At 37.3% G+C, this 57,671-nt stretch carries 34 protein-coding genes, 5 pseudogenes and 1 riboswitch; of the genes and pseudogenes, 18 read left to right on the top strand and 21 right to left on the bottom strand.

What is annotated here, in order from left to right; genetic code table 11:
- Positions 1-108: 108 nt before the first annotated feature.
- The 3 genes from PVV60_RS05060 to PVV60_RS05050 are packed head-to-tail and all read right to left on the bottom strand — an operon-like array spanning position 109 to position 2,884.
- Entirely contained in the window at positions 109-1,080 is a 972-nt protein-coding gene (locus PVV60_RS05060) for a WD40 repeat domain-containing protein (protein WP_273723594.1), read from the bottom strand.
- Positions 1,081-1,090: 10 nt separating this feature from the next.
- On the bottom strand, positions 1,091-2,119 hold the full coding sequence (locus PVV60_RS05055; RefSeq protein ID WP_273723592.1) for a GTP-binding protein: 1,029 nt from the start codon (positions 2,117-2,119) through the stop codon (positions 1,091-1,093).
- Positions 2,120-2,140: 21 nt separating this feature from the next.
- A complete protein-coding gene (locus tag PVV60_RS05050) occupies positions 2,141-2,884 on the bottom strand; it encodes a creatininase family protein (RefSeq protein WP_273723591.1) in 744 nt (247 codons plus the stop codon).
- A 2,344-nt stretch (positions 2,885-5,228) separates the two neighbouring features.
- Here PVV60_RS05050 and PVV60_RS05045 point away from each other — a divergent pair.
- Positions 5,229-5,468 (top strand): hypothetical protein, encoded by a 240-nt coding sequence (locus tag PVV60_RS05045; protein WP_273723589.1) that lies wholly within the window; start codon positions 5,229-5,231, stop codon positions 5,466-5,468.
- Positions 5,469-6,264: 796 nt separating this feature from the next.
- Here PVV60_RS05045 and PVV60_RS05040 read toward each other — a convergent pair.
- Positions 6,265-7,599 (bottom strand): NAD(P)H-dependent oxidoreductase, encoded by a 1,335-nt coding sequence (locus tag PVV60_RS05040; RefSeq protein WP_273723588.1) that lies wholly within the window; start codon positions 7,597-7,599, stop codon positions 6,265-6,267.
- Between the two features lie 163 nt (positions 7,600-7,762).
- Between PVV60_RS05040 and PVV60_RS05035 the strand changes: the two genes are divergently transcribed.
- A complete protein-coding gene (locus PVV60_RS05035; RefSeq protein WP_273723586.1) occupies positions 7,763-8,242 on the top strand; it encodes a MaoC family dehydratase in 480 nt (159 codons plus the stop codon).
- Between the two features lie 172 nt (positions 8,243-8,414).
- On the opposite strand, the pseudogene PVV60_RS10835 reads toward PVV60_RS05035, so the two are convergent.
- From PVV60_RS10835 to PVV60_RS05020, 4 genes and pseudogenes are all read right to left on the bottom strand, one after another.
- Positions 8,415-8,657 (bottom strand): annotated as a pseudogene (locus tag PVV60_RS10835) (Arm DNA-binding domain-containing protein); the annotation flags it as partial.
- Between the two features lie 543 nt (positions 8,658-9,200).
- Entirely contained in the window at positions 9,201-9,860 is a 660-nt protein-coding gene (locus tag PVV60_RS05030; protein ID WP_273723584.1) for a methionine ABC transporter permease, read from the bottom strand.
- A complete protein-coding gene (locus PVV60_RS05025; protein ID WP_273723582.1) occupies positions 9,853-10,887 on the bottom strand; it encodes a methionine ABC transporter ATP-binding protein in 1,035 nt (344 codons plus the stop codon). Before PVV60_RS05025 ends, PVV60_RS05030 begins: the two co-directional genes overlap by 8 nt.
- A 27-nt stretch (positions 10,888-10,914) precedes the next feature.
- A complete protein-coding gene (locus PVV60_RS05020) occupies positions 10,915-11,733 on the bottom strand; it encodes a MetQ/NlpA family ABC transporter substrate-binding protein (protein WP_273723580.1) in 819 nt (272 codons plus the stop codon).
- Positions 11,734-12,236: 503 nt separating this feature from the next.
- Between PVV60_RS05020 and PVV60_RS05015 the strand changes: the two genes are divergently transcribed.
- The gene (locus PVV60_RS05015; protein ID WP_273723579.1) at positions 12,237-12,884 is read left to right on the top strand and encodes an SH3 domain-containing protein; all 648 of its coding nucleotides are present in this window, start codon (positions 12,237-12,239) and stop codon (positions 12,882-12,884) included.
- A gap of 282 nt (positions 12,885-13,166) precedes the next feature.
- Here the strand turns inward: PVV60_RS05015 and PVV60_RS05010 are convergent, their stop codons facing one another.
- From PVV60_RS05010 to PVV60_RS04995, 4 genes are all read right to left on the bottom strand, one after another.
- The gene (locus PVV60_RS05010; RefSeq protein WP_273723577.1) at positions 13,167-14,198 is read right to left on the bottom strand and encodes an aspartate-semialdehyde dehydrogenase; all 1,032 of its coding nucleotides are present in this window, start codon (positions 14,196-14,198) and stop codon (positions 13,167-13,169) included.
- A gap of 1,254 nt (positions 14,199-15,452) precedes the next feature.
- Positions 15,453-15,833, bottom strand: a complete 381-nt coding sequence (locus tag PVV60_RS05005; protein ID WP_273723576.1) for a helix-turn-helix transcriptional regulator — start codon at positions 15,831-15,833, stop codon at positions 15,453-15,455.
- A 611-nt stretch (positions 15,834-16,444) separates the two neighbouring features.
- Positions 16,445-16,651, bottom strand: a complete 207-nt coding sequence (locus tag PVV60_RS05000) for a Trm112 family protein (RefSeq protein WP_273723574.1) — start codon at positions 16,649-16,651, stop codon at positions 16,445-16,447.
- 14 nt (positions 16,652-16,665) lie between these two features.
- Positions 16,666-17,328: an LON peptidase substrate-binding domain-containing protein gene (locus PVV60_RS04995; RefSeq protein ID WP_273723572.1), complete on the bottom strand. Its 663-nt coding sequence runs from the start codon at positions 17,326-17,328 to the stop codon at positions 16,666-16,668.
- Between the two features lie 446 nt (positions 17,329-17,774).
- A riboswitch (glycine riboswitch) is annotated at positions 17,775-17,872 on the top strand.
- A gap of 137 nt (positions 17,873-18,009) precedes the next feature.
- Between PVV60_RS04995 and gcvT the strand changes: the two genes are divergently transcribed.
- From gcvT to gcvP, 3 genes are read left to right on the top strand one after another with little or no spacing between them, the layout of a single operon-like run.
- Positions 18,010-19,122, top strand: coding sequence for a glycine cleavage system aminomethyltransferase GcvT (gene gcvT / locus PVV60_RS04990; RefSeq protein ID WP_273723570.1), 1,113 nt, complete (start codon positions 18,010-18,012; stop codon positions 19,120-19,122).
- A gap of 6 nt (positions 19,123-19,128) precedes the next feature.
- Positions 19,129-19,497, top strand: coding sequence for a glycine cleavage system protein GcvH (gene gcvH, locus PVV60_RS04985; protein WP_273723568.1), 369 nt, complete (start codon positions 19,129-19,131; stop codon positions 19,495-19,497).
- 5 nt (positions 19,498-19,502) lie between these two features.
- Positions 19,503-22,298, top strand: a complete 2,796-nt coding sequence (gcvP, locus tag PVV60_RS04980) for an aminomethyl-transferring glycine dehydrogenase (protein ID WP_273723595.1) — start codon at positions 19,503-19,505, stop codon at positions 22,296-22,298.
- An 87-nt stretch (positions 22,299-22,385) separates the two neighbouring features.
- Here the strand turns inward: gcvP and PVV60_RS04975 are convergent.
- Together PVV60_RS04975 and PVV60_RS04970 are read right to left on the bottom strand one after the other, a co-directional pair.
- Positions 22,386-23,504, bottom strand: a pseudogene (locus tag PVV60_RS04975) (tyrosine-type recombinase/integrase); the annotation flags it as partial.
- Positions 23,505-24,187: 683 nt separating this feature from the next.
- The gene (locus tag PVV60_RS04970; RefSeq protein WP_273723566.1) at positions 24,188-24,541 is read right to left on the bottom strand and encodes a helix-turn-helix domain-containing protein; all 354 of its coding nucleotides are present in this window, start codon (positions 24,539-24,541) and stop codon (positions 24,188-24,190) included.
- Positions 24,542-25,776: 1,235 nt separating this feature from the next.
- Between PVV60_RS04970 and PVV60_RS04965 the strand changes: the two genes are divergently transcribed.
- Both PVV60_RS04965 and PVV60_RS04960 read left to right on the top strand, forming a co-directional pair.
- Positions 25,777-26,622, top strand: a complete 846-nt coding sequence (locus tag PVV60_RS04965) for a TIGR01459 family HAD-type hydrolase (protein ID WP_273723564.1) — start codon at positions 25,777-25,779, stop codon at positions 26,620-26,622.
- The gene (locus tag PVV60_RS04960) at positions 26,622-27,623 is read left to right on the top strand and encodes a bifunctional riboflavin kinase/FAD synthetase (RefSeq protein ID WP_273723562.1); all 1,002 of its coding nucleotides are present in this window, start codon (positions 26,622-26,624) and stop codon (positions 27,621-27,623) included. The genes PVV60_RS04965 and PVV60_RS04960 overlap by 1 nt, the downstream gene beginning before the upstream one ends.
- A gap of 2,109 nt (positions 27,624-29,732) precedes the next feature.
- Here PVV60_RS04960 and PVV60_RS04955 read toward each other — a convergent pair.
- Positions 29,733-30,062 (bottom strand): TIGR01244 family sulfur transferase, encoded by a 330-nt coding sequence (locus PVV60_RS04955; protein WP_273723560.1) that lies wholly within the window; start codon positions 30,060-30,062, stop codon positions 29,733-29,735.
- 1,000 nt (positions 30,063-31,062) lie between these two features.
- On the opposite strand from PVV60_RS04955, the gene parA reads away from it, so the two are divergent.
- The 8 genes and pseudogenes from parA to PVV60_RS04915 all read left to right on the top strand — a co-directional run bounded on the left by parA (position 31,063) and on the right by PVV60_RS04915 (position 38,158).
- Positions 31,063-31,689: a ParA family partition ATPase gene (parA, locus tag PVV60_RS04950; protein WP_273723558.1), complete on the top strand. Its 627-nt coding sequence runs from the start codon at positions 31,063-31,065 to the stop codon at positions 31,687-31,689.
- Positions 31,689-31,919 carry a plasmid partition protein ParG gene (locus PVV60_RS04945; protein ID WP_015856697.1) on the top strand — a complete coding sequence of 77 codons (231 nt, stop codon included), beginning with the start codon at positions 31,689-31,691 and terminating at the stop codon, positions 31,917-31,919. Before parA ends, PVV60_RS04945 begins: the two co-directional genes overlap by 1 nt.
- Positions 31,920-32,984: 1,065 nt before the next feature.
- Positions 32,985-33,273: pseudogene (locus PVV60_RS04940) on the top strand (EexN family lipoprotein).
- Positions 33,274-33,452: 179 nt separating this feature from the next.
- Positions 33,453-33,722, top strand: coding sequence for an EexN family lipoprotein (locus PVV60_RS04935; RefSeq protein WP_273723556.1), 270 nt, complete (start codon positions 33,453-33,455; stop codon positions 33,720-33,722).
- A gap of 3 nt (positions 33,723-33,725) precedes the next feature.
- Positions 33,726-33,944: an EexN family lipoprotein gene (locus PVV60_RS04930; RefSeq protein ID WP_273723553.1), complete on the top strand. Its 219-nt coding sequence runs from the start codon at positions 33,726-33,728 to the stop codon at positions 33,942-33,944.
- Between the two features lie 864 nt (positions 33,945-34,808).
- Positions 34,809-34,952, top strand: a complete 144-nt coding sequence (locus PVV60_RS04925; protein WP_273723552.1) for a hypothetical protein — start codon at positions 34,809-34,811, stop codon at positions 34,950-34,952.
- A gap of 2,358 nt (positions 34,953-37,310) precedes the next feature.
- Positions 37,311-37,469, top strand: coding sequence for a hypothetical protein (locus PVV60_RS04920; RefSeq protein WP_273723550.1), 159 nt, complete (start codon positions 37,311-37,313; stop codon positions 37,467-37,469).
- Positions 37,470-37,753: 284 nt separating this feature from the next.
- Entirely contained in the window at positions 37,754-38,158 is a 405-nt protein-coding gene (locus tag PVV60_RS04915) for a flagellar protein FlgN (RefSeq protein ID WP_273723548.1), read from the top strand.
- Positions 38,159-39,527: 1,369 nt separating this feature from the next.
- Here the strand turns inward: PVV60_RS04915 and PVV60_RS04910 are convergent.
- From PVV60_RS04910 to PVV60_RS04890, 5 genes are all read right to left on the bottom strand, one after another.
- A complete protein-coding gene (locus tag PVV60_RS04910) occupies positions 39,528-42,500 on the bottom strand; it encodes an autotransporter outer membrane beta-barrel domain-containing protein (protein WP_404977294.1) in 2,973 nt (990 codons plus the stop codon).
- Between the two features lie 926 nt (positions 42,501-43,426).
- On the bottom strand, positions 43,427-44,803 hold the full coding sequence (locus tag PVV60_RS04905) for an autotransporter outer membrane beta-barrel domain-containing protein (protein WP_273723544.1): 1,377 nt from the start codon (positions 44,801-44,803) through the stop codon (positions 43,427-43,429).
- Positions 44,804-44,848: 45 nt separating this feature from the next.
- Entirely contained in the window at positions 44,849-45,445 is a 597-nt protein-coding gene (locus tag PVV60_RS04900) for a hypothetical protein (protein WP_273723542.1), read from the bottom strand.
- A 144-nt stretch (positions 45,446-45,589) separates the two neighbouring features.
- On the bottom strand, positions 45,590-48,034 hold the full coding sequence (locus tag PVV60_RS04895) for an autotransporter outer membrane beta-barrel domain-containing protein (RefSeq protein ID WP_273723541.1): 2,445 nt from the start codon (positions 48,032-48,034) through the stop codon (positions 45,590-45,592).
- Between the two features lie 673 nt (positions 48,035-48,707).
- Positions 48,708-51,215, bottom strand: a complete 2,508-nt coding sequence (locus PVV60_RS04890; protein ID WP_273723540.1) for an autotransporter outer membrane beta-barrel domain-containing protein — start codon at positions 51,213-51,215, stop codon at positions 48,708-48,710.
- A gap of 1,289 nt (positions 51,216-52,504) precedes the next feature.
- On the opposite strand from PVV60_RS04890, the pseudogene PVV60_RS04885 reads away from it, so the two are divergent.
- Positions 52,505-53,095, top strand: a pseudogene (locus PVV60_RS04885) (integrase); the annotation flags it as partial.
- A gap of 109 nt (positions 53,096-53,204) precedes the next feature.
- On the opposite strand, the pseudogene PVV60_RS04880 reads toward PVV60_RS04885, so the two are convergent.
- Positions 53,205-56,560: pseudogene (locus PVV60_RS04880) on the bottom strand (autotransporter outer membrane beta-barrel domain-containing protein).
- 909 nt (positions 56,561-57,469) lie between these two features.
- On the opposite strand from PVV60_RS04880, the gene PVV60_RS04875 reads away from it, so the two are divergent.
- Positions 57,470-57,671, top strand: a 202-nt coding sequence (locus PVV60_RS04875) for a hypothetical protein (RefSeq protein ID WP_342752787.1), incomplete at its 3' end; no start/stop codon positions are given.

Raw genomic sequence — 57,671 nt, 5'->3', positions numbered from 1 at the left:
CTAGAGAGGTAGGATTTCTGAGAGCTCTAAAGATGCAAGGGGAATTAGGATTTCTGGAGGATTGTATAGGCATTTTATCAGCGATGGTTGTGCTTGGTGGTGCTTAGTTTAATCAGTGATATTGATTATACCACATTCACCATTTTCGCTACCAAAGGTGAGGTTTTTCCCTGCTTGATCCCAGTTGAGTGCTGAGATAGCACTTTTCCCATAACCTTTTAGAAGGACTTCTTTTCCATCGTGAAAATATGCCGCTAAAATCATTCCATCGTTGAAGCCTATTGCTACAATTTCTTTACTTGGGTGGCATGAAACGGTGCTAACAAGTGCATTTGCTCGTGTGCCCAGTTCTAATGGTGTTTTTCCCATGGGGCCATCTTTTGTATGAAAGGGCCAAACAATTGCGGCAGAGGCACCTGATGTTGCTAGCCATTTTCCTTTTGCACTCCAAGACCAGTTTTTGACTTTGCTTGGGTAGCCACTCATGCGGAGATGCTGATTATCAGTGAGACGCCAGCCGTGTAAGGCGTTTTCTTGCATCGTGGAAATGACATAGCGGTTGTCTGGTGAAAAGGTGACACCAAAGTGCGCTCCTTTCCAGACCAATGTGGTAGGAGATATTTGCGTTGATAACCAATGAAGGGTAACACCATTGTAATGGGCAACAGCAAGTCGTAAACCTTTTGGGGCAAAAGCGAGTCCTTCTACACTGCGTTCATGTGTGAGCTCTTGTCGTTCTTTTCCAACATGCACAAATGCGAAACGTGAGGAGGAAAAAGCAAAAGCTTTTTGTGGACCAAAAGCAACGTTGTTTATCCATTTGCGTTCTTTTTGGTTTAGCACTTCTGTATGTCCCGCTGCGGTTGTTTGACAGACTTTTCCATCTTCTCCACCTGTGATGATCGCGGTATTGTCATGGGAAAAATGACTTGAAATTATTCCTTTGTGAACTTCAAAGACTTGTGGGGTTGGATTAAAAAAAACAATGAAACCTTCTACGGAAACAAAAGCTGGTTTATTGCCTATAAAACCGCAGGAAAGGCAATAACTTTTGAGATCATAATGGGTAATGTTTGGCATTATCCCTCACTTATGCGCAATTTTCAAAACCTGTTTTTAATTTTTCAGCATCAAGAGAGCGTCCTATAAAAACAAGGCGACTTTCTCGTTTTTCATCTTCACGCCATGGGCGTTGATGTTGTCCCTCAAGAAGCATGTGTATCCCTTGAATGACGTAACGATCATCATCTCTTTGAAAGGCGATAATGCCTTTGAGACGCAAGATATCAGGCCCTTGTTGCTGCGTAATCTGTTGGATCCAAGGGAAAAACTTTTCTGGTTGCAGAGCACCTGTTTTTAAACTTACAGAAGTGATGGTAATATCATGAATGGGGGATGCATGATGATGGTCATGATGGCAATCGGGACCGCACACATGGGGGGCATGTTGGTGTGTATGTTTGTGATTGAGAAAATGAGGTTCATGATCGAGAGTCCGTTGGAGATCAAAGAAACCACGATTGAGGAGTGTCTCAAGAGGGATATTGGCGCGCTGTGTTGTATAGAGTATAGCGCGAGGATTAATTGCAAGAATGAGCGATTGCGTGTGTGCACGTTCTTCTTCGCTGACAAGATCAATTTTGTTTAAAAGAATGATGTCAGAGAAGGCAATTTGCTCTTCAACTTCACGGCTTTTTTTCAGTTGAGAGGGCAAATGCTTTGCATCAACGACCGCTATGACACTGTCGAGAGCTGTTTTTTCATGAACCGTATCATCCATGAAAAAGGTCTGTGCTACGGGAACGGGATCTGCAAGCCCTGTCGTTTCTATAATGATCGCATCAAATCGATGAGAACGTTGCATCAAACTTTCCAGAATGCGAATGAGATCACCACGCACGGTGCAACAAACACAGCCATTATTCATTTCATAAATTTCTTCATCTGATTCAATGATCAGGTCATTATCAATACCAATTTCACCAAATTCATTGACAATGACGGCATAACGTTTGCCATGATTTTCACTGAGAATGCGGTTGAGAAGGGTAGTTTTTCCTGCACCAAGATAGCCTGTGAGAACCGTAACGGGAAGTTTTTTTGGTTGTGTCGTTTCCATGGAGAGACCTTTTATTGTTCTTTATTGCCATGTGTTTATGTTAAATCGATTGATATCATCAAGTAAATCACGAATCTGAGACAGAACATGAGAAAAGATTGCTTCACCGGCTTGTGGTGTTGCTTTGCTTGCGTTTCCTGCCGCACCTTGCGTATTTAGATCTCGCATTGTCCAGCCAAAGGCATGAGGACCATAAGCGCGTAAATACCGATAATTGGCAATCATATCCGCCTGTTTATTATGAAAATTTGTTGCCTTTTCCATATGGACTTTTTCTGGTGCTAAATAGAGCATAAGAGAGGTTTCGATAAAACCTCCATGGATATCAAGATGTTGCTGAGACGGCTCCATGAGACCTTGTGGCAAACCAAAACGGCTCCAGCTTGTTGCTACAGCGAGCATGGAAAGGCGCCTTCGTAATTCGGTGATAACAATATTCATTAAAGGTGAATTGCCTCCGTGAGCATTGAGAAGAAGAAGACGGTTGATCCCTTTGTGATAACAGTTTTCACCAATCGTTATCCATCGCTCGATAGCGTCGGAAAAGGTAAGGGTTTGTGTGCCTGTAACATCCATATGTTCTATTGAATAGCCAATCTTTTCAACTGGTAAAAGTGCAATATGAAACTGCTCTTTTGTTTGTAAGGTAAGTGCTTTTGCAAAAGCTTCAGCAATAATCCAGTCGGTTTCGAAGGGAAGGTGCTCTCCGTGATATTCGTGTGCGCCCAAAGGTAAAAGAGCGAGAAAAGGCGTGTTAGATACCATAAATTATTGTCCAAAAGAGAAGTTAACACAGACAAAGTACTCAAAGGTGTTGTCGCTATTTAATCTATCTATAAGAGAAACGCAAATAGGCATCTTTTTACATCACATATGGATGCTATAAAAATGAGAGCTGTGTTAAAATAGTGAAGCTTTTATTGAGCAAAGCCAACTCAATTTTTTCTGTAAAATGAGGCAAGCTTTCTCAGGATAGCTATCGTTTGTAAGTCTTTCTGATGTGTATTCCAATTTTAATAAGTAAATATTCATACAGATTAAATATTTCACAGCATGCAATGAAAAATAATTTTTCATTGTTTATTGAAAACACAATTTTTTCTGTAAGTTGCATCTTCTTCTTTTTACTATGGAGCAAAGATAACAAAACTATTTCTATTATTGAAATAGTAAAGACTTTGTTTTCAATCAGGATCTCTAAAATCTTAATTCAAGTATCTGTATATTACAAAAGAATAGAAATGTTTGTTGATTGATTTTATTTTGGATAGTTTCTTAACAGACTTTAGTGTTCATGAGAAAAAATGAATATAAAGAGAAGAATTTACGTAAGATGAACTTGCGATCTCAGAGAGCTCGATGAGTTTAGAAAATGATTCAAGAAGAAATACCGTTGGATACATGATAAACAGCACGCCATTGTGTTGCACATTGACACGCTTGTTTTAAAGAAACATCTCGCAACGCACCCAATCCCATTTTACGGGGCGTTTGTGAGTGGTATAATGGTAAAGCCTCATAATATAAAATCTATTGTACTTCACTATCCTTACATTTTTAAAGTAAAAATGGGCTCCACCATTCACTTTGCCAATTTTCAATATTGGTTAACAGTGCTTGATAGTTAAAATATCTCATAAGTGATATTTTCCTTCCTTCAGGTGTGTTTACACATACATCGATTTCATTTGTGATTTGCCAGCGAAGAATTTTGATTGATTCAATATAAACAGAGTTAAAATTAAGAAAACCTTATAATAGTCAGCTCTCTCATTCAACATGCAAAAAAATAAATTATTATTGTAGATCGGTATCCTTCTATTAAAATGATTGGTTGATAAATTTATCATTCAATATCAGTTTTCATGGCATTATTTTTTTAATGCGCTTACTTAAGTTGATATTTAAAAAATGCAATTTTTTAGTAAGTTTCTCTATCACTTTTCTTTCAAGCATTTGATCAATTATTTATTTTGCACAAATTGTAGACAGTTATGTGAATACTGCCAAAAAATTATTTCAAAGATAATTATTTGTTACTAATACAGAGTAAATATAATTACTCAAAATAGAAATATGGCTGTAATATACAATATTGACGAAAAATATGAAATAACTTTTATGAAAATTAAGAAATAAAATTGTTTTTCAGTATTTTAGGCGATTATATTATTTCCATGACTCTCTTTTTATTTAACTTTAGGTAATTTGTTGGTGTTCTAGTGTTACTTATAATTTTTTTTTGTAAATATGATAGATTTACTTATTTTATGCGTTTGTTTTGTTAGATTTTAAAGTCAATATTTTGAGTTTTTTTATGCTGTATGAGATAAAGGGGCTGAATTATTTTTTTGAAGATGCTATGCGCTATTTTTTTATATACCAGTAAAAGTTGAGAATCATTTTATTAACGTATTTTCTATTTGAAAATAGAGATCTTGATTGATTTTTACATTTTATAACTGTTTTATAGAGAAATAATACACTATTTTAAGGTTTATTTATTAGAATAGATTTGTTTTAGATCGATGCTTTATTCGCTATCAATTTTATTTTTAAGTTTATTGATGAGAAATATAATAAAAAATAATTAAGTACTATTTCATTTTATATTTATTAATAGAGAATAAGTATCATTATGGTTATAGTTTTTAATGTTATAGTTCTTTAAAATTTAATTACATTTTAAATTATTTATAAAAGTTATATTATATAAATTTTTAAATGAATTTATTTTTTATTCTTTTGAAGTTTATAAATAAAAATAACAAAATATTACTGTTATAATATTATAAGAACAATATTTTTTTGTTATAACTTTTTGTTTTTCTGTCTTTACATGTAATACATAATGTGTTATATATAATATATAATTACAGATAATATTTTATTATGTGTAGTTATATAAATGATAAAATATAAGTTTTGTTTTTTATATATGTGAATATTCTTTCATTTTTTTCAGTGAAGAAAAGAGGAGCAAAGAAAGCTATGTTTAAAATATTTAAAAATCGTATATGTTCATTTACGTTTACACTATTTATTCTTTATTTTTATACAAACTATAGAGGGAAATGCAAGTTTTTTAAAAAATGAATTTCAAGGGAGAGTGGCAGTTACTATTTCTACACTAGAAAAAAATGTAGCTATTAAAGCTGTGGATAGAGCGGTCATTCAAGGTGTTGAGGAACAAGATGGCATTGCTTTGGGGAAAGTTGAAAAAACAGCTGCCTTTTCAGGTGCAGCCTTTTGGGGGGGAATAGTTATTTTATCACTTCTTGCTTCTTTATGTGTTGGGGATGTATTCGATGCTGTTGTATCTCTTTGGGGAATATTCACTACACTTTAGTAGAAAGCTCATCAACAAAGTTGATGATTTTTTGTTCATTTCATTATATTGAAAAAATAAATACTTGAAATCATTTATAGTGTATTTGATGATAAAATCGCTATTCTTAATACTAAATGTCTCTTTTATTAGCATTATTAAATTTTAAGATTATATGTTTATGTTTTTTACAAAGTAGTGTAACCTTTTTTAACATTTTATGGTTATTATCTAGTAATAAGGCTAGTATACTTACTATCTTTATCGGCTTTTTAATGTTGTCTACCTTCTCTCATATGAAGATTATTCATTAAAGGCATATTTTATCCTTTTTAAAATTTTTTTATATTTTATAAGAGGATAATATCAAAAATATTCCTGTGTTCATGGGTCTCATGCAATAAGAAAATGATAAATTATTATTTTCAAATTTGTTTATGTTAAATCCATTAAAAGTATTTTTTACGTATCACAAGTTGCGTTCGTGTATTGATAAAATTATTAAAAAAAGAGTAAAAATTCTTCTCATGAATCATCTCTAAGGCTCAAGGGCTCTCGTAATATTGGCAAATAAATGATGATGCCGGTTTGTATCTTTATAGAGTCAAGATAGTGATACATAATGAATCTTATACTATATCATGGGGTGGTTTATATTGTAGTATTTACGCACCATATTGTGAGAGGGAAGTGGTGATATGCATCGTTAAAAATGCCTTTATTAAAACATAAACACTTGTATTTGCGATACAAGTGCATTCTGGGGTGTTTTGCCGTGCCAAGAAAGGTATTGTTAAGTGAGGTAAGTAAGGAGTGTTTATAGTTTAGCGGAAGAAGGGCCATGAAGTAAAAGGTCTTGTTTAGCACGAAGACGCGCAATCCATTGATCTTCACGAATAGCAGTATTATGTAGTGTAATGAGTTCGTTTTTTTTAATTTCAGCTGTTACTGTTGCTTTTTCTAAAAGACCACAAGGAATGGCGTGGTGAGCGCGTGCTTCTGCGATGTTCATTATCCAAGCCCGATAAGTATAAAGACCGATAAAATCTAGCTGATCACCTGGATGTAAATCTTTTTTAGCAACAGCACAGACTTCTACTACGGGATGGCTAAGAGGAGCCATATCTTTTTTGCCATAAAGCATAACGCGTGCGCAGGTGAGGGGAACTTCCATTGCTGTTAAATGATAGGGGCGGTGAAAGGTAAAATAAGGACCCTGACCAATTTTTAAATCTTCCATACGTTCGCGTAAACGTGGGTGTGCTATTTCTGCAATGACAAAGACACCTGGGGAAACACCTTGACCTGTTGAATAATCTACAACACCATATTGCTGTAAAATGCCTCCATCTTGTTTTGGGATAAGCACTTTGTTTAAATCTTTCAACGTCGCTTGTGGTCCATGCATTCCTGGGCAATCGGGGAGAAGTCCAGTGGCGTTGGCAATAGCGGCCATTTCAACCATCGTTTTGGAACCATCAATAAATTCAACCAACATGCGCACATTCATATTACGCCGGAATGCTTCTTCTTCGTAAGCATCAGGTGTAGCATCAAAGAGCAGAGGATTATTTTTTCCTTTACCCGCTGCAACAATCTTATGCCCAAGGGCTGAAACAAATTCTATGAGTTCCATACAAGAAGTTGGTTCATCTCCAGCACCAAGTGTATAAATGAGTCCTCGTTTTTCTGCTTCATGTTTGAGATAAGCGCCAATTGTAACATCTGCTTCAACATTCATCATGACAAGATGTTTGTTATTCTCAAGCGCTTTGATACCAATTTCTGCTCCTGCTTCGGGATAGCCTGTTGCATCAACGATAATATCAATTTGTTCATGACGCAAAACTAGGTTAATATCATCTGTTGCTGCAATCAAATTTTTTTCAATGCTTTGCGTGAGAGCATAAGTGTTTTCAACTTCACAGGCATGTCCATCCTCGCCATAGGCTATTGTAGCGGCATCAAAAATACGTGACGGCGTCCTAGTGGCTACTGCAGCGACTGTTATACCATCCATATGCGCAATACTTGATAATAAATCTGTGCCCATTTCACCGCAACCAATCAATCCAATACGGATGGGGGGATGCTTTTCTGCACGTTGTTTTAAATCATGCGCTAAACCTGTTAGGTTCACATTGCTTGCCATTCTTTTTTCCCATTTGAAAACTATTCTGCTAAAGAACTTTTCTCATTCATAAGGTGCATTTGTTTTTAAGACAATTAATCTTTTATTCTTGATGCTCTAATCAATGGATTTTATAAAAGCAAGAGGGGTGGTTGCTTTTATCAAATAAAATAGGAATAGCGTTATGCAGCAAAAAATAGCAATACAAGATGTCACCAGTTTTATTGGGAAAGAAGTGGGATTATCGGGGTGGCGTCTTGTTACACAGGATATGATTAATCAGTTTGCATGCGCTACAGATGATCATCAATGGATACACGTTGATGAGGAAAAGGCTAAAAAGACACCTTTTGGGGGCACAATTGCTCATGGGTTTTTAACATTATCGCTTTTGTCTACGCTCGCTTATGAGGCACTTCCAGAGTTGGAGGGGAGCACAATGGGGATTAATTATGGTTTCGATAAAGTACGCTTCATGAGTCCTGTGAAAACAGGAGTACGGGTACGTGCGCGCTTTGTGTTAGATGATGCAGAAATTCGCCCTTCTGGTCGAGTGGTTTTCCATTATGGGGTTACGGTGGAAATTGAACAGTTAAAAAAACCAGCTCTTACAGCTCAATGGCTTATTGTGGCAGTGATGGGAGAAAAATCTTCCAATATCTAGATTAGTTTGAGTGCTTTATTTTATAAAGTTTTTGTACAATTCTATGAGAAGTTTCTTCAATGATAATATTGAGAATAATCTATAGGATGATAGATATGGTGGAGTTATCATAGCGTTGATAGTCATAGCGGATTGCTATCTTTCCTAGATCATTTTGAAAAGGAGTTTCTTGGTGAAGATAGTGCATTGCTTCACGCTTTTGTTTATAGCATTCTTTAATGGGATCACAGTCCTTACATAAAACAGAATACTTCAAATGGAATATACTTGCGTTGCCAATTCACGGGCTTATTTTAAAGAAACATCTCTCAACGCTCGTCACACCCACTTCGCAATGGCGCCTGTGAATAGTATAACGATAAAGCCATTGAGCACCCCCATCTTTATGCTTGTGAAGAAGAAAGCCGGCACCATCATATTATATGCTAGCCCCTAATATTATGACAGGTCTTGGCGCTTGAGATAATTCATAAGAGGGCATGCTTCCTTGCTTGCTTGTTTGTTTTGTTTATATCGTTTTTACTCATACGGCTCTTCCCGCTTGTAACATGCAAGCGAGAGATTTTGATTAATTCGATATGGAACAAATTGGGAATGAGAGGACTTTACGGGATTCAGAGTTCTCATTCAATATGAATAACGCCATATTATCATTATAAATTCAATATGTTATCTAAGGTTGGGAAAGGTCGTGAACAATGTCTTAATTTGACATGATAATTTATCATTTTTATGTTAAGTGAGAGTCTCACATACTGTGAGATCTCTTATTTCATTCCCTTTTATATTCAATCCGTTAAAACTATTTTCTTTCATGTTACAAACGGATGGGGAGAGATAAAAACTGTTTAAGAAAAAAGTTCCTAATCTCTTATGAGCGTTTTCGATAGGCAAGGGGTGTTGCACTTGGAAAGTGGCAAAGAGGATGATGGTACTGGTATGTGAAATTCTAAGTCTTTTAATGTTTTGTTTTATCAAGTTTTTGTACGATTTTATCAGAAGTCCATTGGGTTATAATATTGAGCATGATCAAAAGAATGATGACAATGGTCATGATGAAGGTATTATAGCGTTGATAGCCATAGCGGATTGCCATATCCCCTAAACCGCCTCCACCAAGATATCCAGCAAGTGAGGTGGCTCCTATGAGAGAAATGATCATGACTGTAAAACCTGTAATCAGGCTAGGGAGAGCTTCAGGAATAAGAACATGTCTGATAATTTGAAGACGGCTTGCGCCCATAGAGCGGATCGCTTCAATGAGACCGTTTTCAACGGTTTTAAAAGAGAGTTCCGCCATGCGTGCATAAAAAGGGATAGCTGAAATGGTCAGTATAAAAATTACAGCAGGCATTCCTATCCCTCTTCCTACAACGATACGCGTAACGGGAAGAAGATAAAATGCAAGAATAATAAAGGGAATGGCACGAATACTGTCAATGATGATGCTTAAAGGGCGATTGATAAGAGATGAAGCAAAAATTCCTCCACGTGCTGTTGTATGAAGAAGAAGACCAAGTGGAAGTCCTATAATAAATGCCATAAAAGAAGCACTAAGTGTCATCAATATTGTATCAATAACAGCTTGGGGAAGTTCATGAGACAAAACATTAAACATAACCTAACACCTCGCAATATCGTCCTTTTTCTGTTAACCATTGAACGGCTTTTTTTAAAGCTTCTTTATCTTGAGCAGGAAGAGCAAGGAAGAGGCGCCCGATGGTTTCGCCTTGGACTGTATCAATGCCACCATGAAGAATACGTGCTCTTAAACCGCTTTCATCTTCCAAAAGATGGAGAAAAGGTTGTTGGGCGATTTCGCCGGCAATATTCATTTCAATAACAGCTTCTCGCCCGATTGGTTTGAGATTTTTCGCAAATTTTTCAGGAAGTTGCGGGGTGACAAGCTTGAGCATGGCTATGGTTGTATCGTCTTGCGGTGATGTAAAGATGTCTTTCACACGTCCTTCTTCTACGATGTTCCCCTGATTAAGAACAACAACGCGATGCGCTATGGTGCGCACAACTTCCATTTCATGGGTGATGAGCACAATCGTGAGATTGAGGTGTTTATTAATATCAGCAAGGAGCTCTAGAATAGATTGTGTTGTTTCAGGGTCAAGAGCAGAGGTGGCTTCATCTGATAACAATATTTTAGGATTAGCAGCGAGCGCACGAGCAATGCCAACGCGTTGTTTTTGCCCCCCTGACAATTGTGCCGGATAACAATATTCTTTTCCATATAACCCAACCAATTCAATCAGTTCAAGGGCACGTTTGTGGCGTTGTTTTTTACTTACACCACTTAATTTAAGCGGCAATGCAATGTTATCAAGAATATTTTGCGATGAGAGAAGGTTGAAATGTTGAAAAATCATCCCAATTCGTTGACGGTAAGGCGCCCACTCTATCTCTGATAGATTTGAAATATCAATACCTTCAAAAAAAATTGACCCTGCATCAATCTTCTCTAACCCATTTAAACAGCGGATAAGTGTTGATTTTCCTGCTCCACTGCGCCCAATAATCCCAAGGATTTCACCAGCATGGATATTTAAAGAGAGATTATTAATTACCGGAACACCAGCCGTTTTGTTAAAACAACGGCTGATGTTTTTTAAGGAGATAAGAGTAGGTTTTTCCATTCACAATTACTCGGATATTTGGCACAATTACCAAGAAGTTTGGGCGGTTTTGCCAAAAATCTCTTTTATTTTTGCACGGATGAGATCGTTGTTGTAAGCGGCAACTAATTTTTTAACCCATGGCTCATCTTTTTCGCTCGTGCGTACAACGATGATATTATCATAAGGATTATTTTTTGCACTCTCCCATGCGACGACATCTTTTTCGAAGTTTAATCCGGAAACAATAGCCCAGTTTGTGTTTATAATTGCAAGATCAAAATCGTCAATAGCTCGCCCTAACATACCAGCATCGAGCTCACGAATTTGCAGGTTTTTAGGATTTTCGATAATATCAAGTGGAGATGCAAGAATATTATGAGGATCTTTTAACTTAATGAGACCTAAAGAATTGAGAAGAAGTAAGGCTCTTCCACCATTAGATGGGTCGTTCGGAATACCAACATGTGCACCATCACGTAGATCTTTTAAGTCTTTGATTTTGTGCGAATAAACACCGATTGGAGCAATAAATGTATAGCCGACAATTGAAAGTTTATAGCCACGTTGTTTCATTTGTTCATTAAGATAAGGAGCGTGCTGAAAAGCATTCGCATCGATCTCTCCTGCGTTAACAGCGTCATTAGGCAAAGCGTAATCAGAAAAATAAACGAGTTCAATATCTAAACCGGATTTTTTAGCCTGTTCAGCAGCAGTTTTCCAAATAATCGCATCCCGCCCTTCCATAATACCAAGTTTGATTTTTGATTTGTCTGTAGCCATGACGCAAGCAGTAGATAAAAAAAGTGCAAAGAGAGAGAGGAATAATCCTATAATCTGACTGCGAGAAAAAATTTTTAATGTCATGTGCTTTTAACTTTCTTTTCCAAGAGATTTTTTGAGGGAAGTTTCAATATACTCTGTATTTTTTTAGGAAGATTTAAAGTTATACAAGCTTTAGAGAATATTCAATCACTTTTATTTTTAAAAGAGTATTATTTTTCCTTTTATTTTTAGTATTTTGGGGGCGTATCATCATTCATTCTCTGAAATTCAGGCAATCAATTCTTTTATTGCAATCATTTGTTGAGGGAACCAATAACACTTTAAAAACTTCTTTAAAGGACGATTGGTTGAAGAACCAAACAATCAGATGATGCTTTAGGCGTAAATTCATGAAGAACATACTGCGCAACCAAAATCAAAAGTCCGTGTTCGTGTAGAGGGGGGAATAAAGAGAGATTTTGTTGCAATGTTGCGGGGGCTTTTGCGCGGGAAATAAAGGTTGCTGATCATTGGATTTAAACGCGGCAAATTTTTGCAAAGGCAAAATTTTGCCTTTCACATGTTTTGAGAGAGGAAGAAAAATAATGTTAAGAAAGAAATTTTTATCAACAACAATGATTTTATGGGCTTTGGGAGCGTCGGGGGTGGCTGTGACTGCTTCTCACGCGGAAGCTGGAACCATTGCTGGAACAGTTGCTCGTGTTGCATCAGGTCAGGTATCTTTACGCACAGGTCCTGCAACAGTTTATAAAGTGATCACAATGGTTCCAATGGGAGCAAAAGTGCAAATTTATGGCTGTCTGTCCAATAAAACTTGGTGTTCTCTTGGTTATCACGGAAAGGTTGGTTGGGCATCTGCACGTTATGTCAATGTCAACAATGTTCCTACCGTTGCTTTTACAAAGATGCCAGTAAAGCCAAATGCTATGATAAAATCGTCAAAAGTAAAAAAAGAAAAAGTAAAACAGGTTGTTTCTGATTTTAAAGTTCTTCCGGCGATTCAAAAAACACGGAACAATATGCAAAAACTATACAGAACAGATGTGATTATCGATTCTACAGGTGTCAAGAAAAGGGATGAACGAACAATTTTAAATCCGTCGCCAAAAGCACAAGAAGTCTCTGTAAAGCGCGTGAATGCTTATAACCCCTTGTTTCCTGATAATGTCAATTACAAAAATTTTGAACGTAATGAAACGCGTTACCGTGTTGTGACCTATCCTGCTCGATAAAGGTAAAGTTAATTTCACAACCGGAATAACAAAAAGGATCAGCAGCGTGAAGCAAAAAATGCTTATGCTGCTAATCCTATTCTACCATAAAATGGCATTAAGGTGGCGATGATTAACTTAAGGCGGCAAGGTATTCATGGATATTCAGAGTAAAATTGTTAATATCCCGAATCACAGTCCTTTAGAATGGCGATATGAATCCTCAGCAGGAGAGAAGATCCTGCTGAAGAGAAACCGGACTTTTGACAGACCGGCTAGGGCTCTTCCCTTTCGGACAGGGCATTAATTTACGGACTTAGGCTTTATCAAATTACGAGAAATGAGCAATTCAGCAATTTGAACGGCATTCAATGCTGCTCCTTTTCTTAAATTATCGGCGACAATCCAGAAAGCTAAACCATTTTCAACGGTGATATCTTCACGAATGCGGCTAATAAAGGTGTCATCTTCTCCTGTACATTCATAAGGTGTGGCATAGCCACCATCTTCGTGTTTATCGATAAGCTGACAACCGGGAGCATCGCGGAGAAGCGCTTGTGCTTCAGATACGCTTAGTGGTTTTTCAAATTCAACATGGACGGCTTCGGCATGACCGATAAAGACAGGGACCCGAACAGCAGTGGCCGTTAACTTAATCTTCGGATCGAGAATTTTCTTCGTCTCAGCAGTCATTTTCCATTCTTCTTTTGTATAACCATCTTCCATGAAAACATCGATATGAGGAATGACATTAAAGGCAATGCGTTTAGTGAATTTTTTTGATATAATTGGGTCAGCAACAAAAACTGCACGTGATTGTTCGAAAAGTTCGTCCATTCCTTCTTTACCAGCTCCAGAAACCGATTGATATGTAGAGACAACAACACGTTTAATGATTGCAGCATCATGGAGTGGTTTTAAAGCTAAGACCAGTTGAATTGTTGAACAATTAGGATTTGCTATAATATTACGTTTAGAAAAGGCATTTATAGCTTCGGCATTGACTTCAGGGACGATCAACGGAACATTGGAATCATAGCGCCATGTGGAGGAATTATCGATGACGACACAGCCGGCAGCAGCGATTTTAGGAGCATATTCTTTGGAAATGCTTCCTCCCGCAGACATAAGACAAAAATCTGTGTCAGAAAAATCGTAAGTATCCAGTGCTTTTACTTTTAAAGTTTTATCTCCATAAGAAACTTCTTGTCCTAATGAGCGTCGTGATGCTAGAGGGGCAATTTCATGCGCAGGAAAACCACGTTCTTCTAAAATTGTAAGCATCTCACGACCAACATTTCCGGTTGCGCCGACAATTGCAACTTTAAAACTCATTTTCTATATACTCCTCATGTCTCTCCACGTTTATTCCTCGTGCTACTCAGGAGAGAGTGAGTTGGTCAAGGAACATCATTAAATTATATTTTTGATTTTCAACAACTCAATTTTGTGTACACCAATCATCATCGTCAGCACAATAAATTGTTTTATTTCAAATGATACGTTTTTTTTAATCTTTCAGAATTGAAAAATTGAATATTGTACGCTAAACTATTAGCTCGTTAGAGAGCACTTTAATTAAGTGAATTCTTTATCTTCTGTCAATGTTTACCTTTACACTTTTGAATTTTTTAAGGATGGTATTACGTATCGCGTTGGTGGAATCTTTTAATACTCTATCTGTTAATTGTTGAATTATTTGATTTTCTCCCTATGCCTTTAAAAGCGAAGCTTCCTATTACAGTCTGTAAACAGCCAGATTCTAGCGGTTACTTTTAGCGGCTTCCCATTTTTCACTTGAAACTTAAGGCTCAACAAGAAAGCCTAAAAATATTTAAAAAGACATTTAGCATCTAAAAACATTTGAATGTTTCAAGGAGGTATGCGTGCTTCATATCCTCATACCTTAAATGATAGAATTTATGGTACAACAGGATAAACTTAAGTATCCATTATATAAATAAATTATTATGAAAGTTATACATATAGTTTTTTCGTGTCTGTTTTTTACTTTAATCCTGTTATGCTATAAAATATCTTCATTTGAAGTATGGTGGTATAAGATCTTCAAGCTTTCTTGATATATTTAAGTGTTTTTTAGTGTGTGTGAATATTCGTAGACTTGTTTGGTGAGCCTTTGGCTTCAAGTAAAATATATGAGTGGAAAGCCGTTGCCCCCCCATATTTATGTTTAATAAAAGAGCAAGTTAGCACCATCATACATTTTTCCAGTACTCAATGTCGATACAGCTTTTGGTATGAGAGACAATTCAATAAGAGTATGCCTTTTTGTACATTTTTACTCATACGCCAACTCCGCTTGTAATGTGCAAACAAGAGATTTTGATTGATTCAATATAGAACAAGTTTGAAATGAAGGAAATTTACGATATTTGAGATACTTATTCAATATACATAACGTTATATTATCATTATAAATCAACGCGCTATTGCTAAATTAAACGCGTTATAATTCACACTATTTACAGACCAGATTAGATTTAAGAATTTTCGTTCTCATGAGGTGTGGGGAGACAGTTACAATTCTTTTCAATATTATTAAGGATGTTGATTGTCCTTTCAGTGAATTTATGAAAATAAGGGGTCATTTTTTTCATCAGAAATCAACTGCAAAATAGCTCTTTGTTTTTTGCGGGTCATCATTCTGAAACTTTTCAAAAGTAAATATTCTGCTTTGCTTTCTACTCTGTCATCACAATGATAAAGGGGATCTTCTTTTTTTGTGTTATCAGCATAAAAGAAGGAAACGGGAACATCTAATATATGAGCAATTTCTTGTAAACGTCTTGCACTTACGCGATTTAAGCCTTTTTCATATTTTTGAATTTGTTGAAATGTTACACCCAAATGACTTCCTAATTGTTTTTGAGAAAAACCCAAGACGTTTCTTCTAAAGCGAATTTTTTTGCCTAAAGAAATGTCGTAAAAATGTAGATTTTTGGTTCGCACTTTGCTCCCCCTCCGGTTGCGAGCGCCCTCGCATTAGTATTCCGGGGTCTGGAAGTGCTGAAACCGAGCCAGCCTCTTGCTTTTAGTGCTGAGAGCACTTGGACATAACAAGAGCCCCCGGAAATTCCGGGATATCCGCAAAAAGCGGGTTTATTTTATACTCGGTTTTAGGGCTTCCAGGCCCTATTTGATCGTCGCGTATACGATCAAAAACACAAGTTCATTCATAGGATAATTTCTTTAAATCGTCAACCAGAGTGACAGCAGTTGTTTTGGTTGTTTTTTGCAAAGTTTACATGCAGCTGTTGCAATGCATCCCTTTATTTTGATGAAATTTAGGACAATTTCTTGGTGATCATTATGGGGTATATTTAAAATTGTAACTATATGACTTTATCCATTTATTTTGTATAAAAACGGAAGTTTCTTTTCGCATTCAGAAGCAAAAGACTTTTTAGAGTAAGTATAACATTGGGAGTTGGTAAAGAGAATGCTGGTGCTGGTGTGTGATGGATTAGCACTAATATTAAAAAGATTGCATAAGCAAAAGAGAGTTTTTTATAGAACAGTGATCGATAACAGCTTTCTATAAAAAAATGAACGAAATTTTCTTATTTTTTATGCGTTATTTCTTCATTGTTTTGCAAAGGGCGCGCTTCTGAGGCAAGCATAATGGGAACGCCATCACGAATAGGATAGGCAAGTTTGGCTTTGAGAGAAATGAGCTCTTGTGTTTCTCGGTTGTAAGAGAGTGTGCCTTTCGTTATTGGGCAGACGAGCAATTCGAGCATTTTGGGATCTGTGGTCATTTTTTTCATGTTGGGACCGTTCATTAGTTTAAGCGGTAATCTGTGCCTATTTGCTTCATGAGTGAGCGTTCTGTTAATGCAAGAAGAGTTTGGGCACGGCTTTCGATATCTGGAGCTTCAAGGAGAGCTTGTTTTTCTGCTGGTGTAAAGGGGATAAGAGCTGAAAAAGCATTAACTAATATAGGTGTAGGGGCTTCTATGATACTGCTCCAATTATATTCCATTTCATGTATGGTTAGATATTTTTCTACAACGTCGAGTAAGTTCTCTCGGTTAATGCTTTCTTCAATATCAAATTCTTGCAAGTCTTTTATGTTTGATTGGATGAGAGCTGTTCGATAGGATTTTGTGTTTGTTAATTCTTGTTCTAAGGTGAAGCGGCAAACACCTTGTAAGATAATGAACAGTTGTCCATTTCCTGTTTCACTGTAGTTTGTAATGCGCCCTATACAGCCTGTTTTATAAAGTTGTGTAGAGAAGCGGTCTGTATTCGATGAAAGTGGTTGAATAATGCCCAATAGACGATCAGTTACCATAACGTTTTCAATCATTTCAAGTGATTCTGGTTCAAAAATGTTGAGTGATAAAAAACCACCGGGTAGTAAGAGTGCACCTTCTAAAGGAAAAAGGGCAATTTGCTTTGGAAGATCATTTTCGCAATTGTAAGAAATATTACCAGCTTTCATGAGTATTTTGTCACCTTTGTTCGGTAGTTTTAGTCTGTAAATAGTCGCAATTTATGACACTATTGAGAAAGCAGAAAACCCACTTCTTGTGCATTAAAATCATACTTATAAAATACTTGAAGTCCTTATTCTAAAAAAGAATATGAAACCCTATCTTTAAGGTTGAACTGCGCGAGAAAGAATATTGCTTTGCGGTTTTTTTAGTGTGTGACGTTTTGCATGATTTTCAAGAGGTATTTTTGTTTATAGCTTTTGATTTTTGTCTTAAATTTTCTAAAATGTGTTCCTTGCAATTTTTGTAAGGTTCAAAAGGAAGCTATTATAAATCTTTTGAAGCAGCTTATGCAAGTTTTAAAATGAGAACATTTTCATCACTTTACTAATGACAGTGTGATAAAGATAGGTTATAGGTTCAAATATGCTGGAAAGAGCGTTATCGTTTCTTTCATTCTTTTGCGGGAGAGTGCAGATTGCGAATTTTCGCATTGCCGCCGAAGGGGAAATAGCCCATAATCTCTCAGGCTTTAGGGACCGTAAAAGGAAGAAGGCAGATCTGGAAAGTCGGGAGAGCCCGCGCCGAAGGTGTAAGCGAAAAATCTTTTCGCGAGTCTCTCAGGTTGATGACAGAGGGGTGCAGAGACGGCCATATTCTGTGGGCGTTAGCGCAGCTTTGGAGTTATTATGGGCACAGCACAAGAAACATCTTTTTTAAAAACACTTCCTTTATACGATTTGCATGAAAAAGCAGGAGCAAAATTTGGTGCTTTTGCGGGGTGGAACATGCCTTTAACTTATCCTCTTGGCGTTTTGAAAGAGCATCTTCATACGCGTGCACAAGCGGGACTTTTTGATATTTCTCATATGAAATTGATTGCTGTTGAAGGGGCACAAGCCGTGGAATTTTTATCCTATGCTTTTCCCATTGATGCAGCAGCTTTAAAAATTGGGCACTCACGGTATAATTACTTGCTTAATGAGCAGGCTGGTATTCTTGATGATCTTATCATTACCCGTTTGGAAGAGGGCCGTTTTATGTTGGTCGCCAATGCCGGTAATGCACAGGCTGATTTTGTAGAATTGGAAAAGCGTGCGGTTGATTTTGAATGTCAAGTGATTGCTCTTGAAAGGGTATTGCTTGCTCTTCAAGGTCCTGAAGCGGCTGCTGTTCTTGCTGATGCTGATTTACCAGGGAATGAATTGTTCTTTATGCAAGGATTCGAACCACAACAGGATTGGTTTATAACGCGTTCTGGTTATACGGGAGAGGATGGTTTTGAAATTGCTTTGCCTATAGGGCATGCGCATATGTTGGCTGAAAAATTGCTGAGTGATTCTCGTGTTGAGTGGATTGGACTTGCAGCACGCGATAGCTTGCGGTTAGAAGCAGGGTTGTGTTTGCATGGAAATGATATTACCCCCGATACGACACCTATTGATGCGGCTCTAACATGGGCTGTTTCTAAAAGTGTTCGAGAAAAAGCACAATTTTATGGCGCGAAGGCTTTTCTTGAAGCGCTGCAAAAAGGACCTGCTCGTTGTCGTGTCGGATTAAAACCGCAAACGCGCCAACCTATTCGTGCTGGTGCGGTGCTTCTTGATGATCAAGGTAATGAGATTGGAGTTGTAACATCAGGTGGTTTTGGTCCTTCTTTTGATGGTCCTGTCGCGATGGGTTATGTTCCTGTTGATTGTAAAGTTGAAGGGACACAAGTCTTTACAGAACTGCGAGGTAAAAAGATTGCATTATCAGTTCATTCACTTCCCTTTGTTGAACAACGTTATTTTAAAGGATGATTTTTTATGTCTAAAACTTATTTTACACAAGACCATGAATGGCTTAGCGTTGAAGGAAAAGTGGTGACTGTTGGGGTTACGCATTATGCGCAAGAGCAATTAGGAGATTTGGTTTTTGTTGATTTACCACAAAGTGGGACAAAACTCTCCAAAGGAGAGGCAGCTGCTGTTGTGGAATCGGTGAAAGCCGCTTCAGATGTTTATGCTCCTCTTGATGGTGAAGTGGTCGAAATCAATGAAGCATTGGCTGATAATCCTGAATTGGTAAATCAGAAAGCCGAAACAGAAGGCTGGTTATGGAAAATGACATTGCAGGATGAGACACAACTGGAAGGGTTGTTGGATAAAGATGCTTATAAGGCTTTGATTGGATGAGTATCATGATCGAGCATTCTTTCTCTTCTCGACATATTGGGCTGCGACCTGATGAAACACAAAAAATGCTTGATGTTTTAGAGCTTGATTGTGTTGATACACTCATTTCTCAAGCTGTTCCACACTCTATCCATTTGGGACGTTCACTTAATTTGCCAAAGGCTGCTAGTGAAGGACAAGCCTTGGAAGAACTCTCCAAGATGATGGAGCGTAATTGTGTGCACAAAAGTTTTATTGGGCAAGGATATCATGGAACTCATGTGCCTCCAGTTATTTTACGAAATCTGTTTGAAAATCCTGCTTGGTATACTGCTTATACGCCTTATCAAGCAGAAATTAGCCAGGGTCGTTTAGAACTTTTGTTTTATTTTCAGACATTGGTGAGTGAACTAACAGGTTTACCGGTTGCGGCTGCTTCCCTTCTTGATGAAGCAACTGCTTTAGCTGAAGCCAATGCCCTCGCTTTTCGCTTTTCCCGTGAGAAAAAGACGAAGATTTCTGTTCAGAGTCTTTTACATCCTCAGACTTTAAGTGTTGCGCAAACGCGTGCTGAAACACAAGGGATTCAGATTAGCCAAAATGGCGAAATTGCTTCTGATACAGCGGCAATTGTTTTATCTTGGCCAGATACAAAAGGTTCTTTTCATGATTACAGTGAGATCATAAAAGAGGCAAAGGAAAAAGGAGCTTTAGTTATTGTTGTGGCTGATCCTTTAGCGCTTACCCTTCAGGAGCCACCTGCTCAATGGGGGGCAGATATCGTTGTTGGCTCTATGCAGCGTTATGGCGTTCCGATGGGATTTGGTGGTCCACATGCTGGTTACCTTGCTGTGAGTGATGCGTTAACGCGTCTTATTCCAGGGCGTATTGTTGGTCAATCCGTGGATACGAGAGGGCGTGTTGGTTTTCGTTTAGCTTTGCAAACACGAGAACAACATATTCGGCGCGATAAAGCGACGTCAAATATTTGTACAGCTCAGGCGTTGTTGGCTAATATGGCAACTGCTTATGCTGTTTGGCATGGGCCGAAAGGTTTACAAGCAATTGCACAGAGAATTCATCATTTAACATGTCGTTTTGTTGCTGGTTTAAAGGCTGCAGGTGTTTTTTGTGAAGGAGAATCTTTTTTTGATTGTGTAAGCATTGTTGTGAAGGGAAAAGCGAAAGAGATTGCACATCAAGCCAAAATGAGTGGACGCCTTATTCGTGTTCTCGATGATGACACCATTGCCATTAATTTTGATGAATTATCTACAGAAGAAGATGCTTGTGCTTTAGCGCAGCTTTTTGGGGCACAATTAGGCGATCAGGTTTCTCCACAGCTCTTTGGCAAAATGCGGGATGCTGCTTTTCTTTCCCAGCCCTTTTTTCATGCGGTTCATTCAGAGACAGATATGATGCGCTTTTTGCGTCGTTTGGCGGATAAGGATTTGGCGCTGGATCGTGCAATGATTCCTCTTGGTTCTTGTACAATGAAGCTTAATGCGGCGGCTGAATTGATGCCTGTGAGTTGGGCTAGCATGGCCAATATACACCCTTTTGTTTCACAAGAGGATGCAGCGGGTTATGTGGAGATGATCGATCAGTTAAATGCGTGGTTGTGCGAAATTACAGGATTTGCGCAAGTTTCTTTTCAGCCAAATTCTGGTGCTCAAGGTGAATATGCGGGGCTTTTGGCTATCCGACGATATTACCAATCACGGGGAGAACATCAACGTACAGTTTGTCTTATTCCCGCATCTGCGCATGGTACCAATCCAGCTTCGGCTCATATGGCAGGTATGGAAGTCGTTGTGGTAAAATGTTTAAGCGATGGCGATGTTGATGTAGATGATCTCAAAATGAAAGCGCAATTGCATAAGGATAAATTGGCTGCTCTCATGATTACTTATCCTTCAACACATGGTGTTTATGAGGAAAGCATTAAGGAAATTAGTTCTATTATTCATGAAAATGGCGGACAAGTTTATTTTGATGGCGCTAATCTCAATGCACTTGTGGGGCTTGCTCGTCCTGCAGATATTGGCGCTGATGTTTGTCATATGAACCTTCATAAAACATTTGCCATTCCCCATGGTGGTGGTGGTCCTGGTATGGGACCAATTGGAGTTGCAGCGCATCTCAAACCATTCTTACCAGGACATGAACAGGATGGGACAACCCATGCTGTTTCGGCAGCTCCTTATGGAAGTGCGTCTATTCTTGCGATTACATGGATGTATATTCGAATGATGGGAGCTGATGGTTTAAAATATGCAACACAAATAGCCATTTTAAATGCTAATTATATTGCTGCACGTCTTTCACCCGCCTATTCCATTCTTTATCGGGGCAAGCATGGATGTGTGGCTCATGAATGTATTGTGGATACACGTGTGTTGAAAGAGCAGTATGGGGTGAGTGTTGATGATATTGCAAAACGTCTCATTGATTATGGATTCCATGCGCCTACGATGTCTTTCCCTGTTCCGGGAACTTTGATGATTGAGCCAACGGAATCAGAACCAAAAGCAGAAATTGATCGTTTCTGTGATGCTTTACTCTCTATTGCTGAAGAAGCAAAGAAAGTTGGTCGTGGGGTTTGGCCAAAAGACAATAATCCATTGGTGAATGCTCCTCATACAGTGGCAGATACTTTAGATGATGCTTGGGCACGACCCTATTCGCGACAAGAAGCTGCTTTTCCCAACAGCTCTCTTGATCCAGCCAATAAATATTGGCCTCCTGTATCACGTATTGATAATGTTGCGGGAGACAGAATGCTCATTTGTTCGTGTCCGCCATTGGGAAATACCTATTAAATAACAAATATGTATTTACTTTGTTTATTTACATAAACAAAAAAGCCCACACATTTTGTGTGGGTTTTTTACCTATTGATCATGTTATTATGGAGTTATTTGTCTATTTTCTAAAATTTTGCATCTTTTTTTATAACATGAGAACAATCGAAAAAGTCGACAAAAAGCTGTGTTCTGTAGGCAATAGGCATGTTCTCCTTTGCCTTCTACCGTATGACATGGTTTTAGTGACTAGGCGCGCCGGTCTGCCAGCTAATTCACGTAAACGAGAGTGAAACCTACGGGGATAGGGTCCAGTCTGTTGCATGTGTTGTGCATACTACTCTCACTAAGGTGACTACGATTGGTTGCAGAAAGGATAAAATCATTTTTGGAGAGATAACGGGCTTGTTCAATTACTTTTAATGCTTCAGATGATAAAGGCACACGAAACTCTGTTGTAGCATCACGCATTCCTTTCATATTTTCGGCAGGAATGGTCCATATATCACCCTCAACTTGATCTTTATGAATATAACATAAGGGACGTGTGCAAACCCTTGTAAGGATAAGCAAACGCAAAGGCAAATGTGTCATAGTTGTTTTTTGACAAAATGTTTTATAAAAATCCGGCACATCTTTCCAATCCATAGCTGGTCTATTAGTGGTTTTATGGCGTTATGTTCCTAAGAGCGTGCGTGCTTTTTCTGTTGCTTGTAAATCAACATCCAATCCTATGCAGCCGCATGTTTTGAGTTAGAGATTGAGAAAAAAAAGAGCTTTATGAGTAGTTCCAGCTTTTGTATGCCAGATGAGGGCGAGGGGATTGCATATACTTTTGTTGACGTAATCTCTGAAACGGGCAAACAACCTAATTTGGGGAAAATATGAAGTTTTAAGGGTAGAAACCATTTACCATTATTCTTAAGTTCAGCTTTACGACTTTCAAAAGCATCTAAAGTAATATCTTTTAAATAATGGAGATTGTTTATTGCCTAACGCTTTTGTTTGTTGCGTTCTTTAAATGGGGGCACGACCCTCATGCAAAATAGAACGCCATTGATTTGCTAATTCACGGGCTTTTTTTAAGAAACATTTCGCAATGCACCCAAGCCCATTTCACGATGGTGTCCGTGAATTGTATAATGGTAAATCCATTGAGCACCACTATCTTTACGCTTCATAAAGGAGTAGGACGGCAGTATCATTATATTTGCTAGCTCGTAGGTGTTATTACAGTCCTTGGCACTTGAGATGGTTCATTAGAAGCATTTTTAATCCTTTCTTAATAGTTTTTTATCCGCAAGGGTTCTTTCCGCTTGTAACTTGCAAGAGACATGGTTTTGGTTGATTCAACCTAGAACAGGTCTGAAATGAAAGAATTTTACGATATTCTGGGTTCTCATTCAACATGTAAAACAATGAACACTCTTTATAAATCAATGGGTTGTCTTATGATGGAGTTGGTGTGGCATTGAGGTTTTAGAGGAAAAAAACATGCCTTTAGAATTTATAACAGATACCAAGTCTTTATAGTAGGTATATTAAATGCTCATCATTAAAATAAATGGAGCGTCAACAGTGGAGAAGGGGGGCTTAAATCCGCATGAATGCTTATTCTGTTGTGCTGTAAAAACATCATCGCTTGAGGCGTGGTGATATAAGGCACAAAAACTTTATGCATGGGGTGTTTTGATGAGAGGTGTAGTGAATATTCAAGAGAGGACTTGCTCGTATAATTTTGTGAAAGGAGCCGTATGGAAGGGGAAGCCGAGAATGAGCTGTTCTTGGGAAGTGGAATTGTTTATCAACCAGTTTGAAGAGGGATTTATATCTTTTGATGTGTGGGAAGGAAGCCAAAAACAAAGCGTGTAGAACCTTATACCCCATGCTTTTAAAGTGTTTTAATTCTAATCACAAATTAAGTTTAAAATTGCTTTCTGTTTGACAGGTGTAAGAATTCTAAAACTTTTTAAAAGCAAATATTCCTCTTTGTTGGATGCGATTTCATCATGATGGTATGGGGTATGTTCTTTTTTGATAATATCAGCGTAAAAAAAGGCAAGTGGGACATCCAATATATCGGAAATTTCCTTTAAACGTCCTGCGCTTACGCGATTTAAGCCTTTTTCATATTTCTGGATTTGTTGGAAAGTGACACCTAAATGATGCCCTAATGTTTTTTGAGACATTTTTAGCATTTTTCGCCTAAAGCGAATTTTTTTGCCTACAAAAAGATCAATATTAAGATTTGGAGTTTGCATTTTTCCCCCACCGGTTGCGAGCGCCCTCGCATGAGTATTCCGGGAGTTAAAAGTACTGAACTCAAATCAGCATTTTGCTTTTAGTGCTGAGAAGCACTTGGACATAGCAAAATCTCCCGGAATTCCGGGATACCCGCAAAGCGGGGTCAATTCATGTTTGAGTTTTCAGGCTTTTAATCCCTATTGGTCGGTGCGTATGCGACCAAGACACTTTCTGACTCATAAAGTAATTTTAGGAAATTGGCAATAAAAATAGTTTTTCTTGAGAAGGATCGATTTTTTTTAATGAGAGGTTGTTTGCCTTTCAACTTTTTAAGGCTTGTTGCTAAACTCATGACATCAGATATGCATTTTACGAAGGAAAATTTTTGTTTTTAAGCTCAAGGCACCGCCTATGGTGCTGTGCTTAACCAATAACTAAAGTGATTTTTTAGATGCGTCTGAGATATCATGATGATAGGGGAAAGTTTTTATGAGTAAAGATCCCTCATGCAAAATAAAATCAAAACAGAATAGATTTGGTTGTTTTATATTCACATGTTTGTTTTAAGAAGATATTTCTCAATGTTAGTGCCCATTTCACGAATGGCGTTTCGTAAAGCGTATAACGTAAAGGTTTCTATGAAGGGGATAAAAGCTATATTGCTATCTTTACTGAAAAAAGATGCGTGGACGGCACATACTCTTTGTCAGTTCAAAATATTACGACAGTTTTTGCCTTTGAAAGGGAGCATAAGAGCTACTTTTTCTCTCTTTACGTATTTTTATCTATACGCTCAGGTTCGCTTGTTATGTGCAAGCGAATAGTTTTGATTGATTCAATATAAACAGATCTGAAATGAGAAAATATATTGGGCTTTCTCATTAGGTGTGAATAATAAATTATTATTATAAATCAATAATTCTATACTTAAGGAAGCGTTTTTTAAGGTTTTTTTTGTTCGTTGTTAAGAATGTGCGTGTTTTAGATAAAAAACTGTATCAACGCAGTTATTGTTAGGATTAAAGTTTTTATGAGAAAAATGAGCATTGTGGAATGATAAGCTTTTGATATAAAGCGTTTTAGAATTTTGCACACTTAATGATAACTTATTTGTTTTATCATTTTGTATGCTTGCTATAAGCGATGCAAAGTTGGGATATGGCTTGAGAAAGCAGATGACACAAGTATTATCTTTCGGTAAGTAGTTTTGAAGTAAAAGACAGCTTAAATGATAAATGAAGATAGGTGCACTATGAATGAACTTACCCATATTGAGACTATTATAGCACATTATGATGCTGTTTTTTGTGATGTGTGGGGTGTTGTGCATAACGGTGTACATGCATTTGAACCAGCGTTGAAAGCATTGTATAAAATTCGACAAATGGGAAAAAGTGTTATTTTATTAACCAATTCTCCTCGGTTACGGCAAGATGTTGCCGCTCAATTACAAAGCATGAATGTTCATAGCGACTATTATGATGCTATTATCACTTCAGGGGATGTAACGCGCGATCTCATTCGGACTGCTCCGCGTAAAGTTTTTTTTATTGGTTCACAACGTGATTTGGTGCTGTTTGAAGGGTTAGAGTGTGAATTTGTTGAAGAATGGGAGGCTTCTGTTGTCGTCTGTAGTGGTTTTCTTGAAGATTTTGACGAAGAACCCTCTGCTTATGAGGAAATGTTTCTTCGCATGCGGGCGCGGAATTTACCTTTTATTTGTGCTAATCCTGATGTGATTGTCCATTATGGCAATAAAGAATTTTGGTGCGCTGGTGCATTGGCGCGTCTTTATCAACAATTAGGGGGGGAGGTGCGCATTGCTGGAAAACCTCATGCGCCTATTTATGAATGTGCCTTTGAAAAACTTCAAAAAATACGGGGAACAGTAGAAAAAAGTCAAGTTTTAGCCATTGGTGATGGTCTTTTGACGGATATTAAGGGGGCGGCTCATTTTGGTCTTGATGCCCTTTATATTATGGGGGGGATTCATCATCATGATTATACGCAAAATGGTGTGGTGGATAAGCAAGAATTGCATTCTTTTCTTGAACATTATGGTTATAAACCACAAGCAATCATGTGGGCACTTCAGTAATGACTAATTTTTTGCGTCTTCAGGGAACTCATATGTTTCCATCGGCTTGGCGGGGAGCAGTGTTGGCACTTGGAAATTTTGATGGTGTTCATTGCGGACATCAGGTGGTGTTGCAAAAAACGCTTGACTTCGCGCGGATAAAAAAGAAACCAGCCGTTGTTTTAACCTTTGAACCTCATCCAAGAAGTTTTTTTCAACGTTCAGCTCCTGTCTATCGTTTGACAGAGGCAGCTGAAAAAGCTGAAATTTTTAAAGTCCTTGGCTTTAATGGCGTGATTGAACAGCCCTTTGATGCACAGTTTGCCTCTCTTTCAGCGGATGAATTTATCAAATCGATTTTAAAGGAAGTTTTTGATGTTTCAGTTGTGGTGACAGGGGAAAATTTTCAATTTGGTCATCAGAAAAGCGGAAATGTACATCTTCTTTGCCAAAGGGGAAAGAAATATGGATTTGAGGTTGTGCAAGTTTCTTGCGTTGCTCGTCCTCAAGATTCACAACCTTTGATCATTTCCTCGAGTTTTATTCGGCAATTTCTTTCACAAGGGGAAGTGGACAAAGCAGCCCATTTGTTAGGGTATCACTATCGGATACGCTCCAATATTATTCAAGGGGAAAAACTTGGACGTCTTTTGGGGTTTCCTACTGCTAATCAAATGTTGCCTCCCCAAGTTCTTTTGGCTCATGGTGTTTATGCGGTACGTTTGCGTCGTGCGAACGGTGTTTTGTATGATGGTGTTGCAAGCTTTGGTTGTCGTCCAACGGTTGTTAAAGATGGTGCGCCACTTTTGGAAACCTATTTGTTTGACTTTAACGACGACCTTTATGGGGAAAGCTGTACCGTTTCTTTTTTCCAGTTTTTGCGAGGACAAGAAAAATTTGATGGTCTTGAACCTTTGATTACGCAAATGCACCGTGATGAAAAAAAGGCAAAAGAAATTTTAAAGACAGTACAACCATTATCAAAGTTGGATAGGCTGCTTACTTTTAAAAATATGCCCTAAACTTATCTGAAAGAGAGAGAAGAGCCGTAAAAATAGCACTTAAAGTGATTATAATCACAAAGATATATTCCAAAACATCATGGAATATATGTTTTTTCCGTTGTTGAGAGGGAGAATCGAATATCTGAAGATCTGATTTTGGCATTATCTTTTTCAAAATTCATTTTATGGCTTTTGTTGTCATTCAAAAGTTTACTGCTTGTTTCTTTCTGATCCGTTAAAAACCATCATAAAAGATGCATTAAAGAATAAGCCCCAGCCTATTTGGCAATAATAGACGTGAAGAGGGAGAAAGACTGTTTTTAAAATTTCTTGCGATTTTAAGCTTATAGTTTGATAAAATTTAATCGATGACTTTTTTATTTCAAAAACTTATGGTTTTTTTTCTAATTTGTTTTATTATATCGGATCGTCTTTTATGATGATATTGAATTTATATAAAACCTTACGCCTGTGATATTTTGTATCATATGATAAATATTTTTAAAAAAGGTTTGTTTGTTGAGTTTTGTGAAGTAGAGCGGTGGTCAACAGCTGTTTTGTGCTAACCAATAACGTAAACGAGAATAAAGCTGCTTGAAAATGCTTTCAGTCTCGTTTTTCTCGTATATTGTGAGAGGTCCTTCACATTAAGGAGGCTGCGATCGATTGCAGATAAAAAGAAATCATTGCGAGAAAGCAGGTGTACTTGTTTCAAAATTTCTCATGCTTTTGATTGATAAGTACAATTTTGTTATTGTATCACGTAAATCTTTCAGATTCTCAAGTTAAGAACTGTCCATATATCTCCTTTTTTCTTCACAAATATAACACCTATAATGCAGCGGGCAGGCAGTTTTTAAGGATATGAAAACGCAAAGCTAATAATGTTTTGTTGTTCTTTGATAGAAGTATTGGATAAAAGTTGGAACATCTTTCCAATCTATGTTTGGTCTCTTTGTAACTTTATGGCATTGTTTTTCTCATAAAGCTTTTGCTTTAGCGATCCTCAACGCGAGCAATATGTTTGAGATAAAGATTAAGGCGCTTTAATACTCTCTCTGCTGTTACAGCTTTTGTATGCCAGATGAGGAGAGCCCCCTATATTGCCTATATTCATTTGGATAATCTCTGAAATCAATTTACAGCTTTATTGGGGAAAAATATGAAGTTATAAAGGGGGAAATCAGTCCAGATGATTGTCTTTTTAAAATTCGGTTTTTTCACATTCAAAAGGTTCCAGAGTAATATCTCTTAAATCATGAAAATAACAGTTTCAGGCTTTTGTTGTTCTTTGAATAGGATAATCACACCCCACAGGTAAAATAAAATGCTGGAATATATTTGTTTTGCTAATTTACGCGTTTGTTTTAAAGAAATATCTTTCAACGCTTCCTATATCCATTTTCATGATGGCACTCATGAATGGTATCTTGCAAGCTCCGTTGAGCGCTATCATCTTTATGCCTAATAAAAGAGCAATCCGGTATCATCAGTTATATTGACAAGCCTTCAGTGTTGTACAGCCTTGGCTATTTGAGAGCGTTTATGAGAGAGATTTTTCTTAACTCGTTTTACTTCACACGAACTCTTCCTGCTTGTGACATGCAAAAAACACGCTTTTGATTGATTCACTATAAATAGATTAAAAATGGGAGAATCTTACGGTATTAGGGTTTCTCATTCAACGTGCAAAATAATTAATTACTATAAATCAATATCTTATAATTAACCATAGATGATGGCTTACGGCTTTTTTATAAAATACTCTGCATGCCTTTTATCCGGAATATGGGGGGTAGTGGTTTTACTGTCGTTTTAGGTGTTTGTGGCGTACGGATGAGCTCGTGTTGGTAGAGGATTAAGAAAAAGGAGGTGGAGCAGTGATAAAAGGTGAGGTGAAAATAATTTTCCTTGATCATCATATGAATTTTCATGCATTTTTATGGCTTCCGGTGTGCATGTTTGTTGTATATTGAGGAGTAAAGCTTGCGTGTAGAGTTTTATGAAGTGGGAAGCCTGAGTGGAAAGCGCAAGACAAAGATTATTGACAGATTATTTTTTACAGATCGATGTGTATTTAAGAGTTTTTATCTTTTAAGGCGAGGAGGAAGTATATGAAACCTGTGTTTAAAGACGTGCTAAACGATAAAGATGCAGCGAGCGTGCTCCGTGATGGCAATAGGCGAGAAGAGGCAGAGAGGCGGTTTTTAAAATTGTTTGCATAGCTTCAACAGCTGACTGTTCTATAGTTGGAGGAGAAATGGGAATGTGATAGGCTTTTATGCCATATTCATTTGCGACCGTTTTAATGCTAGAAAAGTCAGGTTGATGAAGCTCTTCATGATCGGGGCGGTTACAGATAACTGTTTTAAAACCAGCTTGTGCCAATGTTTTGATATTTTCTATGCTAATTTGGGCACTGATAAAAATATCAGGTTCAATTTGTTGTAAATTCATTTTTATTTATTCTCAATTGCACGATCTTCATGATACCCTCTGGTCTGGTATATAAAAGAACATAATGAAGGTAAGTTTTTCAATGTCATCTTAACAAAAATATTCTTTTTGTCGAGAAGATCTATTTGGAGAAAATGAGCTGTAAGATGCAAAATATCTCACTTTGCCATATGTTCGTTATTCGATCTTATGTAAGACGGCTGTTTGGTCTTTATGGATAATCTATTGAGTTTACCAAGTATAGACATTCCATAGTGTTGCTTGTTCACATGCTTGCTAGAGGTATTCTTATTTCTCTTAAGCCCATTTTACCCTGTTGAGCGTATAAGAGTATAAAATTCATCGGTCACCAGCTTCTTTACGCTTATGAAGAAGTAAGCAGGCACCATTGTTATATTTGTCTACCTCCAATGTTACTACATTCTTTGGTTCTTGAGACAATTCATAAGAAGCATTTTATATTTTCTTGTACAGTTTTTATCCATACACCATCCCCGCTTGTAGCGTACAAGAGACATGATTTTGATTGATTTAATACAGAGGGCATGAAATGAGAGAATCTTCCTGATTTCAGCTCTCTCATTCAACATGCAAAACAATGAATGCTTCTCATAGTTTGTTGTATATTCAGAGTGGAGCTTATTTGTAGAGTTGCATTAAGTGAACTGCATGAAGGGAGAAGCTCAAAAGGTAGGTGCGAGATAAGAAGCTGGATCATTTTCAGAGCATTGTTTACAGATCGACATGGATTTAAGAATCTTTGTTTTTGGGTAGGGGAAGAAGAGGGTGTCTCTTGTTTAAATTTATTTTTATTATTCTCAAGAACATCATCTCCATAATGTTTTTGCTCGTGCTAAAAGAATATTATAAAGACAAAATTGTGGGCTGTCGTTTTTATCCTAAAAATAGGAGAAATGATTATTTTGCACGTATTGGATGCTTGCTTCTTTTGTTGCTTTCTGTATAATCGTAAAAACGATAATGCTGAAAGGCGTAATAAATGATCATTGGACTTTTGAATCAAAAGGGAGGCGTAGGAAAAACTACGTTGAGTGTTAATCTTGCGGCCAGTTTTGCGCGTACTGGTGCACGGGTATTGCTTATTGATGTTGATCCACAGGGTAGCGCATTGGATTGGGCTGCTGCGCGTGAAGATGAACCTTTGTTTTCGGTTATTGGTTTACCGCGTGCAACGGTTCACAAAGAGATTACACAGATTGGTCATGGTTATGATCATATTATTATCGATGGTCCTCCGCGTGTGACTGATCTTGCTCGTAGTGCTCTTATGGCTTCGGATTTGGTGCTTATACCTGTTTTGCCTAGTCCCTATGATATTTGGGCAGCCGATGGAATTGTAAAGCTGATTGACGAAGCGCGTGTTTATAAAGAAGATCTTAAATCTGCTTTTGTTATTAATCGTAAAATAGTCAATACAGCGATAGGGCGTGATGTGAACGAAGCTCTTGGCATATACTCCGTGCATGTTCTTTCTTCTAGCGTTGCGCAGCGCGTGATTTTTGCAGAAGCAGCAGCACAAGGGAAGGCGGTTTATGAAGTTGATAAGCAAGGACCAGCAACAGCAGAGATTGAAGCTATTGCAGCAGAAATCAAGGAGTTAGCGTGATGAATAAAAAAATTAAAATCGGCACGAAACCAACGAATAAATCAATTCCTTTAACGGCGGATGCATGGGTAGGAAGTCCCAAAGGGAGCATGAGTGGAGGTATGAAGCGCCTCACGATTGATATACCAGAAAGTTTGCATCGATTGATTAAGGTAAGTTGTGCAAGTCGTGGAACTAAAATAGCCGATGAGGTGCGCGAATTGCTTTCACAAAAATACGGAAAAGTGTAAAAATGATATACGATAATAAGTTTTTGTTGGTTTGAGTGCTTTTTCTAGAGATGATATCGATTGTTTTTATACGAATTTAATAATACAAGCGCCCTTCTTTTTTCACGAGGTCTGCTTCATTTAAATTGTTTTTCATAAGGTTCTATATCATTTCATGAAAGAGCTATGAGTTTGCGAAAAATTCTCCGTTTCAAACTTTTTCCTATAAATGTGATAATCATCATACTTCTTGTGATCTTATCCGCTAGATGAATAGATAAGTTTATTCTTCCATAAAAATTTTCTTGATAATGATTTTAAACGTCAGGTTATTTTTTGTTTATTTTAATTAATACATGCGTAAATAATGGAATTAAGAGTAGCATTGACTATTTTTTTCTGTTATGCAGCGATTTATTTAATTAAATTGTATTCATGTTTATAAAGGGGGGTAAAAATAAGTAAAATTTACTGATATTGGCGCGCTATAAGTTATTCATAATAAATAAAAGAAGTCATTGAGCATATTATAGACAGTATTTCTTACATTTACATGATTTTATAGTCTTAAATAGTTAATGCCAGTCGTAATGGTACGCAAGGAAATCAGCTTTTTTTCTTCAATTGGAACGTATAAGATCGCTTTTTCAGCATTTCTATTGGCTTTTAAAAAGTGCAGGGGGACTTAAAGGTTTCTTTCTTTTCCGGTGGTTTAAGAAATGATAAGAGCGCAATCAGTTGATTAAAAGGTGTATTCTTTCGTTTGCAGGGAATTTGCAATGGATATAGGCATTACGAATTTTTGATAAAATTTTGTGCGACTTCGCATGATGAAGTGGTTTTTGAAAAATGCCAAGATATCAAAATTACTGCTGAAATTCAAATACTTCAAATAGAAAGAGCCGCTGTGCAGATAATGTTACAAATGCAAGTCTGATAAATGAAATCAGTTCTCATGATTTAACTTGTTTGCATTGAAAGTGTGCGTATTTGCAAAGGAAAGTTAGATGCAAAGTCACAATATGGGAGGGGATGTGAACTCAAAGATATTGTTAATAAAAATAAAACAAAGAGAGGGGTTAAATCATGAACAAGATCATTATAACAGTGCTGTTGCTTTGCACGGGGCTTGTTACTGTTGGTTCACGAAAAAAACTACAGTGTTGAGGAATTTAAGAAAGATAAAAAATTGATGCAAGAATGGGGAAAGAAATGCGATAAAATGGGGATCTCTGCTTTTGCAACCAAGAATTGTCAAAATGTCATGCAAGCCGATATGGAACTTTTTCAAGAGCATTATAGAAATTTTGCAAAGGAACTTCGTGAAAGTGGCAAAAAGGGGAATGAAACTGAAAAAAGCAGGATTAAATCATAAAAATATATTGATAGCGGTGTTTTTCTTTGTACGCGATTTATCATCATAGGTTGGAAAAAATGCGTACAGAAGTCGATGTTAAAATTTTTGAAAATACACAATGAACTGAATGTACAAATTTAATGGGACCCTAAATTGTGTCCTAAACTTTGTAAATTTGAAAAAAGGGGAATTTATTTATGAATAAAGTCATTATCACAGCATTGCTGGTTTGTACTGGACTTATCCTTGCTGGTTGCGAAAAAACCTATAGCGTAGCAGAGTTTAAGAAAGATCCTAAATTGCTCGAGCAATGGGCAATGAAATGTATGATATCAGGGAATTTAGATTCTCAAAATTGTAAAAACGCAGATAAAGCGTATCGTGAAGTTCATGCCCGAGATTGGCCTGGTGCGAGCTTTGTACATGATGACGAGAAAAAAACTGAAGATAAAAAGGAAGGGAATTAAATCATGAATAAAGTTATTATCGCAGTATTGCTGGTTTGTACTGGACTTGGCGTTTCTGGTTGCGAAAAAACTTACAGCGCAGCGGAATTCAAGAAAGATAAAAAATTACTCGAAGAGTGGGTAAAAAAATGTGAAAAGCTGGATCCATCCTCTATGGAAAAATCTAAAAATTGTCAACATGCCAGACAAGCGTATATGGAACTTATGTTTGGCATTAATTAAAAACATACAATTCAATAAATTGATTCTATTACGCTTTTTAGGATCTCTCTAACTTTTAGAGAGTCTTTTGATGGCTTCAAGAATTAGCCGTTTACGATCTGTACTCTTTGTGTAAACGGATGCTATACTGTCATTTGTCTAGCCAAAAAGTGCTTTCAATTGTGATAGTATTGCATCCGAATGAGTTGCTACGTATTATTGCTAATTTTTCAAATTATGCGCTGATTGTTTAATGTTTTGGTTGCATGTATTTAAAACATGAGATTAAATCTACCTTTGGGGTGTTTTTCTGCCTTTATCATAAATAAATGTTTCATCACACTAAGACCGGCTTTAAGCATTGTGGCTAATTTCGGAAAAATTGAGAGGAAATATTTGTTTGGAAATTACTTTTTTCTGTTTTAATAAAGAAAAAAACATTCTAAATGGAATTATTATCGTTTTATACTCAAATATTTTTCTCAAACTATTTTTAAAAAATTGATTTTGATTTGAGAATATTATAGCATTAGTTAAGATGTGAGGCAGTTTTGCTAGGACGGTTTTGCTGGATGTGTGAGGAGGTAAGCGCTCTCCACACCTTTTCATTTTTCCCCTCTCTTTTCTGAGTTTGCAAGATTTTCCCTTGTTATGTTTTATCTTAATTGTGCCGTAATATTATCATTTTGAGCAGTGGAGCTTATGTAAAACTTTGCATATGAGATGCTTTTTGTTTTCGAGTGTGTGATGAATGTTTTTTTAATAACACTTTGATTTATAAAAATAAATTAATTATTTTTTGTTGAACGATGATCTCGTCAAAATCTGTTCTAGGTTGAATCAATTAAAACCATCTGCTTGCACGTTACAAGCACGGAGAGCCGTGTGGTAAAAACTGTTGAAGAAAGAAGTAAAAATGCCTCTTATGAACGATCTCAAGTGCTAAAGGTTGTTATAACATTTGGGGCTGGAAAAATGTGTGATGATGCTGGTTTATTTTCTCATAAGGGTAAAGATGGTGTTCAATAGATTTATCATAAGCTTCATGAAATATTATCCTTTAAAATTGTGATATACACTGAAGGGGGGAAGCAAGAGGACTTACTCAATAAGGAGACAAATTATTTACAGATTGGATTTGGTAGAAAATTTAGTTTTTAAGGTGGGAATGAAGTTGAGATTGAAGGAAGCGTGAAAAGGCGGACACTGATGGTTCAAAATGCATATAAAAAGCAGAGTTAACACTCAAATAGTCGCAAGAGATGTTTGAAATTGGGTGTGTGATTTATCTGTAGAATTAAAATTTTTCTTTGATCTTATGTGAAATTAAGATGCTCATTTGCGTAGATTACAAAAAGCCACAAGAGTATGCTTAGTATATTTCTATTACGAGAACTAAAATAACAACAAAAGCATTGATGGTGATAATCAAGGTTGAATAAAGCATAGCGGCTTTTACGAGATCAGCCATAAAAACCTCTTTCTGTTCTTTTTGAGGTGATTTTATGAATAACAATATGTTACAATCTGTAATATATGCTGATACAATACATTCAGCAAGCTTAAAATCGCTCTTTTTTATAAAGGCTTGAGGAATTAGAGCACTGTGAATCCTAAAAAAGAAAGTTTTAAAGGGGATATTCATTGGTTTTGTAGGTTTTGTGTTGCAGAAAACTTTTTTATCCTGTGATGCTATAAAACACTGTCATTTATAGCGGTAATATAAGGCATAAGTTTTCTTGGAACGTTTAAGTATTTTTTAGTGTGTGATGAATATTCATAGGTTTATTTGTTGCGTTTTCGTTTAAGTGAATCACATGAGTGGAAAGTCAAGAGAAGATCATTTGACAAAAATTCGGACTGCGTACAGAGCCGATTGAGTTAAGATCTTGGTTCTTTAAGGTGAGCGGAGGAAGACAAAAATGTTTTCTGATCGTTCATCTTATAGCAAGATTGGTTAATGCTGCTCTAATGGGACATGTTTTTGCACAAAAGAATAGAACGTTCCAAACGAAATATACTTATGTTGTATATTAATATATTTTTATTGCATATTTATGTACTTGTTTTAAAGAAATATCTCTCAACGCACACGCAGACAGTTTATGATGATACTCGTAAATGGTATAAAGGTAAATTTGAATAATATAACGGTAAAGCTTTCGTGAAATAATATAAAAATCTATAGAATGCTGCCATCTTTACACTTATGAAAGAGCAAGTCACGGTCATCGTACGATTTCTTCTAATGTTTACTATAGCCCTTAGCATTTGAGAGGGTTCATAAGAGGCATTTTTCTTTCAGTGTATTTTATCAACACATCAGGGCGTTGTTTGTGATGTGCGAGAAAGTGATTTTAATTTATTCCACATAGAATAGATTTGAAATGTGATGAGTATGAAAGAGAATAGCCGCATTTAGAAGATTGGAAATGAGGGAAAGTTCGTAACAAAAATTGTACCTTTATTATAAAATGATTGGTTTTCTCTGTTTTTATACTAGTAGCACATGTAAAGCTGCGATATTAAGAGCAAACTGTGTTATGGAGTGAAATAATCTATAGGAAGATGCAGTGAAAATTCTGAAAATATCAATGTGGGGAGCGTTAAGCATTATGCATTGGATAATATTTTGATTTATAATGATAATCTATCGTTATTCAACTTGAATTATAGCCCTGAATACCGATGCATTTTTCCATTCCAAATTTGTTCTAGGTTGAATCAATCAAAATCATGTCTTTTGCACTTACAAGTGGGGGGATCCATGTGGAGAGAAACTGTATAAGAAAGGCATGCTTTTTGAACCGCATTCAAATGCCAAGGATATCGCAACATGAGGGGCTAGCAAAATATGTGATGGTGCTGGCTTGCTTCTTTTATTACGCGTAAAGATGGAAAGTGCTCAAAGGATTTTATACATGTCATGGGAGATTTATCATTATACCATTCATGGGTGGACGCGCGAAATAGGCTTGGGTACACTTAAGAGATGTTTCTTTAAAACAAGCGCGTGAATATGCGATTGAAGACGTATCGAACTGATTGGCTAAGAAACTCTTGAAAAGGTTCAAAAAATCTTATATAGTCATTCATTGCAAAGAAAAGCGAATGATAATTTAAAAAAGGGAGATCGATGGCTGTTTAGCTATTGTAAGATGTCTTTTTTAATATTGCTGTATGGCTGATCTGTTCGAAAGAGCATTCTTTTCGTATCTTATGCGAGATACTGCATGCGTGCAGAAAGAGCATGGGGGAGGGTGTGCCTTTTTGGATGGGTGCACGCTAATTTTGTAGGGTGCCATCTTATGGGGTGCCAGAAGGTATGCAAGTTTAGGTGCAGAGAAAGCCATAAATTATGGAGGGTAAAATGCTGCTATCGGTAAAATGCTGAAATTTTTAATGGGCTTAAGTCTTTATATGCTGCGGGTTTTTGTCAGCAAGTGGTCTTTTTATGGCCAAAGTTCTCGTGAGAGCGTTGTTGTTTTCTGTGGAAGGCGTGCTGGTGATAAAATAGGACAAGATCAAATCGGCAAGGCGAAATAGACAGAGCAAATGTAGAATTTTCGATATTGCTGCGTAAGGTTTAAGTTTATAGCGTTTTGGTGAATTAGTATAGCCGCAATGATGGTTTTGGAGCAAAGCAAGAAAAATATTTGAGAGAATGTGTTGAAAGTTGAAGTGGTATACGCTTTGAAGGAGTGTCGTGCTGTTGTTTGAGCGATGTTTGCACCACGAGCTTGGTTGAGTGTATCAGCATTGTAGAGAACCTGTTTAATCTCCCTCATTTGAAAGTAAGATTGAACAATAGTGTTGAAGGGGAAGTAAAAATGTCTGTAGTGCAATATGGTGATGATAGTTTTGCAGCAAAAGCAAAAGTTCTTGATAACAACCTTATTGATCGTGATTGGGCGATGACAAAATTTGTCGCTGCTGTTAAAGGATTAGCTCAAGTTGTTGATTATGAAAGCAATATGCTAGAGAGCAGTGGTATTCCAGATTACGAAGAAATAAATTTGCGTAAAATACGTGGTTTGCGTGATCTTAATAAATCCATGAGTGATGTGAAGCGCTACATGAATCAAGATATTGAACATGAGGTTGAAAGTTTGCTATCTGATTTACAAGAAAAATTACAGCGTAATAGTGAATTACTTCAAACACATTTAAATGCAGTTAATGATCTTTCTAGAGCTATGCAATTATCTGGACGCGCGAAAGAAATAGAGGAATGATTCAAATCTGATAAATATTGGCTGTTTTAAGTGATGACAATGATTAGGTAGAGCAGTTGATTTGGATAAATAGTGCGTTTAGTGAGTAGACATGTTTTAAGCGCATTTGGGTATTTAAATTATTATCCTGTTGTACTGTAAAACGCTGTTCTTAAAACAATGTCGTTTAAGGTGTGGTGATGTGAACCGCATGCTGTGGGAAGCTAGCTGGAAGAGGACTAAGAGAAGGCGGGCTATTTACAGAGCATTGTTTGCAGACTGAGTTAATAGGGCGCTTCTTTTTTAGTTGAGGGAGGCGATCTTATTAGGAAAGAATAAAGGGGCTAGAAATCAGCTTCCTTCTATACCACCATTCTTTAATTTAGCTTTATGTTTTTCAAAAGCATCTAAAGCACTATCATGTTAAATAATGAAAGATTAGGTCTTTCTTCACGCTTTTTTATTGTGTTTTTTACTGGGGGCATGCCCTTCATGCACGAAAAATTACTCAAAATAGAATGGATTTTTTATTCCTAATTCACGCCCTTGTTTTTAAGAAATATCTAGGCTCTCAAGCCTATTTCGTGATGGTGTTTATGGGGAGCAACGACATCTCTGATGCAACGGAATTTGTGAATGGTATAATAATAAAGTCCCCATGGAAATAATATAAAATCTATGGGGTGCGACCATCTTTATGCTTAATAAAAGAGTCAGTTGATATTGTCATATTCTTTGTTTGCTCCCAATGTTGCTACAGCCCTTGGCACTTGAGACGGCTCATTAGAGGCATTTTTAATCTTTTCTTAATAGTTTTTATCCGCAATGGCTCTTTCCGCTTGTAACTTGCAAGAGACATGATTTTGGTTGATTCAACATGGAACAGGTCTGAAATGAAAGAATCTTACGCTATTTTGGATTTTCATTTTACAAGCAAAACAATGAACACTCTTTATAGATCAATGTGTTATCTTATGAGGGAGGTGGTGTAGCATTGAGATTTTAGAGGGAAAACATGCCTTTAATAATTTATAACAGATACCAAGTTTTTATAGCAGGTATATTAAATGCACATCATCTAAAATAAATGGAGCGTCTACAGCGAAGAAGGGGCTGACTTTTTTTTAAATCCGCATGAATGCTTATTCTGTTGTGCTGTAAAAACATCATCGCTTGAAGTGTGGAGTAAGACATAAAACTTTATGCATGGAGGGGGAATGAGAGAATGCGATGGTATTCAGTTTTTATTCAATAGATAAAAAATCATTATAAATAAATATGTTATTTGATGATGTAATGACTTTTGAGAATTTTAAAAATATACAATTAAATAAAAAAGCAGCACAACGTGCTGCTTTTTTATTTAATTGAAGTTAAAAGTGTTTTTTCTTTAAAAACGATACCGTATTCCGCCAGATACATTGGTCCCCGATACACCAGCTTTTTGCAGTTTTTGCCGGTAACTAATATCACCGCTTAGCACGACATTTTCAGAAAAATAAGCATTCACACCCATGCCTCCCTCAATTGAAGAGCCGGTAGGATCAAGATCAAAGGTATCAGCAATTTTTATTGTTTTACCATCACCAAAAGTTCTGATAACATTCATTTTGCTATAGAAGGAAACAGCCTTGTTTTTTTCAACAGCCGTTATCGTTTTTGTTAAACGTCCACCAAAACGAACCAACCATTGATGCGGATTGCTCATGTCTACTTTTAAGCCATTGGTATCTGAGAAAATATCAAACATGAGATTTTGATAAATGAATTGCACTTGTGGTTCAAAGACCAATCCTTTTGTATCGGTTGCTAATTTCTGACCAAGGGTTGCGGATAGATTAAGGATTTCAGTCCCATCCAAATTTGCGGCATTCCCAACCAGAGCTGTGGTAATATTTCCTTTTAAGGTTCCGTAAGAAAGAAGAGCATTGACATATAGACCATTGCTATGCTGGATGCCGCTATAAGCGGTGAGTGACCATTTATCAAGGGTCGTCTTTTCAGAATCCTGCATCTCTTTTGGCGTAAAGGCAAGTTTTCCGTAGGTTCCTAACAGACCAAAATGTGTGCTTATGTCTTTGCCTTCAAAGGCGGCTAATACGGTTCCCAATTGTAAAGCGCTATAGTTTACATCAGCATCATAACCATAACGCAATGGGCCGCGGTTGGAAGATAAGGCGACTTTCTCGCCGTATGAAGAGAAAAAGAAGTTATTCTTTTTATTATCTTTTGCGCCAAATACTGTTGTTTGCATTGCGTCTAACAACGTGTTTTGGTTATTTACATCAGCAAATCCAGAAGAAAATAAAGCATTAGGCAGGGTTAAATAGTTTGCCACCTGTGGTAAAAGTGCTCGAACTTTTTTATCCTTATCAATGTAGGCATTCTGTAAGCGGAAATCCCAGAAATCACGATTATTTTTGCCAAAAAGATTTTGGCTCTCATGAGATGTTCCTGGTTTATAGCTTGTGAGTACATATTTATAAGGTTGTCCACCTATTGTCATATAGTTTCCTGCTAACCTGAAGGAATTTTCGTTTGCTTGTCCGGAAACTTGAATGATTGAAACCCCATGTGTCCCTAAAGGAAGTGACGCCATGTGTTCTCCCCAAACAGCAGAGCTATCAGTTATTTTTTTATCTGTTTCTTGGAGATTGATGTGAACAACAGTATTCCCTAAGACATCTCCATTAATCACAATACGGTCGGTTTGTTGTTCCGTAACAGGAGAATGTTTGTTCCATTGAGTGTTTACATAAATTTCTGCAGCACCTGTTGCACTATAAACTGCTACTGTGTGAACTGTTTCGTCTTCTTGCGAAAGATTAGTCCCTATAAACAAAGTTTGGTAATGTCCCTCAACGGGCTTCTCAAACATAATGGCACTGTTTGTAAGGCGCAATACAGAAAGATTAGAGAATGATTTTTCATCAAGACCAAACTGTCCATAGTCATCTAAAACAGTATCGTCATCTGAGACATTATCATTATTTATGGCGTTTTTATTTGGCTTTAAGAGCCATTTCGTCTCTTCTTTTAGATCAAAAATTGTTCTATTATCTTTAGAAGTTCTTACTCGACCTTCTAAAGAAGAGTGATCCGCAATCAGTGTAAGAGTGTTTGTGGATTCGCGTTCATTTTTTATATTTTTTAACAAAACATCAGCATTAATTTTTGAATTTTTAAGGCTGACGATACCGTTTGTATTTGTTCCATAAAGGTTGATACCAATCCCTTGCTCAACGAAAAGTTTTGTATTCTCTAGATTTACTTTACCGGCAATATCTTGTTCTTGAACGGCTTTGGTATTTCTTTCAGCACTGCGTGGATATCGTTTTCGAGGGGTATGATATGGGTTATTGCGGAAAATAATACCATTCGCTTCAAATTCTCCTGTGACATGGATGCTTGAATCTTTAAGATTGATTGTCCCTTCTATGTTGACCAAACCAGCTGTTTCTGCTGTTACCGTAATATCTGTGGCATCAATCACTCCACCATCTGAGACACTCAATGCAATAAAACCAGCCTCAACGGTTCCTCCACTCATTTGGATTTTTGAATTATTCCCCTCTGCATCGATAGCACTCCATTTGTCTTGAATTTTTTGGTTATGCACAGTTACAGTTCTACCGTTTTGAGCCTCAACTCGGGTACTGATATCTTTGATTTGCACAGGATTTTCAGGCTGTTTGATGGGGGATGTTGGTTGTGCAAGCTCTGATTTTTCAGATATTTTGTGTGCAGATGCAGATTGCATGGGCGCTGGTTTTACAGATTCTGATGTACCCTGTGATGTTGGTTTTCCAGCCGCTGGCCTTGCAGATATTGATGAAGGCTCTGATGCATTAGGCGTTGGTGATTGCTCTGCTGTTGGTCTTGTAGATTCTGGCTTTTGAGATACAGAGTTTTTAGATACTTTTTGTGTATTCGCTTCTGGTCTTAAAAGTATTTTCTGCCCCGGTTCTGGTTCTTTAGGCGTTGACGATAGTTTTGTTGTTGTTTTTTCAGAAGCCGGTTTTGTAGGTTTAGATTTTTCAGATACTTCTTGTGTAGATGCAGATTGCACAGACGTTGATTGTACAGATTTTGGTATCGGTGATTGCTCTGGTTTTTCAGCTACTGGTCTTACAGATATTGACTGTGTCAGTTCTGATTCTTTAGGCTTTGGTGGTACTTCTGTTGTTGGTTGTATAGATTCCGATTTTGTAGGGACAGAGTTTGCAGGTGTTGACTGTGAATTGGGTGCAGGTTGTGTTGTTTCTGACTGTGAAGATACAGCAGAATTCGGTGAAGTTATTTCGCTGGAAGAGTCTGCAGAAGACTCGGAAACACCTGAACGTCTTCTCGATTTTGCTTCCATTCCTGTTGTTGAAGTTGTCTCTATTGTTGGAGACTCTCCTCTCGTTGGAATCATTCCTGTCGATGGAGATTGTGTAACCGTGTTTTGTGTGGCTGTAGGGTCAAATTGTACACTTTCTGTCGCTTTAGTCTTTGATTTCTGTGTACCTTCTCGATTAGGCTCAGGCTTTTGTTCCGCGGGAGAAGTTACAGCTTCATTTGTTAAAGTTGGGGATGGCGTTTTTTCTCTAGAGCTTTCAGAAGCGCCTGCAGGGGTTTTAGGCTTTGTAGTAGGTTGCTCAGATGGTTGGGTGCGCGTTGAAGAATGCGTCGTTCCCTCAGTAAAGCCTGTATCACTTCTTGAATTTTCTCTACTTTGTGTTTGGGGAGGTTTAGTCCCTGTAGGATTAGATGCTGTAGATGTACCCCCTGTAGGAGAAGGGCTTGTGGTTGTTTGTGTGGGGACAGATGTTGTAGAGAAAGTGGAAACTTTAGAGTTAGGGGCTGGAGGATTTTGAGGTATGTTGAAGGAGTTTCCCAATCCACCATATGGATCAGAAACTTTGGATAGATCTAGCTTTCCACGACGAGGAAGATTTGGAGATACCCCCGTTAGGTCATAACCTGCTGGCGGAGGCGGGGGATTATCACGACTATAATCATACTGACCACTATAATCATCCGCATCACCATAATTACCATTATAACTATAATAATTATAAAGGTAATTATCATTACTATAAATACCATAAGATAAGCTGGTGGTAGAATAAAACAGAAGTCCAGAAACTGTGTATAGTAAAATATTTTTTTTCATATGATGTATTCCTAAATATTTCCTCTCTTCTACAGAATATAAAATTATGACCTCACTATGTCTCTTACAAAAGAAACAAAACGGAACATAATGAGGGCGCTTTATATTTCAAGATAGGGATACAAGTATTTTTAAAAGTGATAGCGCATTCCGGCGGCAATATTTATTGCAGATATGCCAGCTTTTTTGAATTTATGTTGATAGCTGAGATCACTATGAAGCTCGATATTTTGCGATAAGTGCGCATGAATACCAAAACCACCGTCTATTAGAGAGCCTATAGCTGCAAGAGGAAAGTTGTTACTAAAAGTTTTGATCGCGTTTAGTTTGCCGTAGAAGGAAAGGGCATGGCCTTTGTTTTGCGTCAAACGTCCGCCAATACGGAGCAACCATTGATGAGGTTTGCTGATGTCTATTTTAGAATTATTGTCATCTGAAAAAGATCTACTATCTGAGGAAGAGCTAAGCATGAGACGTTGATAAACAAGTTGTGCTTGCGGTTCTAGGATTACACCTTCCAAACTGGTTGACAGTTTTTGACCAATAGTTGCAGCGGATCCTAATGTTTTATGATTCTTCACTTTTGAGGTATGTTTGATGAGAACTGTGGTGTTATTTTCTTTGAAAATTCCATAAGAGAGAAATGCACTTGCATAGATGCCACTGTCATGCTGAATATTTCCATATGCGGTGAGTGACCATTTATCAAACATATTTTTTTGAAAGCTCTTCTTATTTTTAGGAGTAAAAGACAATTTCCCATATGTTCCGAAAAGACCAAAATTGCTGCTGATATTTTGATTGTTTAGCGCTATTAATGTTGCCCCTGCTTGCAATGCAGCATAGCGAATATCTGCTTGAACCTTAGATGAAAAGGTACTCTTATTACCATAAGAGGATAAGAAAACGCTTCTCTCTGGATGATCTTTTGGTTCAAACATTGTTATTTGCATATTGTCTAACAAGATATTTTGATTGTTGACATCAGAAAACCCAACAGCAAACATCGCGATAGGCATGACTAAAGAACTTTCTTTTTGTGGCTTAAGAATTGTTCTTTTTTCTGCCAAATCAAAAGAAGCAGAAGTTGCGGTTGCTTCATTATCTGTAAGTTTAGAGGTGCTCTCGATATCAGCGGTAGCGATTCTCCTAACTTTTGCGGATGTATTAAGAGTCGTTTTCGAGGCTGAGAAAGTGGTGTTTGTTTGGGGATCAATATCAGATTGCGAATTTTCATTTATTTTAGATTGTATAATTCCACGATCTGCTCTTGAGGATGAATTGTTCTTGTGTTGCGTTGCAACATTAGCAGGTGATAATTTATCACTAGTGTGTCTTTGCTTTGTGCTGGAGTTAATAAGAGGTTGTTTATTCTCTTCAGATAGAGGAGGGGATGTCTCTCCTTTTTTCTCCACGTTGCTTATTCCATCGGTGTTCAAAGTCTCTAATACTGCTTTGCGTAAAGTATTGGAAAGTTCTTTGTTTTGTCCTTGTAAGGTACTATCCACTTGTACTTCTTTATGTAATATTTCTGCTTTATTTTGCAGTTCAGATCAATTACGCTTGTCTTGCCTCACCCATTGTTGGTGCGCAGCATCAATACGCCGTTGGTTATCGGCATCAAGGATTGCTGCCGCCTGTGCTGCATCGGAAACCGCTTTCTCGTAGCCGCGTAATAAATTTTCTGCCTTTGTCAATCGGTTTTGACGTAATTGGTCAAGATAGGCATTGGCTTGCATCATGTGTTGCATATCTTGTTGGCGTTTGTTAGCCATGGCTTGGGCACGTATATGATCCATTTCACGGTTCATCACGTTCATATATGCTCCTGAACCATAACGATTTGCACCTGCAAAAGAGCTGTTAATCGTATCTCTTACACGATCCATATGATTTTGAAGTGCTTGGTTGAAGTGCGAATTATCTCTCATCATGGCGCCAGAGACTATCTTCTCAAGATTTTTTTCTGCTTGTGTTGGTGTGTTTATTAAATCAATGGCATGGCGATATTGTTCAGGTAATTTCGTAATCTCTCCAAGGTTATGGCGTGCTTGAGGGCTTAGACCAGAGGCGGTACTGGTAGATGTGAAGTTAAAAGAAGAAAAAAACAAAGCACAAGCGGCTGTACATAACAAAAGATTCTTATGCATAGAGATGTTCCTTAAGATATTTTCTTTTTTTGCTAAAAATGAATCACTTTTTGACACACTATGGTTTTTGTAATACGGTAAAATATAAGCAGCACTGTTTTCATCTCAGCGCTGCTTATGTGTCAAAATAGAGAGCTAAGATTTCTAAAAGCGATAACGCATTCCACCGGAAAAATTAATTCCAGAGATACCAGCTTTTTGAAGTTTATGTTGGTAATTAACGTCAGCATGAAGTGCGATGTTTTTAGAAAGCTGCGCGTTAATGCCAAGCCCACCTTCAAGTGAAGAGCCCATAGAATCGAGATGGAAAGATTCAATAACATCGAGAGTGCGCTCCTCACCAAAAGCTTTGATGACATTCAATTTACCATAAAAAGAAAGAACATGATCTTTTTCAATGGGAAGCATTGTTTTCGTTAAACGCCCTCCAATACGGACCAACCATTGATGAGGGGGCTTTATATTAACCTGGAAGCCATCGATATCTGAAAGAGTGCCAAATGCAATATGTTGATAAATAAGTTGTGCTTGTGGTTCAAAGGACACCCCTTCAACACCAGTTGCTAATTTTTGTCCAACGGTAGCTGATATATTTAATGTATCCGTATTATTTAACTCTGTAGTGTTGCCGATAAGGGCTGTTGTAATATGTCCGTTTAAAATGCCGTAAGAGACCAGTGCATTAACATAGAGACCATTGTCATAGTGGAGGTTCCCATATGCCGTAAAGGACCATTTATCCAGTATGCTTTTGTCAGAACCTTCCATATCCTTTGGTGTAAAAGCTAGCTTTCCATATGTGCCTAAAAGACCAAGATTCGCGGTCATATTTTGATTTTCTAATGTTGCTAATGTCATGCCTGCTTGTATAGCAGCATAACGAACATCCGCACCATAACCATATTCCAATGGACTACGGCTGGAAGATAACGTCATCTTGTTGCCATAAGTTGATAAGAACCCCCCTTTCTTTTTATGGCCTTCTAATCCAAAAACTGTTGAGTGCATATTATCTAACAGTGTATTTTGATTATTTATATCAGCCAAGCCAGAGGAAAATATTGCATTATGCATAACCAAATAGCTTGCCATTTGAGGAACAAGAGCTTTGATCTTCCCTTCATCATCAAGAGCCGCATTCTGCAAGCGGAAATCCCAGAAATTCCCATTTTCTTCTAAGGGGGCTTGTCCGTTGTTTACTTTTCCAAGGGATGATATATTAGCATTTTGCGCGTCTTTCTGTTTTGATTCTTGTGATATTCCGCTTAAATGACTTTGTGCCTTATTGGCTTTCCCACGGCTGGATGTTGGTCCATAGCCATTGAGTACGTATTTATAAGGTAAGCCTTCCATTGTGGTGTAGCCATGGGCAAGTTTGAAGGAATCTTCATTGGCTTGCCCAGAAACTTGAATGAGTGAGAGACCACGCGTATTCAAAGGAATAAAATCTTCTGCTTCTTCATTATTGAATGGTTTTGCAGGATTTGAAAGATTGTTGAAATAGACCGTTGTGGTGCCTGAGACATTACCATGAACGAGAACACGGTCAGTTTTTTGTTGTTCTTTTGTAAGGCCATTACTCCATTCGGTATTAAAATAAATCCTCGCGTTGCCCAATGCATTGTAAACTGTTGTTGCATCAGAACTCCTGTTTTGCTCTGCTTTTGCAACTTCAGCTGTTGGTTGTTTTCCCACGTGCAAGGTTTGATAATGATTGTCTGCTAGTTTATGTGGTGCGTTAAATATGATAGAGCTATTATTAAGGTTTAAGACTGAAACGATTGATTGTGCACGTTGTTTAATATCAGTGAGCAAGTATCCTTTGGAGCTGTCAAATTCTTTGTCTACTTCAAATTGACTAATCTTTAGATACCACTTGCTGTTATTGTTGAGAGTAAAAATCGTTGTATTTTGAGGGAAAGTCTTTCCTCGTCCTTCTATAATCGAATTGTCAGCGCTTAATATAAAAGTGCGAGGATCGGTATCTTTTGTGTTTTCTGGGATTTTATTTTTTAATAATATATCAGAACGAATTTCTGAATTTTTAAGTTCTACCACAGCAACAGATTTTGCGTAATCTGGTCCTAGAATACCAATACCATTTTCAACAAGAAGTTTTGTGTTGGTAAGAATTGCTTTATTGATAACTTTTTCGCCCTCTTTTACTTGGGAACTCGAGATGTAATCAAAAAGTATACCACGACTTTTGTGATGTCCGGAAACATTTATGATTGAATCTTCAATATGGATGATGCCGTTTGAAATTTCTAAACCACGGGAATCTGATTTTCCTACAGTTTTTTTAGCATGAATGCGTCCACCTGTTGTTGCGGTAAATAAATTTGAGTCTGAACGCATTGTTGAGTTTGTAATGGTGATAAAGGCTTTGTCATCAGCAACTACTGTTGTATATGCACCGCGGATAAAAACGTTATTAAAGGTTTTTTCTTCTCCTGCTTTATCCGCACGAGCCATAATCATTATGGGAGCCGATGTCTTTGCATAAGTTGGAGTAAAATGAGAAAAAATGAAAGTTCCAGCAATTGTACATAACAAAAAATTTTTCTTATAAATATATTTCTTACACATAGATATGCCTTTAGTATTTGGTATGCTTTGATGCTTACTTCATTCCCCTGATGGCGCAAGTACCCGGTTAGTTTCTATATCATTATGTTTTTATTGTAAATAACAAAACGAATATTAAATTTTGTTATTTATCGTTTTAAAATTGGTCTTATAAGAACTTTTAAAATAGAAAGCGCAATGCAGAGAAGATAAATTTCAGAAAACCTAGCTTGATAAGTATTTTTGTTTTAAAGTGCTAAAAACCAAAATATTTTGCAAGGGTGTTTGTTGCTTAAGGCTGTTGTTATGAAAACTCTAAAAGTTTTTAGAGAAGATTTGTTGCGCGCTTGCAAAAAGCTTTCAGGTGGTTTTCTTGCATATAGAATTATTCACTATGAATTTTTTTGATGTAAAAAAACTAAAATATTTTGTATTTTTTATCAATATATAACAATTTTTATTGAATCTATTCGATTTTTATAAATCAAAAAGGCAGCTCTCTTGAGAATTCAATGTCCCTTTAGAGATAACAGATTTTGTTAAATTTGGTTTGAGTGAGATTAATTAGCTCAAGAAAAGTGTGTAGAAAGAACCGTTATTAATGGTTCTTTCCGAAAGATTGCAAAAAAGCAGTACATTCGTACTGCTTTTTTTATTAAAAATGAATAGATTATAAGTTATTTTTTGCTTTTTCTTAGAACTGATAGCTTACTCCGCCTGAAAAGCTTGCTCCAGATATACCAGTTTTTTGAAGCTTATGTTGATAATTAACATCAGCATGAAGGGCGATATTTTGTGATAATTGTGCATTTACACCAAGTCCACCTTCAATAGAATCTCCCATAGAATCAAGGTGGAATGGTTCACCAATCTGTATTGTGCCATTGTTAGAAAAAGCTTTAACAACGTTTAGTTTACCATAGAAAGAAAGGGTAGAGTCTTGTTGGCTAGAAAGCGTTGTTTTCGTTAAACGTCCACCAACGCGCACCAACCATTGATGAGGATTGCCCATATTCACGTCAAAGCCATCGACATCTGAGAGTGTACCAAGCATGAGATGTTGATAAACAAGTTGTGCTTGTGGTTCAAAGACTAATCCTTTCGTACTGGTTTTGAACTTTTGTCCAATGGTTGCCGATGCACTGAATGTATCAGCGTTTTTCAATTCTGCAGTCTGTCTGATGAGAGCTGTGGTGATATTTCCTTTGAGCATTCCATAGGAGAAAAGTGCATGGATATATGTACCATTATTATGGCGCAGCCCACTATATGCAGCAATTGACCACTTGTCGAGTGTACTCTTGTCAGCACCTTCCATATCTTTTGGAGTGAAAGCTAATTTCCCATATGTCCCCAAAAGACCAAAACTGGTGGTCATGTTGTGATCTTCTAGAGCTGCTAATGTAATGCCTGCTTGTAAAGCAGCATAGTGAATATCGGCACCATAGCCATATTGTAATGGTGTACGGTGAGAGGATAATGTCATCTTATTGCTATAAGTCGAGAAGACGAGCCCTTTGTTTTTATGATCTTTTGTTTCAAAGCGAGTTTCTTGTATTGTGTTCAGCAAAGTATTTTGATTGTTTGCATCAGTTAGTCCAGCTGAGAATATTGCGTTAGGCATGGACAAATAGCTTGCCACTTGAGGAACGAGAGCTCTGATCTTTCCTTCATCATCGAGCGTTACATTTTGCAAGCGAAAATCCCAGAAATTGTGATTTTTTTCTAAGTTTTTTTGACCGTTATTTTCTTTTACAAGGGATGATGCACCGGTATTGAGCGCATCTTTCTCTTTAGGTGAAACACCTTCAATCATTTTTCCTGATATCGTGTAGATTGTGTAGTCTTTGAGGGTATTTTCTCCTGACTCTTGTGATATTCCGCTTAAATGACTTTGTGTACTATCGGCTTTCCCATGGTTGGATGTTGGACCATAGGCTTTGAGTATATATTTATAGGGCAAGCCCCCCATTGTGGTGTAGCCATGTGCAAGTTTGAAGGAATCTTCATTTGCATTTCCAGAAACTTGAATGAGTGAAAGACCACGCATATTCGAGGAAACAGAATCTTCAGCTTTTAATATCTCACCTTTCGCAAGGTTCTTGATATGGACTGTTGTACTGCCTGATACATCACCATGAATAAGAAGACGGTCAGCTTTTTGCTGTTCTTTTGCTAGACCATCACTCCATTCAATATTAAAATAAATCTTTGCATTGCCAGTGGCATTGTAAATTGTATTATAAGTGTTCTCTATATTGGGGATTGTACTTCCATCAGATCTACGAACTTCAGCTGTTCGCCCTACATACAAGGTATGATAATGATCTTTTTCCTGCCCTTGCGGTGTCTTAAATATGATAGAACTATTATTAAGATTCAGTACTGAAACGGTAGAAAGGGCTCGTTGTTTAATATTACTGAGTTCATAGTTAAACACACTAAAGTCAGTATCGACTTCCTCTTGAGAGGTTTTTAAGTGCCATTTGCTTTTGTTATTCAGAGTCAAAACCGTTGTATTGACTTTTAAAGTTCTTGCTCGTCCTTCTATTGTTGAATTATCAGCGGTTAATGCTAAAGTTACAGGAAGAGTATCGTTGTCATAATATTTACGTTTCGTTTTATTTCTCAATAATACGTCAGATCGAATTTCTGAGTCTTTAAGTTGAACTTCAGCAACGGCTCTTGAGCAGTAGGGACCAAGAATACCGGTACCGTTTTTCACGAGAAGTTTTGTATTGCTAAGAACAACCTTATTGACAACTTTTTCTCCATTTTTTAGCAAATAATCTTTTGTTTCATAAAAAACGATACCACCGGCACCTCCTCGTTGGACGGTTATGGTTGAATCTTCAACGTTGATTATACCATTCTTCGTTTCTAAACCTTTATACACTGTATTGGCTTCAATTTCTTTGGCATGAATGTGTCCACCTGCCGATACAGAAAGTGCAGACATTTCTGTGTGTATTGTTGATTTTACAATTGTGATAGCTGCTTTATCATGTGCCAATATTCCAGGTCCTTTATCGCGGACAAGAACATTATTTAAAGTCTTTTTTTCCCCCTTATTTAACTCAATCTTTCCCAAAATTTCAGGAGGTTGTCTATTTGCATAAGTTGGAGTAAAATGAGAAAAAATGAAAGTTCCAGCAATTGTACATAACAAAAAATTTTTCTTATAAATATATTTCTTACACATAGATATGCCTTTAGTATTTGGTATGCTTTGATGCTTACTTCATTCCCCTGATGGCGCAAGTACCCGGTCAGTTTTTATATCATTATGTTTTTATTGTAAACAACAAAACGAACTATATTTACGGTGTTCTCTATGATTTGAAGTTTTTCTTAGGAAAAGCTTTTTTTATGATCATAAAAAGTCGGAAAAATGGATTTCAGAAAACTTAGCTTGGTTAAGTTTATGCTAAAAACACGATGAAGTATGATATTTAAAATTGTTTATTCAGGACAATCGTTATAAAAGCTCTATAGCGGTGAGATATATTATTTTATGCACTCACCAAAACGATCAGCAAATTTTCTCTGTTATAAGAAGAGATGAGGGGGGCTATTCACAGGCTTTCTTTAAAGAGACTTTTCCTTAAGGGTAGAAAAGCCCATTTTTTAAGGACGCATAGCTCATTTTGCAACGGTGGTTATAAAAGCTATAACGCTAAAGCCATTGAGATCCATCATCTTTACACTTACGAAGGAGCAAGCTGATACCTTTACGCTTATTAAAAGAGCAAACCCATTACACACTTTGCTAACTCCCAATGTTTATGACAAGTCCTTAGTTCTTGATACAATTCATTATAGAAGTTCTTAGGCTTTTCTTATATAACTTTTCTCCACACGCCAGCTCTACTGTAACGTACAAGAAAATTTTTAATTGATTCAACATAAAAAATAAGTAATTACATTATCTTGCCTGAAATAAGATGGATAAGCATTGTCAAAATGGTTTGCCTAAAAAACGGTACTGGAAATATAAATGAATCCTTATAGGTAGTGTTCAGCTCATGGATTGAAGAAACAGGAGGATAAACATAGAAAAGGTATGAAGAGAGAGCTTTTTTTATCATTATCTTTTCCAATGTTGTTTTCTTTATATTGTCTAAAAATACACTTTGCTTAGCTTTATAGACAAATTGGATGATGAATAGCTGCGCAATCCATGTCAAGAGGATGAAAAGCGTATTTAAGTGGAAAAGAAAATACTTCAGGAAAAAATGAATTTCATGTGCGAAAAGGTAGCATACTTGGTGACATATTCTGGATAAAAATACCTTATATTTTTTTGATAAAAATTGCTTAATATATTGATTTATAATGGTAATTTATCATTATTACATTGAATAAGATTCTCGAATACCGTAAGATTTTCTCATTTCAAAGCTGTTTATCTTGAATCAACTAAACCCACTCATTTGCACATAACAAGTGGGATGAGTGTGTGGATAAAAACTGTACAAGAAAAGACTAAAAATGCCTCTTATGAACCGTCTTAAGTTCCAAGGTCTGTTGCCACATTGGGGGCTGGAAAATATAATGATGGTGCTGGCTTGCTCCTTCATAAGCGTAAAGATGGGGTACTCAATGCCTTTACTGTTACAGCATTCATAGGCGCCTTTGCGAAATAGATTTGGGTGCTTTAAGAAATACCTCTTAAAAAAAGCTCGTTGAATGTGCAACCCAATGGCGTTCTGTTTTACATGATGGTCGTGACTCCATTAAAGAATGAGAGAAACAAAAACGTGAGGCAATGTGTAATCTCCATTACTTAAAAGACATTGCCTTAGATGCTTTTGAAAGTCGTAAATCTGAATTAAGAAATGACGGTAAAGATGGAAACTGGTTTTCATCTTTAAAACTTTATATTCTCCCTAAATTAGGCTGTCGGCCTGTTTTATAGATTACATAAACAAGAAATATACAATACCCTCGCTTCCATCTGTCATACAAAAGCTGTCGCTGCTAATGCAGCACTGATACGTTTCAAGCTCTGTTTCAAACATGTTGCGGCGTTTGGCGTGGATATTGATTTTACAGGCAGTAGAAAAAGCAAGGGCTCTCTTAAGGAGGGGGGATAAGTCTCATTAGGATTTATATAAAGCAAAAAAGGCAGCACGTTGTGCTGCCTTTTTTAAATCGAATAGAATGAATAGGCTATTTTTACAGCCTTGATTTAAAACTGATAGCGTATTCCACCTGAAAAACTTGCACCACTTATACCCGTTTTCTGAAGCTTTTGTTGATAGCTTACATCACCATGAAGGGAGAAATTGTGAGATAGTTGTGCATTGATGCCAACGCCGCCTTCAATTGCAGGGCCCATAGGATCAAGGTCAAAGTCTCTACCAATATGAATGGTACCATCATCACCAAAAGTTTTGATTAAGTTTACTTTCCCATAGAAAGACATAGGACGGCTGTTTTCAGTGGAAATGGTTTTGGTCAAACGTCCACCAACACGGATTAACCATTGAGAAGGATTGTTCATATCAACAGTAAAATTATCAGCATCTTCAATGGTGTTAAACATCAAATGTTGATAGGCAATTTGTGCTTGTGGTTCGAAGGTTAAACCTTCCATTCCGGTTGCAAATTCTTTGCCAATAGTGGTGGAGATACTCAACATTTTGGCATCGTTCAACTTTGCTGTATTTCCTCTGATGGCATTGGTGATATGCCCTTTTAGGATACCGTAGGACAAGAGTGCATCGATGTAGAAACCACTGTTATGCTGTATACTGCCATAGGCTGTAATGGCCCATTTATCCAGCGTGTTCTTCCCTGCATCTTTCATGTCCTTTGGTGTGAACGACAGCTGCCCATAGGTTCCCCCCAGTCCCAGATGTGTTGTGGTATTTTGCCCTTCAATTGCTGCCAATGTAACACCGGCTTGGAGAGCAGCATAGCGAATATCAGCACCGTAACCGTATTTGATAGGTCCGCGTTCAGAAGATAAAGTTCCTGTATTTCCATAGGTGTATAAGAAGAATGCATTCTTTATTCCTTGTTCTTGTCCTATGGCGGATATTCTCATATTAGCTAAAAACTCGTCTTGCTTAGCTATATCGGTTAATCCACTGTAGAAGAGAGCATTTGGCATAACCAAATAGCTTGCTGTTTATGGTACAAGAGTAGCCACACTTGGACCAGAGCCAGAACTAGTTTCAAGAATTTCTTTGTGTAAGCGGAAATCCCAGAAATTTTCATTCTTTCATCAAAGAGGCTTTGTGCAATATCGGCCTGTCCGTGGCTTGACTCTGGTCCATAAGCAGTCAGTGTATATTTATAAGGTAAACGATCTCTTGTGGTATAGCCATTTGCCAATTTGAAAGAGTTTTCTTCTGCTTTTCCAGAGACTTGAATAAGCGAAAGTCCACCGATATTCGAAGGATCTGCAGCATTTACTACACTATCGTTATTCCCTGAATCGCTTTTGATATAAACTGTTGTGGAGCCTGAGACATCACCATGAATGAGAAGCTTATCGGTTTTTTGATCGGCACTTGCTACGCCATCACTCCAAGCAATATTGAAGTAAATCTTTGCATCTCCCGTTGCGTTGTAGACTTCTTGCATGTCTGGTTTACCAGAACCTATATGTAATGTGTGATAATGCTCTTCTGTTGGTCCATTAAAGATAATAGAGCTATTGTCGAGATTAAGCGTGGAAATATCAGAACGAGATCTTTGAGCAATATCAATCAGTTGGCCATCATCATCTTTTTCTTTTGTACTGGTCTTTAGTGTCCATGTTGTCTTGTTTTTCAGATCAAAGTGTACATTTCTGTCTTTAGCAATATTTGCTCTGCCTTCTAAAGTAGACTGATCAGCGCTTAAGGTGAAGGTGCCGTTGGAGATCGCTTTAACATCTTTACTGTCCCAATAATTGTCGTTTTTCCAAGATTTTGGATCTTCGAAAAGACCATCTCCTAACAATACATCAGCATGGATTTCTGAATTTTTGAGATTGACTGTACCGATTGATAAAGTTGGAATATCTTCCATGTTTGTGTTAGTGAAACCTCCAACAAAAATTCCAGTACCATTTTCAGCGTGAACATCTGCATTGGTCAAATTGATTTCATTGCTTTGATATTTTTGAAGTACATCTGATTTAATATTATAGAGGGCTATAAATTGCAAACCAGAAACTCCTGCTGTTAGAGAAGCATTCTGGACATCAATATGTCCGTTAAATGCCGCCCATAGTGCAACTTTTTTTGCATTTATTTTATTTTTTATTGCATTCTGCGCTGCTCTAATATAACCATTCGTCATCTTAATCGTGCTATTATTCCCTGCTGTGAGACCAACATCAAAATTTTGAATGATTGTTTTACCATTTAATTCGATTGCACTATCAGACTCCGCAACGTTTACACCAACGGTCATTGTTTTACTTTCACCACCGGTTATAATTAAATCTCCGCTAATGATTTTACTTCCACCGTCTGCATAAAAACCTTCATCGACATTTTGAATGGTTGTTTTGCCCATTAACCTAACTTCACTACCAGAGTCCGATGTCCATACACCAGTGCGTTCGTTGTCGGGTCCTTGATCAATTGCTTCACCACCGATTATCGATAAGTTTTCGCTAATGATTTTACCACCATTAACGGCATCGAGTCCGCTCAAAGTATTATTAATTATTGTATCACCATGCAATTGAATTGTACTGTCATCGCCACTTACAAATGCACCGCCTCCTTTTCCCTCTGTTGTTAAAGCAACATCTGTGGCATCAATATGCCCTCCGTTGATTGCGAATAACGCTGTTTCGTTCGCGGCTACGGATCCTCCCATCATTATGATCTTAGATCCTGAACCGTCTGCAAGGAGTCCTTCGCCATCAGATGATGTAATGTTAGCATTGTTTTTTAAGATAATCGTACTGCTGGCTTCGGCGCTTCCTCCTACATCACGTCCACTAAATGATCCTCCTGAGACTGTTATTGTTGAGTGATCATTTGCAACTATACTGGCGGCTGCCTGAGTCACTTCTACATTATTTAAAACAACGGTACTTTTGTCTGCTTTTATTCCATATTGTAGTAGCTCATTGTCTTTAGCACTTGATATTGTCACATTTTCCAGTTTGTTTTTATCGCTCTCACTGCTCACGAAGCCAGCTCCATTATAGGAGGCTTTAATGGTTCCTCCAGTCATGCTGATTGTGCCATTGTCATGTGCATAGAGTCCGTCGTCTTCAGATGACATAATTTGCGTATTATCGGTTAAAATGACACTGCCGCCGTTTAGAGCAACTATTGTCGAATCTTTTGCATCAAATGATCCGCCATAGACTGTTACTGTAGAAGAATTTTCTGCTACTATGGCGCTATTTGCTTGCGTTACTGTTACATTTTTTAAAGTGACTGTACTATTTTTGTCTGCGTCTATTCCATAGATTAGTAGCGCATCGTCTTTAGCACTTGATATCGTCACATTTTCCAGCTTGTTTTTGTCGCTCTTACTGTTAAAGAAAACAGCACCCGCTTTGGAAGCTGTAATGGTTCCCACAGCCATGCTTATTGCGCCACCATCTTTTGCTTCAAGCCCGATTATACCATCACTAATGGTCGTTTTTCCAAGCAATTCAATTACACTGTTATTGCCATTTGCGAATGCACCGAATCCATATATAATACCAGCGCCCTCAGTGAGCGCATCTACTCCTACTGTTTTTAGAGCAACATCTGTGACCTTAATATGTCCGCCGTCTGCAGCAGCCAATGCTGTTTTTTTCCCAGTTACGGTTCCATCTGTCATTACGATTGTGGAGTTTGATGTTGCTGCGAGTCCATTGGAATCAGATGATGTAATCTGTTTAACATCAGTTAAAACAATGTTGCTGCCACTGATGGCTTGTATTGTGTCTCCTTCTGCCTCAAATGATCCGCCAGAAACTTTTATTGTGGAATCATGATCCGCAATTATGGCGTGCTGTGCTTGAGTCACTTTTACATTTTTTAAAGTGACAGTACTTTTATCTGCGTCTATTCCACTGATTAATAGTGCACCGTCTTTACCACTTGATATCGTTATATTTTCCAGTTTGTTTTTGTCGCTATTACTGCTCTCGAAGAGAGCACCAGCCTTGGAAGCTGTGATGATCCCCCCAGTCATGCTGATTGCGCCACCATCTTGTGCTGTAAGCCCGATTTTCGTATCGCTAATAGTAGTGTTTTCCAACTCAATCACACTGTTAGAGCCTTTAGAAAATGCTCCAAAACCATCGGTATAGCCAGAGCCCTCAGCTGGTTCATCTGTTCCAGTCCCCTTTGTTTTTAAAATAACATCAGTGACCTTAACATGTCCACCGTCTGCTGCGTTATAGGGAAAGACATCCAATTTTTCGCAAGTTGCAGTCAGTTATAATAGGATTTTTCCTCTTTGTTTTAAAACATGAGGGAAAAAACATATTATATGTGCGGAATTGGGCTTTCTCGCGAAAAATTCATGCAAGATCTGGACAAAGATGCCACCGGTACCTTGGTACGCTTTTTTGACGTTTTAGCGAAATCAGAACAGGGCATGCGCTCGCTGATTGCCATTGCTGGACGGGACTTCACGGGCGATTTTGCTAAATTGGTAGGCAATCCCGAATTGTTAGGGCAAGCTTTAGATTATGTGAAAG

Source organism: Bartonella sp. AU18XJBT (genome assembly GCF_028618595.1).
Lineage (GTDB): Bacteria > Pseudomonadota > Alphaproteobacteria > Rhizobiales > Rhizobiaceae > Bartonella.
The sequence above is the reverse complement of the archived record's forward strand: the minus strand, read 5'-3'. Positions and strand labels throughout refer to the sequence as shown.

What these genes read in the sequence shown, in the direction of transcription:
- PVV60_RS04965 (WP_273723564.1), top strand. Translation starts at nt 25,777, where the DNA reads ATGAATGAACTTACCCATATTGAGACTATTATAGCACATTATGATGCT.
- PVV60_RS04920 (WP_273723550.1), top strand. Translation starts at nt 37,311, where the DNA reads ATGCTGAAATTTTTAATGGGCTTAAGTCTTTATATGCTGCGGGTTTTT.
- PVV60_RS04895 (WP_273723541.1), bottom strand. Translation starts at nt 48,034, where the DNA reads ATGTGTAAGAAATATATTTATAAGAAAAATTTTTTGTTATGTACAATT.
- PVV60_RS04900 (WP_273723542.1), bottom strand. Translation starts at nt 45,445, where the DNA reads ATGCATAAGAATCTTTTGTTATGTACAGCCGCTTGTGCTTTGTTTTTT.
- PVV60_RS05050 (WP_273723591.1), bottom strand. Translation starts at nt 2,884, where the DNA reads ATGGTATCTAACACGCCTTTTCTCGCTCTTTTACCTTTGGGCGCACAC.
- gcvH (WP_273723568.1), top strand. Translation starts at nt 19,129, where the DNA reads ATGTCTAAAACTTATTTTACACAAGACCATGAATGGCTTAGCGTTGAA.
- PVV60_RS04915 (WP_273723548.1), top strand. Translation starts at nt 37,754, where the DNA reads ATGTCTGTAGTGCAATATGGTGATGATAGTTTTGCAGCAAAAGCAAAA.
- PVV60_RS04945 (WP_015856697.1), top strand. Translation starts at nt 31,689, where the DNA reads ATGAATAAAAAAATTAAAATCGGCACGAAACCAACGAATAAATCAATT.
- gcvP (WP_273723595.1), top strand. Translation starts at nt 19,503, where the DNA reads ATGATCGAGCATTCTTTCTCTTCTCGACATATTGGGCTGCGACCTGAT.
- PVV60_RS05055 (WP_273723592.1), bottom strand. Translation starts at nt 2,119, where the DNA reads ATGGAAACGACACAACCAAAAAAACTTCCCGTTACGGTTCTCACAGGC.
- PVV60_RS04960 (WP_273723562.1), top strand. Translation starts at nt 26,622, where the DNA reads ATGACTAATTTTTTGCGTCTTCAGGGAACTCATATGTTTCCATCGGCT.
- PVV60_RS05000 (WP_273723574.1), bottom strand. Translation starts at nt 16,651, where the DNA reads ATGAAAAAAATGACCACAGATCCCAAAATGCTCGAATTGCTCGTCTGC.
- PVV60_RS05035 (WP_273723586.1), top strand. Translation starts at nt 7,763, where the DNA reads ATGCAGCAAAAAATAGCAATACAAGATGTCACCAGTTTTATTGGGAAA.
- PVV60_RS05010 (WP_273723577.1), bottom strand. Translation starts at nt 14,198, where the DNA reads ATGAGTTTTAAAGTTGCAATTGTCGGCGCAACCGGAAATGTTGGTCGT.
- PVV60_RS05020 (WP_273723580.1), bottom strand. Translation starts at nt 11,733, where the DNA reads ATGACATTAAAAATTTTTTCTCGCAGTCAGATTATAGGATTATTCCTC.
- PVV60_RS04955 (WP_273723560.1), bottom strand. Translation starts at nt 30,062, where the DNA reads ATGAATTTACAACAAATTGAACCTGATATTTTTATCAGTGCCCAAATT.
- PVV60_RS04910 (WP_404977294.1), bottom strand. Translation starts at nt 42,500, where the DNA reads ATGGAAGCAAAATCGAGAAGACGTTCAGGTGTTTCCGAGTCTTCTGCA.
- PVV60_RS04935 (WP_273723556.1), top strand. Translation starts at nt 33,453, where the DNA reads ATGAATAAAGTCATTATCACAGCATTGCTGGTTTGTACTGGACTTATC.
- PVV60_RS04890 (WP_273723540.1), bottom strand. Translation starts at nt 51,215, where the DNA reads ATGTGTAAGAAATATATTTATAAGAAAAATTTTTTGTTATGTACAATT.
- parA (WP_273723558.1), top strand. Translation starts at nt 31,063, where the DNA reads ATGATCATTGGACTTTTGAATCAAAAGGGAGGCGTAGGAAAAACTACG.
- PVV60_RS04970 (WP_273723566.1), bottom strand. Translation starts at nt 24,541, where the DNA reads ATGCAAACTCCAAATCTTAATATTGATCTTTTTGTAGGCAAAAAAATT.
- PVV60_RS05030 (WP_273723584.1), bottom strand. Translation starts at nt 9,860, where the DNA reads ATGTTTAATGTTTTGTCTCATGAACTTCCCCAAGCTGTTATTGATACA.
- PVV60_RS05040 (WP_273723588.1), bottom strand. Translation starts at nt 7,599, where the DNA reads ATGGCAAGCAATGTGAACCTAACAGGTTTAGCGCATGATTTAAAACAA.
- PVV60_RS05060 (WP_273723594.1), bottom strand. Translation starts at nt 1,080, where the DNA reads ATGCCAAACATTACCCATTATGATCTCAAAAGTTATTGCCTTTCCTGC.
- PVV60_RS05015 (WP_273723579.1), top strand. Translation starts at nt 12,237, where the DNA reads ATGTTAAGAAAGAAATTTTTATCAACAACAATGATTTTATGGGCTTTG.
- PVV60_RS04930 (WP_273723553.1), top strand. Translation starts at nt 33,726, where the DNA reads ATGAATAAAGTTATTATCGCAGTATTGCTGGTTTGTACTGGACTTGGC.
- PVV60_RS04995 (WP_273723572.1), bottom strand. Translation starts at nt 17,328, where the DNA reads ATGAAAGCTGGTAATATTTCTTACAATTGCGAAAATGATCTTCCAAAG.
- PVV60_RS05025 (WP_273723582.1), bottom strand. Translation starts at nt 10,887, where the DNA reads ATGGAAAAACCTACTCTTATCTCCTTAAAAAACATCAGCCGTTGTTTT.
- gcvT (WP_273723570.1), top strand. Translation starts at nt 18,010, where the DNA reads ATGGGCACAGCACAAGAAACATCTTTTTTAAAAACACTTCCTTTATAC.